Raw genomic sequence first — 55,752 nt, 5'->3', positions numbered from 1 at the left:
CGTGAAGTCGACGCATTTTGTCAATGGAGTCGAAGAAAACGAGTCCGCGATAGCCGCCTTCATCGCCGGTGCGCCTACGCATGCCGTGGCCAAGACACATAAGGCTCTGGATGGTGGTCGAGGCGCCCGCGATATCGGCGCCGCGCGATTCCACTTCAGGCTGAATGAAATAAAAGACTTCACGGCCGCGCGGATTGGCTTCGAGTTCCTCTGCTTCTGGCTGGATTGTCCGGATATCGCTGCGTCCGATCAGACGGCCCCAGGCTTCCCCAGGATTGGATATGGTCGCGCTCATCCCGATGGCCACCATTGCCCGGCTGTCAGCCCCACCGGTCGCGGCGCGCGCCGCGAGACGCCGCAGCGCCATCCCGACCTGTGCACCGTGGATATGCGTGTAGAGGTGGATCTCGTCAGCGAGCAGCGCGCGCGGCGGTGCGAAGCGCGGATCGTCGCCGAACAGCGCGCCATAGCGGGGATCATGCAGCCATTGATGGAGGCTATCGGTGGTCGGTAGGAACAGCGAGGGCGGACGTTCACGAAGTTGTGCCTTCGATCCGATCCACCCATCATAGCGCCAGTCGCCCGTGGTGCAGACCAATGCATCGGCGCCGTCGCGTCCGCCGCCGGCACGCAAATGCAGGCCCTGGCCGCAGGACGGACAGGCAAAGAACGGAAACTCGAACGCGTTAGGGCCGGCCGGACGCCAGACTTCGCGGTAGCGCTCGTGCATGGCGTCGAAGCTGTCAGGCACGTCGCCGACCTGGAGGCCGAGCGTCAGCAGTGGCAAATTGGGAATGCTTGCCGAGGCCGCCAAATAGCCAGCGAGGCGCTGCGCCTGATTGGTCGCGAGACGGATGCGGGGATAGGCTAGGATCGCACGCACCCCGACAATGCCATCGACTGCATCGCCCAGCGCGCCCGCGATCAGCGGCAGTGCAGCCGCTTCGGTCTTGCCCGACCCGGTGTCGGCGGCGATAGCGATGCCGGACAGGCCTTCACTCCGCCAGGCTTCGAGACCGTGGATGAGACCTTTGCGCTGGAATTCAGCGAGTGCAGCCCCTTCGCCCCATTGCGCGGCAAGCGCTCGGTAGAGACCTTCTAGGCCTTCTGCCTGGACCGGCGTTGCCGCTGCAATGGCTTCGTCGAACACTCCGCGAAGGGGGCGGTTGCGCACTGGCTTGTTTCGATCGCGCAGTTCGACCTTGATGTTGCGGACCAGGTAGGGCCGGTCGCTCGCGTCATCGGTTTTGAAGCGCTGCTTCACATGGCGGATTTCGCGCGCGAGCTCGGCGATCCGGCTACGTACACGGGCGTCGGCCGCGAGCATGACATGACCATGTGCTTCGAGCCGCGAGAGCGCCGCAGTCACATCATCGTCGGTTTTGCGCTGATCGCGCGCCAGGGATGTGATCGAGGTCCAGCTGTCGAAGATCGCAAAGTTGATGCGGGCAGCCTCAATATCCTCCAGCCGGTTCAGCAATCGGTAGTCATCGTCGGTGATTGCGGGTAATAACGCGTCCGGTTCGCGTTCTTCGATCTCATCGGTGGCCACCGTCATGGCGATGGTCATCGCACCACCCGCCGCGCCCAAGGTCAGCAACCCTTCCGCCTGCAGCGTCTGAATCACGGGCAGGAGCACGTCGTCTTCTTGCTCGGACATCCAGGCGAAACGGTCGCGAGCGCGATCGTAGAAGCAGTATTTGCCGGCACGCGCCTCGCGCACCACGGTCGCGATCCGCGCACGGACCGTGTCGATATCAGTGGGGTAGACACGCCGCGCTGCCTCGAAGGGTCGAGCCCGCCAATAGCGCCCGAACTTGCCCTCGAGGTGCTCGAGCGAGATCCAGCCGAGCAGGTGCAGTGTCCGCGATTCGACAAAGGGCTCGCGAGCAAGAGCCATCGCTTTCCGCACCTGACCAAGCGTCGCGGTGCCATAATCACTCCCGGCGGCGACCCGCCGGATCGCCGCGAGCAGCCCCTCCAGTTCAGGGGTCATGTCTGGGAGCACGGCCTCGATCACGGTATCAGGGGTTAGGTCGAGGTCGTGCGGATCGCCATCGAAGCCGCGCGCGCGAATTTGCGTGCGGATCTTCCGGCCGCCCGGACCGTCGAGTACCGTCTCGGTGACATAGCCGCAGGAATAGACGAACTCGCGCAGCAGCTCGACCTTGTCCATCGTCTCCTGTTCGGTCGGCGCAGCCTCGAGCAGGCGCCGGCTGATAAGGAGGATAAGCTTAGTGCGTGCGCGCGTTGTGGCGACATTGAGCCGCTCGGGCGAGAAGATGAACTCTGCCTCGGCAAGCGCGAATTCGGGATCGGCAACGCAATAGGACAGGATGATCGCATCGCGCTCCTTGCCCTGGATGCGGTCGACGGTCTCAACAAAGGCGTCGGCTTTGAGCGCGACCGGCATCAACGCGCGGATCGCAGCATTCTGGGCGCGGTGCGGACTGACGACCGCTGCCGTCTCCGACCAGAAGACCGCCGAAGAGATCGGGCCGGTCGACCCGGTTACACGATCAGCAATCTCAAGGGTCAGCTTGGCGGCGAGATTGGCTTCGAACGGGTTTGAGGTTGCCGCGGCGGGTCCGTCATGCACGAGAACGACGATCGGGAGCGCAGGATCGAGCGCGATGCGCGACACCAAGTCGAGGTCGTCACGCCAGTCTGGTTTCAACGCGAGGCGTTCATCGGGCGCAACCGAGATATAGCGGCCGGGATAGAATTTGCGCTCGGGAAAGCTGGCAAGCGGCGCATTGAGCCGAAACGTCTCTTCGAGCGGAAACTCGGCGGCGTTGGCAGATTTGAGGAAGGCGTAGAGCGAACCACCCATCTCGCGGTCGTTGATCTTCGTCGAGCGCATCGAACGCACGGGCGGCAATTGCTGGTCATCGCCCGAGACGACGATGCGGCAATTGGGCGCCATTCCGGCGAGCGCCATCAGCCCCTGGCCGAGCACCATCTGCGACGCTTCATCGATGCAGATCAGATCAAATAGGGGTGCGGTAGGGCCGTCGACGGTTGGGAGCGCGCCGGACGCGATCAGCCGATAGAGCGACCAGATCGTAGCCCCGATGACGGTCCGTCCGCTTGCGATGGCCTGCTCGACATCGGCCTCATCGCCGCGGCCGATAAGTTGCACGCCGGCCGACAGCCCACCGCTGGGCGGCGCGCCATAGAAAATCGGCGCCGGCGCCGCTGTATCGTGGATCGCCTGTCGCTTGGCCACCGCGTCGAGTACATTGCCGACGGCGTTTTTGGTGAAGGCAGTTACGAGGGTCCGCGCCGTGCGTTGGTGCTGCGCGCGGATCGCGCCGTCACCCGTGATCAGCCAGGAGAGCAGATGGGTTTTACCTGTGCCCGGCGGGCCGAGCACGAGTCCCGCACGGTGATCGGCTAAGCCACGCCAGGCGGCATCTTGGGCGGGGCGCAGTGGACGATCCTCGTTCGCCTCGATCGATGGGATCGCAAAGCCCGCCAACCCCTCGATCCACAGATCGCGATCGACCGCGGTCGCCGCGAATGCTTGAGGGTCGCGTAGAAAAGATAGAACGTCGTCGCGGGTGGTCATGGCTGCACCTGCGCACCGAGAAAGGAGAGAAAGGCGTCAGCCTTGGATGAATTGAAATCGACGAAGCTCTGGTCGAGCCACCAGCCATCCTGCCCGGCGCGCCGCTTCACCTCCTGGAAGATCGGGTCATTGAAGTTGGGTCGGAACATGCGCAACCGCAAAAGATTGGGGGCGTCGCCGCTCCATGGCGACATGATGTCGCAACCGAGCGTCCGCCACAGGCGCGGCTCAAGGACATAGTCTGGATCGCCGTCACTCAGGATCAGGCCCATGGTCCCGGCGGCGATATCGGCGTCCTCGCATTCACGAGGCATGGCGAAGAGCAGATAGCTGTATTTTCCCTTGTCGCTGACGTTGAGTAGCCGCATCGCACCAATCGCGCGGCCCGCATCGCGCCTCACGCGCTTGGGCTGGGCGAGACGGATCATCGTATCGAGCAGACCCGCACGGTTTTCAATCAGTTCAAAGGCGCGGAGCACGTCGAGGTCACCGGCATCGAGCGGGTTGAAACTGGCTTGCAATCGGAACGGCTGCTTGTTGAGACGAAGCATGGGCGGCTCACCTGCCGCCACCCGTCGCTGATGTTCAAGCCGCAGCCAATCTGCGATCGCCTGGGTCGCGCCAAGACGCGCGGACACGTCGGCGCGGATCGCGTCGGCGCCCGGCCCCTTGCCGCGCGCCTCTCGCAGATGGCGGCTTATATCGAGAGCGAGCAACGCCGAGAACGGACGCTCGAAACCGCCAGCCGGCTCGTAAGCAGTAGCGATTTTCCCGGCGCGATGCAGCGCCGCTGAGACTTGCCTCAAATCGTAGGACACCGTCACGGGGAGCGCGAGCAACTGCTCGACGACGCTACGCAGTGCCGTTGCCGGCAGATGCTGCATGCCGCGAAACTCAGGCTCTGGCACGACTTCGTCGGGCGGAAACAGTCGCACCATATGAAGCAGCCCGGAGCGCACGCGAGGATCGTCGAGATGGCGTTTGACCGCGTTCTGCAGCGCGAGTGCTTCGGTCGCCTCGTACAAAAAGATGTGCGCATAGCGACTTGTGGGATCGCTCGGATCATCGATTGCCGCGTTGTGAGTGTCGATAGCTTCGAGATCGGACACCAGCCGACTGAACACCGACACGAGCGCATTTGCCTCGGCCGCTCGGTCACTCGTTGGCAGCACTTCGATATGCTCGCGCGTGCCAGCGCCATCGACATAGCGATAGCCGAGTGTCACTAGAGTATCGTCCACCGGATCATTATCGGCGACCAGATAGATCGCGGTATCAGCGCGGGGTGGCATTAGGAAGCTGTGCGGATCGGTTCCGGGCCGGACCGTTTCGTCGCGCAATGCGCGTGCCCGCGCGACCAGTTGGTCGGCCCGTCGCGACAGCGACCAGCCGGCACCGTCGATCCGCCCTATCCCGGCCCCCAGTTCGGCGAGGCCGGCGACGGTGCCGACCCCGATCGACAGCAGCGTGCGCTTTGCTTCATGGCTGAGCCCCGCGACCGCCGACACATCACGGGCATGCGGCGTGCGGCGCGGCCCGACCGCCTCGATGCAATGCGGGAGATACGCGCATTGCTCGCATTTGAAGTAAACGTGGAAGAAGGTCTCGTCGCGGCCCGGCGCGACGGTTTTTGCCGATATCGCCGGAAGGGTCGACCGACAAAAGTCTTCTACCAATCGCAGATACGGGTTGAGCGCGAACGGCTCAGCGGTCCAGCGATCACCTTCGGCATCGCCGTCATCCGGGATACGCCAGATTTCGCCCATTGCGGCGACACTTGCCTGGACTCCGAGTTCGGCAAGCATCGAGCGTAGGAGAAGAACGTAGAAGGCGACTTGGGTCTTGTGGAAGGCGCGCGCGGCGCGCGTCGCCTTTACGTCGATCACGGTGAAGACGAGTTGGCCGTCCAGTACGTCACGGCGGACGAGATCGGCAAATGAGCGGCGCAGTTTGATGTCGGCGCTGCCGATAAAGGCCGGCAAACCGCGTGGGCGCAGATTGACCTGTGCGGCGTAAGTCGCTCCGCCTTGCCCTTTCAGAAAGGCAATGGCCTGGCGCTCGGGTAGGCTTTCTTCGCCAAGCCCCGGCCGCAGAACCTGCGTATCGCGAGCAAGACGAGCAACGACGCGGTTCTCATAATCGACACCCAGCGCCGCCCAGGGTTGCTCGCGCTGATCCTTCGCCACGGGGACCGCGGCAAGTTCGGACGGATCCATGATTTCGTATCGCGTCTTGCGCTCGCAGCGATATTGAAACCAAGATTTGATCGTCGAGCCGCTGAGGCCTGAAGCCATTCTTCCCCCTAATGCGCCGGTCTCCCGGCGGAACCTCATGCCGCGCGTGTCGCGACAAACCCTTCCCAGCCCTTTTCGCGCAGATCGCACGCCGGACAGGTGCCGCAACCATAGCCCCAGTCACGCTTGGTCACATGATCTCCGACATAGCAGGTATGCGTGGCGTCGCGAACGAGATCGACTAGCGGCGCGCCGCCCAATGCGTCAGCCATCGCCCAAGTCGCAGCCTTGTCGATCCACATGAGCGGCGTGTGGAGCACCAAGCTGCTGCCCATGCCGAGGTTGAGCGTTACCTGGAGCGATTTCAGCGTATCGTCGCGGCAATCGGGGTAGCCCGAATAATCGGTCTCGCACATGCCCCCGACGAGATGTCGAAGCTGGCGGCGTGACGCGAGTGCGGCCGCGAGCGTGAAGAACAGCAGGTTACGCCCCGGCACGAAGGTGTTGGGAAGCCCATCGTCGCGCAGAGCAATTTCCGCTTCTCGAGTAAGCGCCGTCTCGCTCACCTGACCCAGCACCGAGAGATCGAGCATATGATCGGGACCGAGCCGATCGCTCCATTCCGGATCGAGTTCAGCGACACGGGCCCGGAAATCGCCGCGGCACTCGAGTTCGACGCGGTGGCGCTGGCCATAATCGAATCCGACGGTTTCGACTGTTTCGAAACGGTCGAGCGCCCAGGCCAGGCAGGTAGCGCTGTCCTGCCCCCCGGAGAAGAGCACCAGCGCGCCCGTGTCGGGGGTCACGCCGACGCCTCCTCGCCCCAATAGGAGCAGGTCTCGCCGTTGCTGTCGCGATGGACGCTGACCCTATGGAGATTGTGCACGACCGGGTGCAGTCGATCCCAGATCCACCGGCTGAGATTCTCCATGGTGGCGGGACCAAGATCGTTGATCTCGTCGAGGAAGCGATGATCGAGCGCATCGCGCGCATCCTCCATCGACCGTTCGAGCAGACCGAGGTCGACGATCATGCCGGTGAACGGATCGGGGCGGCCGCGCACCGTGACCTCGGCGCGATAGCTATGTCCGTGAATGCGCCGACTCGACTCCGTGTCAATCGACCGTTCGAGCGTGTGAGCCGCGTCGAATCGAAATTGCTTGCTGAGTTCGAACATCAGCGGATCCCGATCATCTTGTGCGACTGGAGCGACAGGCGCCAGCGCGGGTTGTTGGTGCAATAGGCGATCGCCGCCTCCAGGTTGGTTGCAGCTTGCGGCGAGTCCATCGGCTGAAGGAAGAAATGGTCGAACGCTAGATGCTCGAAGCGCTCGGGCGCCGCCTTGTCCTGCGGATAGACCAGCTTCAACTCGTCGCCCGCGCGCAGCACCAGTTCGGCATCGGCCTTGGGACTGACACAGACCCAATCCAGACCCGCAGGGGCGGCCTGCGTTCCGTTGGTCTCGATCCCGACCTCGAAGCCGCGCGCATGGAGCGCATCGACTAGCGATTGATCGGCCTGCAGCAAGGGTTCGCCGCCGGTGAGAACGACATAGCGTCCCGGACGGCTGTCGCCCCATTCGGCCTCAACCGCGTCAGCTAGGGCGCCTGCATCGGCGAAACGGCCGCCGCCGGTGCCGTCGATGCCGACGAAGTCGGTGTCGCAGAAGTTGCAAACCGCTTGCCCCCGGTCGATCTCGCGGCCCGACCACAAATTGCAGCCGGCGAAGCGGCAGAATACTGCCGCGCGGCCCATCTGCGCTCCTTCGCCCTGAAGCGTCTTGAAGATTTCCTTGACGGCGTAGCTCATGACGGGGCAACCGTCCGCTCGAGCAGCGGAGCCGGGGCGAGCTTGGCCTTGCGCCGAAGGTCCGCCTTCACCAGCCCGACCAGATAATGCTTCAAGAGCGCGACGTCGCGATTGACGTTCTGCAAGCTGTTCCACCGCCGCACTTCGCCCTCAAGGTGCCACTCTCCGCTGGTCCAGGCGGTCTTGTCCTTGAGGGATGCAAGGCCATCGCGGAAGTCCTCCACACTGCGTGCGCCGGCGCGCTCGGCAAGCACTTCCATCACATCGCCCATTGCCTGAATGCCCGCGCCATGCAGCAACCGCGACGAGTTCGGCTTCTGGCCGTGCCAGGCCTCGGGCCAGGTCTTCTTCACGGCCTCGAAGAAGTTCGACACGAGGCGAACGCAGCGTTCTCCCCCTTTCGGACCGCGATTGAGTTCGCGCATCACGCCGTTGCTGAGCGATTCCATGATGATCTTCTGCATCACGGTATCGGCGATGATGCCCTCGGGGCATGTGTGCTGCTTGATATAACCCCTAAGCGCGGTGTTCTCGAAGTTGAGGCGCGCCGTCAGCTCGGATGCCGTCGAGCGGCGGCTGAGCCTCGGCGGGAGATCCCCAACCGTCGGCAGCAGCTCATAGATCAGCGATTTGGGCAGCGGCTTGGTGTTGTTGATGAGCACGAACTGGCGGCGCAGCTCGGCTCCATCTCGGCAGATCAACGCCGAGACGAACACCTGGAAGTCGCGGTCCAGATCGGCCAAGGCCGAGAGCCGCTGCTGGCCGTCGACCACCAGCCCCGGAGCCCCCGCGCTCATGTCGATCGACAGCCGCACGACGCCGGTTTCCAGCTCCTCCACCGAAACCCTTTCGGTGAAGGCGACCACGATCGGATTAGGAAGAACGGCGTCGGGCTTCTCAAGATAGTCGCGAATCTCGCGGATATGGGCGGCGACCTGCGGGCGCTGAAATCCGTTGAGCTCGCCCTGCGCGTCCCGCCCGATGCGATCGATGGTCGCAAAGCGCAGCACATCCGCGGCTTTCGCCGCGAAGCTGAGCACTTTGTGCTCACTGCTCTGCTGCGCACAGACGGCGAGGTAGGTCATCACTTGGTTCAACGGCACGCTTCAAATCCAGTCGTTCGATATGGTCTTGGTAGACCGCGAGGTTGTGAATCCCGCGGCGTTTGTTGCGATTGCTGCCACGAAAGATGATTACATCAATCGCGGCGTCCCGGCAGATCTTGCAGGAGCATTGCTTCCAGGGCCGCTCTGTCAGGGTCGCGCGATATCGCTGCGCGAGCCGCGCGAGTGTCGGACTGTCCTTGCAGTCCTCGTGCGGCTTCTCCTCGAGCAGCGGCGCACTGTAGACGAGAACGTGGTGCAAGGTCTCTTCGAGTTCGGCCTCGCCCCGATCGAAGGCGCGCAGCGCGCCGAGCGCCAGCGCCTCGAGCCTGACCAGATCCTCGGCACGGAACATGCCCTTCTTGACGGCCCGTTGCAGCTTGGGATTCTCGATCGCCTGCGGCACCCGGATCGAGGTGAAATAGCGCAGCGCCAGCCCGTCACCGGGCAGGTAATAGTTCTGCTTCGCGTCCTTGAACGCACGGATGAGCGGCGACGTCGTGTCGAAGCTGGAGATGTCGTAGCCGTGGAAGCTGTCGATATCGTCGGCCTTGGCGAAACCCAGGATGTGTAGGCGAGTCGAGGCGGGCACCGCGTGACGGATCGCTTCCAGGCAGAGCTTGATCTCGGGCGATTTGAGCGGAACCATGCCGCCGAGCGCGAGATAGTCATAGCCCATGGCGACGAGCCGCCGCGCCGCGTCTGCCATGCTGTCCGGCGACCAGCCCTGGACTACGCCGAGGGGGGTGAAATCCGCGTCCATCGCTTTGGCTTCGCGCAGGAAACCCTCGGCGTTTTCCAGCGTGATGTCGAAGCGCTGCCGGGCCTCGGCCGACCCGCCGGCCATGCCCACAAGGCCAGCATCGAAATCGAAGATGATGTGGTCGACCGAGGCGCCGTGGGTAAAACCGCATTCGTCATAGAATTCGGCCATTTCCGCAGGCGTGTAGGGCGGCCGCTCGTCCTGGACATAGGTGAAGGCGCCGCAGTCGCCGAATATCTCGAGATGGGCGAATTCCGGCTTGTCGAGGCGCAGGAACTTGCGCGCGCCGACCAGCCGGAACCGGCGCGCCTGGCTCGCGGTATACTTGCCCTTCACCCGGTGGTCGCCGACAATGCCGCGCGAGACCAGCACCCCGTCATAAGGGGCATAGCCCAATATCTCATGCGGATAGGCATCGTCCCAATAGGGCTGGCGCTCCGCCGGACTTCGATCGGCGATGAAGTCGAACGCGGGGTCCACATAATCGAGGCTGTCGGCGAAGATGAATTTCATGCTGCCGCCCGCGCGAGATCGCGCTCGATATGCATCAGATGATCGCTGAGTTTGGTGATATGCTGCGAGGTCGACTGGATCTCGTTCCAATCGAGCCCCAAGCCCTCCCACGTGCCGCCTGTCCAGCAGCAGCGCGGCGCCATCCGCGCGAGCATCGCGCGCACCGCCGCCGCCTTGTCCGGCGACGCGTCGGCGCGCAGCATGATCGTGTCCATCAAGGCCCCCATCGCGCGGATGCCCGCCGAGTGCATAAGTCGGCTTTCCGACGGCGGTTTGCCCCATGCCTCCGGGAAGGTGTCACGCACCGCGGACCAGTAGAGCACGAGCGCGTCGTACATCGCCGCCGTGTCGTTGCCGTCGCCATTGTGCTTGAACTGGCCGAGCGCGCCCGCCGGAGTCTTGAGGCTCGCCTTCATCGTCTCGATGAGGGCATTGTCGGTGACGATCCCGGCCCGATCCTTGGCGTCCGACTCCCGTTTGATCAACCCACAAAAGGGCGAGCGTGGATCGGTGTTGAGCGCTTCACACAGCGCGCTCGGCAACTGCCGGGCGGCAAGATCACGCGGCAGGAGCACGCTGACTTCGGGCAGAAGCTCGTTGATCAGCCGTGTCGGCAGCGGCCGCGCCTTGTTGACTAGGATGAACTGCTCGCGCTGCGTCTCGAGCGCATCCGACACAAAGCCGACCACTGGCACGGCAATCGTCCGGTCCTTGGCGGCGCTTAGTGCGAGCGAGCGCTGCTGGCCGTCGACGATCCATGCCGCCCGGCGTCCTTCAGGGTAGATCGGGATCGAAAGCGTGCCGGCGTCGCCCACTTCGCAAAGATTGCCGGGCGAACGCCCGCGTGCCGACGCAAATTCGACTTCCGGCGAGAGGGCGAGGATGATCGCATTGGGGAACAGCACCGGACCGCTGTCGAGGAAGGCAGTGATTTCCTTGACGTGATCGCGGATCTCGCGCCGCTGGAAACCCTTCAGTTCCTGCTCGTCCCGACGAATGCGGCTGATATCCGCAACACGGTTAATGTCGGCGCCATAGAGGAAGAACGCGAACACCGATGTGTCCGAGCCCTGTTCGGCACGGACCGCGCGCACCTTGAGATATTGCCGGCCGATCATGCGCGCTCGTCCCGCACGGTTCGCGCCAACTGTGCGAACCGGCCCTGCTCGCAAGCGATCCCCAACTGGTCGCGGAATCGGCGTAGCAGCCGCGAGGAACTCCCGCCCTCGGCATCCCAATGCTCGCGGATCAGGCCGCGCAGCGCTTCATCGTCATGCCGAACCCGCGCGACTTTCGCTGGCATTCGCCAGCCGGACAAAGCGGTCTCGACCGCCGCGGCATGGTCGTTAACATTCGATCCGCTGTCTGCATCAGCGATCGCTTCGACGAAGTGCCGCATCGCGCGGCCGGCGAAGTCGCTGCGCGTGCCGCGGTGCGGGCTATCCGGCCCGTCGAGCCGATCGTCATAGGGCATCAGGAAGCGCCGAAGCGCTTCCGGGATGCGGCCGATCGGTGCGCGGGTGAACAGGCGCAATCGCGCCAACCTCTCCGCCGGCAGTGCCGCGAGATCGACCGCGACCATCTCAATATAGGCTTCAGATAGCGCGGCGCAGAGCAATCCCTCGTTGTCCGCGGCGGCATCTTGCAACTGAGAGGAGAAGGGGCACGCCTCGGTTAGAGACCGCCACCACTCGGCGGCGTCGAACCGGTTCTTGGTGCGCCCCGCCACGCTGTCCTCGGTGCCGACCAACACGGTGCAAGCATAGGGCGGGACCGACTGAGAGACATTGATCAGGCCGAGCCCGGCCGAGACCACCAGCAACCTCGCGTCAAGCAATTCCGCTGCCCGCATCGCCTCCCGAAAGCCACGGCCGCCGTAGATTTCGTCTCCGCGGTAGCGAGCGGGTTCGGCGGCGAGACGACGCGACCACTCCTCGGCGAGGTCGCAAAGATCGGCTTGCGGGAGAGCGGCCATGTGGAGACTGTCGGAAACCGGTTTGCGCTTGCGATTCGTACAGGTGGTAATCACAAGCGTCACAAATTAAGCCTCCCGTGCCGCGTGGGCGGACGCATAAACAATAACCGGCGTCCGCGCTTTCTGCCACATTAATGTTAGCTTGAGATCACCAGATCATCGCATTAAGTGCTCCGCCGATAGAATGCCGGCGCCTCGCCGGCTTCGGCCCGGCCAAAGCGATGCTCAACCGGCCAGACATTGTGAAGGGCACGCAGCGAAATTCTCTAGCCCGGTTCCGGCCGAAATCGTCCAGGCGATACTCATCCGCCACGGCCTCGGCTGACGTGTCGGCCTCCGCAGGATGACTCGCGCAAAGTGCGGTGTCAGTCGCGATCGAATCGAGGAAGCAGTAAGGCCGTCGACAACAACCCGGATGCCGTCGAGCGCCACTGTAAGGGCTGGCCTAACTCAACTGATCGCAGGACCCGCTCGACCACGCTCTAATTGCCAGCTAATCCCGTCCGCCCGCATGATGCCCGAGGCCGCTTTGCCTATGTTGCGCTCGAGAACATCGCGCCATGGCACCAGAGTGAAGTCGCGCGACCGCTCGATCAGCGCGTGAGGGCCGCTTTCGAGATCGACGCGGCGGGAGATGATACCCTCGACCCGTTCGCCGATCCGGGTGGGCTCGAACCGCTTGCCGAGCTGCCCAGAAATGCGGCCGCTTGCGCTCTCCAGCTCGCGTTGCCGCAGCTTCTCCAAGGCATTGGCGCGCAGCCGGAAACTTTGACCGTCGCCGTCGCCCAGCTGCTGCTCGATCAGCCACTGCCGGCGTGCCGCCAAGGCACTGCGCACCTCGCGTCCGAAGCCGGCATTGCGCGCTGCGCCGGGTGCGCCCGAGGCGAGCTCGCGATCGAGCCAACTCGGCGCCTCGATGTCGACAAGCTCACTGACCGCCCGCGAAGATAGGATGGTCAATGCAACCGGCCGGTCCCGCTGCTGCCGTCGTGCAAATGCTTCGGCGCGATCCAGGTGGTTCTCCGGAATGGTCCAGCTGCCGTCGGCTTGCCGCTCCGGCCCGGCGCCCGCCCGCCGCATCGCTTCCAGGCGCCGGACATGCGCTGTTGCAAAGGCCTGACTGGCGCTGGCGTCGTGACGCAGGTGGAAGTCGATCGAGTAGCGGCCACCGTTGGCCCTAGCGACGGCGTCGACCGTGCGATCGGCCTCGGTCACACCAAGCGCGCGCGGATCGAGCCGAACGGTCGCGTTCTCGGGGACCGTCGGGGTGGCATCCCCGCGCCCGATATCGACATAGTGCACCCGACCGTCGATGCCGTCGACCAGCAGGTAATGCCGGTCGCGATGCTCGTCGGAAAAGCCGCGCTGGATCAGCCGTCCGACGAGGGGCTCGCGAAGCTCGGTCTCGACCACCTGCTCGACGCCGGCGCGATCCAGCCGGTGCGCCGTCAACTCGCGTTGCATGAGCCGGATGATGTCACCCCGCTCGCCCATCTGGCGGAGCGTGGCCTCGAGGCCTTCGGCAAGCCGGTAGCGCCCACCACCAAGGTCTTCCGCCAGTTCCATCGCCTTGAGCTTCCGCAATCGTCCCGCGGCCACCGCCTGCTGGAACGGATCATTGTCGGCGGCCGATACCGTCCGGTCGGCATCCATCCGCCGGAGCAGCCGCCGGTCGATCGCGGTCAGCCGTTCCTGGTCGACATCGTGGCGGAGACGGGCTTCGATCTCCTGGTCGGTGCGTGGCCCGAGGTCGAGCGTGACGAGCTCGGACGCGCGCTCGCGCAGGCCATGGGAAATATACTCGCGGGCGATGATCAGGTTCTCGCCGCGATCATCGACGCCGCGCAGAACAATGTGGGTGTGCGGATGCTCGGTGTTGAAGTGGTCGACGGCCACCCAGTCGAGCTTCGTGCCGAGGTCCTGCTCGACCTGTGCCATCAGCCGCCGGACATAGGGTTTGAGGTCCGGATATTCGGCACCGTCCTCGGCCGAGACGATGAAGCGGAACTGGTGGCGATCGCCTGCCGCGCGCTGCAGGAATTCCTTGCCGTCCGCACGATCGGTTTCCGGGCCGTAGAGCTCGCCGGGCAGTCCCTCCCGGGTAACCCCATCGCGCTGAATGTAGCGCATGTGCGCGCGGGCGGCCTGACCGCCCTTGCCGGCGAGGCGAATGAGGCTCGCCTTCACGACCGCGCGGCGGGCGCGAAAACCTGCCAGACGATCCCGGCTGGTAAGCAGCCGCCCGATGCTCGCGCCGCGCCCGATCCGGCTTCCGTCGAAGCGCCGCGATCGGAGCCCGGTTCTGGTGCCGGCGAGCCGCGCCGCCACGGCGATGCGACCGCCATAGCGGACGACGGTCTTGCCATCCTTGCCGCGCTGCCCGCCGAGCCTGGGGGTGAAGTCGTCGTCAGACATGACGCTCTCGCAAAATCTCGCACATCGGCCCGGAGAACGGCGGATTTCCGTGGCTTCGGCCCTCCCAGTCTCGCGCCACGGCATCGCGGTCTCGCGAAAAATCGATGTGCAGACAATCCCTTGGCAGGGGTCGCGAGACACTGCCTTTATCTTGTTTCCCCTTTCCTCCCTCTCCGACCACCCTGCCCCGCCCATCCCGGCGCGACGAAAAAACCGGGACACGATGCCGAGGTGGCACCGCATCCCGGCATGGATTGATCCGAATCTCAGGCATCCGCGAACGCCGCCATGGCCGCGAGTCGGTACCCGAAGCTGCGCTTGCCGAGCATCCCGTGCAGGTTTCCGTCGCCATCGACGATCATCATCGCGACGTACCAGCAACCCGCCAGCCGCCCGACGATCCGGACCCGGTCCAGCTCGACATCCGCCCCGCTGTCCGCGCCTTCATACGACCCGATCCAGCGCTCCTGGTCACGCGCTTCCCAGAGAAACTCGGCCTCCTCGGCATCCAGGAACCGATGTGCCAAAGCCTCGCCGGCATCGCGCCCGAACTCGCGCTCCAGCCCCGCAACCAGCGCCGCCAACACGCGATCCGTGGCAGCGCCCGATGCTGCCGAAATCGGTTGTACCATCGCCATGACCGTCTCCTTCGCTTCTGTTCTCCTGATCGAGAACATCGCCTCGAAGACGGGTGGCGGAGCGGCTGTCAGGGCCGCTGGAGCGCGAGCGGAAGCGCCGCGAAGCGGACGTGGGGGGAACCGATTTTCGCAGAAAATTGGGGGGCACCCGCGGGCCTTGAGAGGCGTTTCGCCACCCGTCATGCTCGGACTTTCGAGACGAGCCCCTCCCCCGCTCTCGGTCATGGGACGCGCCTTCGAACTGCGAAAAGCATGCTCGGGGCCGTGTCCTCCCGCTCCGGGAAAGGCGAGACGGCGCCCTCACGCCCAACCACGAACAGTCCCGGTCGCGGGGAGGCTTGCCGGTTCGGCGAAGGCCTCAGCACCGCATCGCCGGTGACCACGCCCAGGTATACGAGGGTCTCGCGCGGCAGCGCGCGCCTGCCCGCCAGATACGCCGCATAGGCGCCCGGCCCGGCGTTATAGGCGGCGAACAGCCTCGGATAGCTGAAGCGATCGTACATCAGCCGCAGGTAGAAGCTGCCCGCCAGGATATTGTCGCGGGGATCGTCGGGGTTGTTGCCGAGCCCCAACCGAGCGCGCATCTCCGCCCAGGTGGCGGGCATCAACTGCATCAGCCCGATAGCGCCGGCCCGGCTGCGGATCGGGCGGCCACCGAGCATGGTGCGTCCGCCGCTTTCGGCTCGCATCACCCGCTCGATCCAAGCAGCCGGGATGCCGAACCGAGTCGAAGCTTCCGCAATCAACGGGCGCCACTGCTCGACCGAATCGGCCCGTGCCGGGGTGGCGAAGACCACCAGCGCCGCGGCAGCAACCGATCTCAACGCTGCCATAGCAATATCGCCTTCCCGACCAGCTGCGCGCCCTTGGTCGGGCCGAAATAGCGTCCGTCGAACGACGCCGGACTGCCCGGCATCAGCAGGAAGAACTGGCCCTCGCGCAGCCGGATGCAGCCGCGCCACCAGGGCAAGGGACGCCCGGCGCCGTCGGCGCTTCGGCGCTCCACAACGCGCCTGCCATTGACCACGACCTGGGCGTCGACGGCACAGACCTGGTCGCCCGCCAACGCTACGACCTGCTTCACCAGCGGCACATTGGCGGGCAGATAGCGGCGTCGGGCAGCGAGCGCCCGCCAGCGTTCGGGGAGTCGCGCGACGACCATGTCACCAGCCTGGATCGAGGCGCCGGGGTCCACCGCATAGAGCCCGATCGGCGCGCTGGCGCTCGCGTTCCAGACCAGTCGCGGGCTCGGAGGAACCGCGAAGGTCAGCGCGAGCAGGCTGGCGCCGAGGCCAATCGCGGCGGCCCGCCAGCCCAGGCGCCGCGGCGCATTGCCGGGCGCGGGACGCCGGTCGGCCCAGGCGAGCAGCGGCAGCTCGCCGGGCGGTTTCTCACGCCGAGTCATGGCCGCCGCCGCGCACCGACTGGGCGTCCGACCACGCCCCCAAATCGTCGATATGATATTGGATCAGCTGGCTGTGGCGGCGGAAGGTCGGACCCTTGCCGTCGCGCCGCAGCTGCTTGAGCAGCCGGGTCGAGATCTTGAGATAGGCCGCTGCCTGGTCGGTGTTGAGGTAGGGCGAGCCGCGCTTGGCGCGGTTCGCGCGCGCGATGTCGTCGTCGATGTCCATCCGCCACTCCCGTCGCATCGAGCCGGCGGCGGGACTGCCGTCGCTCGCGCCTGGGATGGCCGGTGGGAGCAACGCTGCGGAGTGTCGGAATCGACCTGCATCGGTTCGACACCCCCTGCCCCGCAAGGATCGAAGCCCCCCGCGCGGTGCGCGAGGGGCGGTCGATGTCAGCGCGACCAGATGAGCTTGTATTCGCCGTCGTCGCCCTGGGTCAGGGTCGCGTAGATCGGCGCGGGGAAGGACGGATCGTCGAGCTTGAGGCTAAGATATTCCGCGCCGGTCTCGCGCGCCGCCTTGGTCCAGCCCGCCCCGAATTCGACGCCGCCGGCGTTGACGCGGTGGTCGGGGGCCTTGTCGTGGTCGCGCTCGACGGGGCGGATGCTCGCCTTGACGCGGAGCGTGAGGGTGCGGATCTCGCCGGCGTAGATGCCGTTGTCGCCGCGGGTGAAGCTGCCGATCTGTGCCATGGATGTCTCCTGATGCGTGTCTCGATGCCGCCCCATGCGGCCTCGATGGCAGGCGACCAGGCGATGGGCGGACGACGCGCACCGGAAGGCCGAAGCGCCAGCGAAGGACGGCCAAAGCCGGCTTTCTTGCTCCGCGAGGAGCCCGCCAGGGCGGGGAAGAAAGTCGGCGACGCCGTTGCGCGGCCCGGCCGTCCAGCGCCAGACCTGCCATGAAGAGAGGCCATGGGGGTGGTCGCGACCGGCATCGGAAGGCCACCGACGATCGGAAGCGATGCGTGGCGATCGTGCGCATTGGGCATCGCGGATTGCTCGGCTATCGCTACGCTCGATGAGCCATGAATCCGTTCTCGCCGACCTCGCGCTGCGTGCGCCCGATCTGCCGATCATCACGGTCGAACAGAGCACGGCGACCGTCGCCGAGGCCGCGATCGCGCTGGATGTCGTGCCCGGCCAGATCGCCAAGACGCTCGCACTTCGGGTCGATGAACAGGTCGCGCTGCTGGTGACGCGCGGCGACACGCGGCTCGACAATCGCAAGACCAAGGCAGCGCTCGGCGGGCGGCCGCGGATGCTCGATCCTGTCGAGACGCTGGCGGTGACCAGCCATCCGATCGGCGGCGTCTGCCCGTTCGGATTGCCCAACGCGCTCCCGATCTACTGCGATGAGAGCCTCAAGGCGTTCGCGGTCGTCTATCCGGCGGCCGGCTCGCGCAACACGTCGGTCGCGCTGTCGCCGGATCGGCTGGCGGCGCTCGTCGGCGCCCAGTGGGTCGATGTCTGCAGCCTTCCCGAGCCGACGGTCGGCTGAGCGCATGGCAGACGCAGCGTCGAGGACGATTCGCATCGCCGCCGCCCTGATCGACGACGGCGACGGACGGCTGTTGCTCGTACGCAAGGCGGGGTCGCGCTGGTTCATGCAGGCCGGCGGCAAGATTGAGGGGCAGGAAAGCGCGCTGGCTGCGCTTCGGCGCGAACTGGCCGAGGAAATCGGGCTGGCATTGCGCGCCCGGGATGCGCGCTATCTCGGCCGATTTTCGGCGCCGGCCGCCAATGAGGCCGATACGATCGTCGAGGCGGAGCTCTTCCATCTCCGTGTCCGACACGCGCCGATCTTGCAGGCGGAGATCGCGGAAGCGATCTGGATCGGCATCTCGGAGGCCGCCGATTTGCCGCTCGCGCCGCTGACCCGCGATGTCGTGCTGCCGCTGGCGGAGACGCTCTAACGGTACCGCGATCCGCGCTTACAACGCGCCTGAAAGCGGCTGCAGGAAGAGGCGCTCATAGCTTTCGAAGGGCGGTTCGGCGAAGCGGGCGATGACCTTAGCGGCTTCGGGATCTTGCGGCAGCTCGGTGCGATAGCGGCGATAGGCCGCGTCGTCGGGAAAGCCGAACAGCGCGACGGCAAAGTCGCCCTCACCCTGGCGCCCCTTGCCTGGGAAGCTGATCGTCGTGTCGGTGGGCGCGGCGCGCGGCAGGAAGAAGCCGTAATGGGTCCCGCCGAACCGCTCGATCAGGCGCACCCAGGCGCGGCCATAGTCCTCGAACTCGGCAAGCCGTTCGGGGTCGAGCCGATACCGCACTTCGCACACGATCGCGGTGGTTAGCATGCGGCCTTTTCCCTTCGTGGAACTCTCTTCGGAAGACTACGCCCGGAACACGGCGCGATGCAAAATTGCCGCGTGGCGCGCCCTTGGGCGACGTCACGCGGCCGAAATTTTGGGGCCCGCTGCGGGCGGGCCGAGGCCCGCCCGCCTTCGATCACGCCGCCTGCTGCAATGGTGCAGGCGCGGTGTCGGGGTCCGGCTCGGGGGCCTGCGCGGACTCGGCCGTATCACGCGCACCAACGGCGTCGTTCCCGCCTCGGCTGGTATAGTCGGACGCTGGAAAGCCCAGCCATCTCGGCACCCAGCGCTCGACCTTTCGGCGCCCCTCGGCCCCGTCCAGATGATCGCGGATAATGCGCTTGAGGACCTTGGTCTTCTCGGCCGCATTCGCGGCGGCGACTGTCTCGCCCGCCACCTCGCCAACGATCCGGAGGAGCACCTCGCGGTCGCGGATCAGGTCGAAAAAGGCGGCGTCCGCCTCCCACCAGTCGGCCATATCGACGCCGAGATGGACACCGAGCGCAGCGACGACGGCGCTGCCGCTCGCCAGCGTCTCGCCCATCACGATGATCAGGATTTCCATGACCACCGCGTCGGGCAGGTCGACCAGCCGCAGGAACAGCGGGGTGACGTCGCCATGGCCGCTGCCGCCGGTCACGGTCGGCTCGTCGGGCGCAAGGCCGAGCACGGCCAGCACGGCGCGGCGGCGCTCGTCGAACAGCGCCTCGGCAAGGCAGGCCTCGACGCTTTCACGGACCGCGTCGTTGCGCGTCGCCTGCGGTTCGGGCGACACCCGCCAGAGGTGCGAGGCGCTAATCGCATGGGCGACCATCAGCCGCAGCGCGACGCCGGGATGCCCAAGCAGGGCGGCGCGAACGGCGGCATGGCGATGCAGGTCGAGATAGGCCTGCATGGTGGAAGTGACTTCCGGGCGGGGCGCCCTGGCCGGTTCCGACGCTTCGCCGCGCGCTAGGCGGCGCGCTTCCCGGGCCGAGAGATAGCCCTCGTGGAAGGTCACCTCGCCGCTCGCCCGGACATCGACATAGACCCGCCCGCCCTTGCGCTTGGGCGTCTTCTCATACTCCCAGCTATGGAAGTGCTCGGACGGCGGCACGACCACGACATCGCTCCATCCCTGTTCGAGATAGGCTGCGCGGCGCGCTGCGATCGCCGCATTCTGCGCAGCCCAGAAGGCATCGGGATCGGCGAAATAGCGGTCCTCGCCGAACAGGTCGGCGACGATGGCTCCGCCGAAACTCTCCAGGTCGAACAGCGCGTAGCGTACGGCAATCGACTGGCCGCCGAACAGCCATTCCTTGAGCTGGTGGCCGGTCGGGGCATAGCCCTCGGGGTCGTCGAACAGCGCCAGCCAGCTGCGCTGCTGGTGCTTGCTGGCGAGCGTCAGGTGGCGGATCGTCGTGCGGTCGATCTTCTCGGCGGCATAGAGCTGGCGGATGCGCGGCAGCAGGTTGCCGAGTGCCAGCACCCGCGCGACGGTGAGGTCGGGCAGCCCGAAGGTGGCGGCAATGTCGGCCACGTCGCGGCCCTGGCGGACCAGCCGGGTGAAGGTTTCCCACTGGGTGACTTCGTCGGCGTCGAGGCGGGACAGGTTCTCGATCATCGAGGCCTCGATGGCAGCGGCATCGTCGCTGTCGGCGAGGATGCGGCAGGGCAGCGGCTCGGGCTCGCCGGTTTCGGCGGCGATGATCCGGGCGGCATGGTAGCGCCGCGCGCCCGCGACGATCTCGAACTGTCCTGGCTCGGCGGCGGGGCGCACGAGTAGGGTCTGGATGATGCCGCGTTTGCGGACGGTGGGCAGCAGGTCGGACACGTCGGGGGCCTTCTTGCTGTAGCGCATGTTGGTCTTGCTGACGGACAGCTTGTCCGGGTCGATGAACAACAGGGTCATGGTCGTGCTCCTTGCGAGCGCCGGCCGGCCGTTCGTTTCGATGGGGCGGACCGGGTGTCGGGGATGGCGGCGAAGCGCGCCGCCGGCGCTTCAACCGCCATTCGGCGGAAGCTCGGGGTCCGGCGCTTCGCCACCGCGCACGGCGCGGCGGAGCAGCGTCTCTGCCCAGATGATGGAACCGGCGCGCCGCGCCCATTCGGCCCAGTCGGAAAGCGGGACCAGGCCTTCGAAGCCGAGGTCGCGCTCGATGCGCAGGCCGAAGGGAAGCCGGATCGCGGCGATCTCGGAGAGGCTGAAACTACCAGTTCCGGGCAGCCGAAGCCAAGGTCGGCAAGGCCGAACAGCGTGTCGCCGTCTTCGTCGAGTTCGGTCGCCAGCCAGGTCGCAGCACCCAGCGGGTTGAACAGCTTGACGAGCGGCACCGGGTCGGGCTCCGGCAGCCTCTCGCGTCGGGCAGTCCGGCGGGCGATGTCGTTGGCGCGCAGCGCGTCGCGGAGGTCGGGGGTGAGGAGGATCATGCCGCCGCCCTCCCCGCTTCGCGGACGGCCTCGGCCTCGCGGTGGCGGGCGAGCAGCCAGTCGGCGGCCTTGCTGGCGGCGCTCGCCGCCCGGAAGATCGCACGGTGGTCCTCGCGCAGCACCTCCAGCCAGCTGCCGATATAGTCGGCATGGCGCACGGTCGGCACGATGCCGAGGGCGGCGCAGAGGAACGCCGATCCCATCTCGGCGACGAGTTCCTCGCGGGCATAGTCCTTGCTGCCGAAGGCGTTGGTCAGGTCGCGGTCCAGCCGCTTGGCGTGGCCGGTGGCATGGGTGAGTTCGTGCAGGCAGGTGCGGTAATAGTTGACCTGCTCGAAGAAGGCGGGCTGCGGCGGCACCTGCACGAAGTCGTGCGACGGCACGTAGAAGGCCCGATTGCCGCCGACGCGGAACTCGACGCCCGAGGCAGCGATCACCTCCTCGGCGACGGGCACGATCTCGCGCTCGGGCAAGGGCGCAGGGTCGCAGGCCAGCCCTTCGCGGAGGCCCTCGCACTGGGCGACGTTGAAGACGGTGAAGCGCTTGAGGAACGGTACCGCCTTGGCATCGTCGCCGTCGCGGGCGGCACGCGCGCGCTCGGCCTCCGGGGTGAAGCGATCGGCATAGACGACGCACTGGCCGCGCTCGCCCTTGCGGACCGCACCGCCTGCCTCCAGCGCCTGCCGGAAGGTCAGCCAGGATTGCGAGGGCCAGCCCTGCTCGATGACCGCGCCCCAGAGGATCAGGATATTGACCCCGGAGTAGTTCCGACCGGTCAGGGCATTGCGCGGCAGGCCGGGTCCGGTCCCGCCGGTCCGGCCCCAGGGCTGGACCCAAGGTAGTCGCCCGGCTTCGAGTTCGGCGACGATCCGCGCGGTCACCTCGTCGTAGAGATTGGTTCGGGTCGCAGGCTGGCGATCCTCGCAGGCACCGCGCGAGCGGGCAGATCGGCTGGTGGCTTGGCGCATCGGTTCCTCCTCGCCGCCCCAAAAGGCACCATGCCTCCCCGCAAGAGGCGGGGGGTGGGCGGCAGCAGCGACCCAGAGGCCCGGCGCCAGGGGCCGGGGGCACCGAAGGGCGGAGCGCAGCGGAGCACCCCGGAGCGCAAGCGGAGGGGTTGCCGCCGGCCACGCCGGGCCTAGCCGGGCGCGCCGCCTTCCCCCGCCGCGCCGGGAGAGGCACGGACAAGCCGCCGCGCGGGGAGCGCGGCGTCCACAGCAATCGCCGCGGTGCGCCGCCAACGGCGTGCGGCCTTCGCTTGAAGCCGGGGTAGCAAATTGCTACCTATGAAGTTGGAGGTGCAGGATGGCGCAGTCGATCAAGCTTGGCGACGACCTGATGAAGATCGTGCGCCGCGAGTCCGAATTGCAGAGCCGGTCGCTGGCCGGACAGATCGCCCATTGGGTCCGGATCGGGCGCGCGATCGAGAAATCGGGCAATTTCGACCATGCCCGGATCACCGCAGCGCTTGCCGGCGAGATCGAGACGACGGCACTCACCGACGAGGAAAAGGACGTCTGGCTCGATGGCTTCGTCGAGAAGATGGGCCAGGCGAGCCCCGAGGAAGAGGCACTCTACACCCAGCGTCGCCAGCTGGGGCTGGGCGTCGGGCTCGATGAAGGCGGCAACCTCGTGCGCGAGAAGGCCGGCCGCAAGGCATGAAGCCGACGATGATCGTGCTTGCCGGACCGAACGGTGCCGGCAAGTCGACGCTCTATGCCACGCGCGTCGCCCCGAGCTTCGCTGGCCCGTTCATCAACGCCGACCTGATCCAGCACGACGAACTGCGCGATCCCTCGCCCGCAGCGTCCTATGAAGCCGCGCGGATCGCGACGGCGCGGCGTGCCGACCATCTCGCCCGGGCCCGCGACTTCGTGACCGAGACGGTCTTCTCGCACCCTTCGAAGCTCGACCTGATCGACGAAGCCAAGGCGCGCGGCTTCACCGTGGTGCTGATGCATGTCGGGGTGGAGACGCCCGAACTTTCGGTGGCGCGCGTCGGCGCGCGAGTCGAGGAAGGCGGCCATGTCGTCCCCGACGACAAGATCCGCGCGCGCTATGTCCGTGGCGCGCCGCTGATCCGGGAGGCGGCGCTCCGGTCCGATCGCGCGATGGTGTTCGACAATTCCATGCTCAACCGGCCGCCCAGCCACTGCCTGACCTTTGCGAACGGACGACTGGTGTTCGCCCTTCCCCACCTGCCCGCCTGGGTCCGCGCGGTGTACGCGGCGGACCTCCAACTCTAGAGCAGGCCAGTAACCCGATCGTCCCGCGAGTCGGCGCCCGTGCCGAGCAGTGTGCGCCAGCCGCCGGCCGCCATGCGAGCTGCCTCGTCGGCACGCCGACGGACGCGCGACAGCAGGAAGTCGGACCGCCCCTTCCATTCCTCGCGGACGAGGGTCTCGCCGTAGAGCGCCGACGCCATCTCGCGATAGGTAGCACCCGCCGCCACCGCGTCGCCGACGCGGAGCGCCTCGATCCTTCGCTCCATGCCCGGTTCGGGCGGGTGGAGTTTCGGGGAGAAGCGCCCGGTGCGCCACAACTCCAGCATTCGCCGCAGGGTAAGGACATGGGCATCGACCTTGGTCATGCCTGAGAGAAGATAGTCGAGCCGCGCAGGCCCCTCCTCGACCAGTGACCCGCCGACCACGTCCAGCCGGATGCGGTGCCAGCCGTCGGAAAGCGCGACATGCTCGCGGTCGCCGCCGCGGACGATCGTCGCCCAGCGGAGCAGGCGGGCAAGATCGATGCCATCGGGGTCCGTCGTCGCGGTCGGCGAGACGCGGACTTCGAGCACGAAGGGATCGAGGTCTGCATGCCAGAGCAGGCGTGCCTCGTGCGCCGGCCGTCCGGGATCCTCGGCGAAAGCAGAGCCCGAATGCCCGGGCGTCCGCCTCCGGCACCAGAGGCTGCTCCCCCAAGCCACCAAGGCGCCCTAGCCGGGCAGCCATTGCCGCATAACCGGGGTCGCGGCGCAACCACTCCCAGGCGAGACCGGCGCGATCGATGCCGGCCAGCGCGCGGTACGGCGCGTCGTCGCGCCAATCGGGTCGCGAGTCAGCCGCCGGCCCCATGGCTGGTACGCGGGACAAATGCCGAGCCTGCAAAACAGCTTGCCGGCAGTACTTCCGACGAAAATTTGCGCAGTGCACCAAAAACTAGTATCGATTGCACTTCGATCGGGTCGCGACGCCGACGGGAAAGCGGCAGGCGTGATGCCGGCTTGGACAAGGCATCGGCGCAGCGGCCTGGGGCGCGTCCGGCATCGGGTGGGTACGCCCCATGGTCATCGCAACCGCGCAGCATTTCGGCCAGGCCGTCCTGGCCGCCACGACCCTTGGCGAACTGAACAACCTCCTCCACGCCATCACGCGCGAGATGGGCTTCCAGTATTTCGCGCTCTCCCACCATGTCGACGTGCCGCGGGCGCCGCAGCCTGTGCTCCGGCTGCATAACTATCCCCGCGACTGGGAAGCCTATTATGATGCCGAGCGCTTCGGCCCCTCGGACCCGGTGCACCGGGCCAGCCACCTCACCACCGCCGGGTTCTGCTGGTCGATGCTGCCACGCCTCCTTGCACTGACGCACCGGGACGAGGATTTCCTCGCCAGGTCCAGGAAGATCGGGCTGATCGACGGCATCACCATTCCTGCGCATCTCCCCGGCGAGGCGGCCGGCTCCTGCTCGTTCGCGGTGGGTTGGGGCAACACCCCCCGCCCCGAATGGCTGCCGCTCCTCCAGTTCGTCGGGACCTCGGCGTTCGAGGGTGCCAGGCGGCTGGTCGGCATGCGGCGGGCGCAGGCGGACCGGCCGCGGCTCAGCGACCGCCAGCGCGACTGCCTCTATTGGGCAGCGCAGGGCAAGTCCGACTGGGCGATTGCGAAGATCCTCGGCATCAGTCATGAAACGGCGATCCAGCACCTGAAGGAAGCTCGCGGCCGCTACGGGGTGGGCAACCGGACCCAGCTCGCGATCCACGCGATCTTCGATGGAGCGCTGAGCTTCACCGACGCGCTGCGGCGTTGAAACTCCCCAGGTCTGGGGAATAGCGACGGGCCAAACACGGGCGGACGATCAGGCTTCCACAGCAAGGGAAGCCGATCATGCAGTTCCTCCAGGGCGATGGCGCCACCGCAGGCGATGCGGCGATGCGCGCGATGTTCGAAGCGCGGAAGCGGGTATTCGTCGACCTGCTCGGCTGGCACCTGCCGGTTCTTGCCGGCCGCTATGAGGTCGACCAGTTCGACGACATTCATGCCCGCTACCTGATCCTCACCGACGCCGAGGGGCAGCATCTGGCCTCCGCCCGACTGCTGCCGACCGACCGCCCGCATCTGCTGGGCAGCCTGTTCGCCGCGCTGTGCGACGTGCCACCGCCCACCGGGCCCGACGCGTGGGAGATCACCCGCTTCTGCCTCGACCGGCGCTTGCGCGCCGGCGAGCGACGCCGGTGGCGCGACATGCTGGTCCACGGGATTGCCCGCTATGCGCTGGACCACGGGATCAGCTGCTATGTCGGCGTCGCCGAGCCGGCATGGCGCGAGCAGATCCTCGCCTTTGGCTGGGAGGCACATGCGCTCGGACCGATCCGCACGGTCGGTGGCATGCGGCTTGGCGCGCTCCGAATCGAGATCCGGCCCGACACCCCGGCGCTGCTTGCGGCCAACGGCATCCAGCCGCAGTTCCCGCTCGCCCAGGCGAAGGCGGCATGATCGCGCTCCGGCCACAGGAACGGCACCAATGAGCCCCGGTGCCACCTTCGAGCGGGTCTATGGTGCGATCAAGCAGATGCTGCTGGACGGCGAGCTGCCGCCCGGCACCCCGATCGAGCCCGCGGTCATCGGGCGCGAGATTGCGGCCAGCATCACGCCGGTGCGCGATGCGCTCCACCGGCTGACCGGCGAACGGCTGGTCGAGGCGCCGAACCATAATGGCTTCCGCGTACCGCTGCTCTCCGAAGCGGCACTGCGCGATCTCTACCAGTGGAATGGTCGGGTGCTCGGCCTGGCGGCGCGACAGGTTCAGCCCGCATCCGACACCCACCTCCAGCATTCCGGCAGCATCGAGGAGATCACCGCGACGCTCTTCCTTCGCGTCGCGCAGGCAACCGAGAGCGCCGAGCATGTCGCTACGGTCGGGTCACTCAACGACCGCCTGACAAACGTGCGACGGGCGGAAGTCGCTACCCTGCCCGCCATCGCAGACGAAATCACGGGCCTGGAATCGGTCATCACTGCCGGCGACAAGGTCGCACTGATGGCTGCGCTGACGCGCTATCATCGCCGCAGGATCGCAGCGGTGGCAGGCACGATCGCACATCTTATGAGTCTCTCCCGAAGATAGACGCGCCACGCCCCCTCGAAGAAGCCGTCAGGCGGCGGCGCTGCGCTCCAGGGCCGCGATCCGCTCCTCGCAGATCACCTGAACGGCACGGCCGAGCACTTCGACGCGTTCGCCGAGCCAGGCAAGCTCCTCGTCGCTGATCCGATAGTGCTTGGAATATCGCGCCTTCACATAGGCTTCCTTGAGCTTCTCGAAGCGACCGCGATCGGCACGGCTGTCGCGCGGCCATGCATCGACGAGGCGCGGATCGATCCGCTCGGCCTGGGTGCGCAGGAAGCCGAGATTGTGAACATGCGGCGTATAGAAGGTGCAGACTAGCAGGACGCAGTGGTAAAGCCGCTCCGCCGTCTGGTGCATCAGGAAAGCGGCATCCTTCAACCTGCCTTGTGCTTGGCTGAACTGCGCCGTTTCCAACATGCCAGCCGCAGCCGGAAACCACTCGCCGAAATACTCGCGCGCCATCGCCAGCGCCTGCTGCGGCGTCTTGGGCTTGGGCTCGTGCAGCCCGGTGCTGTCGCTCTGGTAGAGCGCGATGCCGTCGCGGGCGACGTCCATGAAGAAGTAGCGGCCATGGGCGAGGCCGCCATTCACTTCCTGCAGCGTGTGGACGATGAAGTTGACCGGGGTGCGCAGGGTCCGCGTGACGGCAAGCTCGCGGTTGAGCCGCTCCTCGGCATTGGCCCAGAACTCGACGCGGTCGGTCAGCTTGTCGTGATTGACGATGACCAGCAGGTCGAAGTCGGACTGGTAGCCCTTGGCGGTATGCGGCTCGTCAACCCAGCCGCCGCGCGCATAGCTGCCATAGAGGATGACCTTGAGGATGCGCGCGTGCCGCTTCCAGTCGACCGTCGCGGTGGCGGTCGCGTCGCCGAATTCCTCGAACAGGATCTGCATCACGCGCTCGAGCTCGCGTCGCTTCGCCGCCGGCAGGTGATCGAGATCGGTGCGCATCAGCCTGACCCTAGCCAGCGTGCAAGGCGATGCAACAGCGCGCGACGCGCTTTGCCGCCGAAACCAACGGGATCGCGCAGATATCGCGCACCGCGAAGGCTCCGATCGACGGCGATGACGGCTTCCCCGAGGAGGCGTTCGACCTCGGCGGTGCTGATGCCGAGCCGTGCGCCGACCTCCGGATAGGCGAGCCCCTCCACGGCGCAAAGCTGGAACACCGCGCGCTGGGCCTCGGGCAGCGCCGTGACCGCGCGCTGCATCGCTGCTCTTTTCTCCTGCCGGTCGATGGACATGATCCTGCTCCGCTGCGCCGACCCGACGGGGCCGGTCGGCGGCGCTGCACACGGGCGCGATCCAGCGGCGGCCCGCACCGCAGGGCGTAGCGACAGCGAAGCACCCGGCCCTGGCCGGGTTGCGGGACGCCCGCGCCGCGCCCGACATGCGGCGTCCGGCCGCGAGGGCGGCAAGGGGCCCAAGCAAATCAGTCGCTTGCCGGGAGAGTTGCACAGCCGCGCGAAGTACCGCAGACTGCACACGCAGCGCGGTCCAGGCCGGCAGCCCGCTGTGGAGTTCGACCGCCAGGCATCACACGCATTCGACCAGTGCGGTCGGGTGTATCCCCGAGGCATATGCCCGGCACGAGATGGGTTCTCGTGCGATCCCCTTCCCATGCCCGCGCCCTGCGCGGCGGCTTCGCCTAGGCCCATGCGGCGACCGGAGCAGGATCCTGGCGCGGCGGCCCACGGGGACGGCCACGCCGAGCTGCGCATCGACGCGCTCTACCGCGAGCAGGCACCGCGCCTGCGCCGCTGGCTCGATGCGCGTTTGCGCTCGAGCGAGGACGCCCATGATGTCGTGCAGGATGCCTTTGCCCGGCTGCTCGGGTCGAGCACTCGCGAGGGTCTGCGCCAGCCCGAGGCATTCCTCAACCGGATCGTGCGGAACCTGCTGATCGACCGATCCCGGCGGGCCGCGAACCGCATCGCGCATGTGCCGATCGACGCGGCGAACGAACCCGAGACGCGTGCTACCCAGGAGGATGCGATCCAGCTCGACCAGATGCGCATACGCTACCGGGCGGCGGTGGACGCGCTGCCGCCCCGGACGCGCGAGGTGTTCCTGCTCCACCGAATGGAGGGGCTCGGCTACAAGGACATCGCGACTCAGCTCGGCATCAGCATCCGCACCGTCGAATGGCATGTCGGCGAGGCGCTGGTGCGGATCGGCAAGGAGCTGGGACAATGACCAACGCCGAAGAACCCACCGAGGGTGCCGCCGAGGCGCTGGCCCGCGAGGCCGCGCACCGCTTTGCCAGGACGCGCGGCCCGGACGCCGAGGTGCACCGGGCGGAACTGGAGGCCTGGCTGGCGGAGGCGCCGGAACACCGTGCTGCATATAATCGCGCCGCCGAGATCTTCGCGATGGGAAAGCTGCTCTCCGAGCCGGATGCGCCTCCATCCGTTGCCGCGCCCGAACCGAAGCGAGGGCGCAAGGGCCTTGCCGTTGCACTGACCACCATCGCCGCCTGCGCGATCGGCGTCGGCGGCTGGATCACCTATCCATCCTCGACGCCCACGCCCGATCGGCCAGCCGCAGTCGCGGGTACGACCGATCACCGAACGCTGTCGACGAGCACCGCCCCACTAACAGTCCAGCTAGCCGATGGCTCGACCGTGACGCTTGCAGCCGACACGGTGGTCGGCGTCGAGGTAGCAGCTGGCGTGCGTCAGATGCGCTTGCTCCGGGGCAAGGCACGGTTCGAGGTCGCGCACGAACGCCGGCCCTTCATCGTCCTGGCGGGCGGCGGCAGCGTGACCGCCCGCGGCACGATCTTCGAGGTTGCATTGGCCCCCGCCGGCAAGGTCGAGGTCCGGCTGCTCCGCGGCGCGGTAGACGTGGCGCTGCCGGGAAGTGGTACCACGCCAACGTCAAAGGTCCGCAGGCTGGCACCGGGCCAGGAGGTCACGTACTCGGCCGAGCCAGAACATACCGCAGCGCGCCTAACCTCGGCAGATACCGCAGGCCTGCAGAGCGCCACGCCGCAATCTTTCGAAGCGGTTTCGGTCCAGGAACTCATCGCGCTGGCGAACCGCACCACCAGCCGGCCGATCCGTCTCGCAGAGCCGTCCCTGGGCTCGCGGCGCGTATCGGGATGGTTCCGCGTGGACGACACGCTGCTCCTGGCACGCCGGCTGGGCGCCTTGTTGTGCAGCGATGTCGACCTGCGCGACGCGCACCAGATCGTGGTAGCGCCGCAGGCAGAGCATGGAAGCTGTGCAACCAAGGAGGCACAGAGACAGGCCGCGCTCTGAAACGGTGCCCGATCGAACGGAGACCGCACAGGGAGCGACGAAGCCGGGCGGGGAAAGCATGCGCCTGGGGGGCATGCGCCACCACCTTTAGCCGCGAGGCCTGGACATAGTGGTGGCAACCCGGCCGCTGCCGATGGTCGGTCAGTCCAGTTGCCAAAAGGTTTATCGCAACGCCTGCGCAAACATTCGAATTATAATCGGATTATAAACTTCTCATAACCAGCGGGCCGGCTACCTTCGATCGGGTCATGGCCATGACATTTCCCATGATTGGAGAAGTGCCATGAACACCGAACAGACCATCGAACTGGGCGTCGCCAGCGTCGACACCAAGGGCGGCACCATCGGCTTCGCCGATGTCGAGACCAGCCTGCGGCAGAATGTCGGCCTCACCGACGACTGATCGACCCGGGCGCGTGCCTTCGGGTGCGCGCCCTTTCGCTGGCGGATCCCGACATGTCGCTTTCTTCTCATGCCAACATCTCCTGGTGCCTTTGTGCAAGCCAGGCTGTCTTCCTGGACCTGGAACGCGACCGCTATTTTTGCCTGCCCGAGCCGTTAGATGCGATCTTCCAGCGCTGGGCTGCCGGCGAAGCGATCGACCGGGACGCGCACGCCGCGCTGGTCGACGCCGGAGTCGCTGGCGCCGATCCCAAGCAATTTCCGCAAGCCGTCTCGTTTCCGGTTGCGACGCGAGACCTCGCCCTTGCCGGTCCAGGCAGGGCCGCGTGGATCTCGGCGCAGGCGATTTTCGGTCAGTTGCGCGCGAAGCACTGGCTCCGACGGCGGCCGCTTGCGAAGATCCTGCGAGGGCTCCTGACACCCGCCGCGCCGGCAGCTCGATCGCCGGGTGAAGCGTCGCTGCAGGCAATCGCTGGCGCGTTCGCGACGAGCGCCATGATCCTCCCCGCAGCTGACCAATGCCTGCCCCGGGCGATCGCTGCAGCCCGCCTCTGTTGGCACCGCGGGTTGGATGCCGCGCTGATCCTCGGCGTTCGCCTTCACCCCTTCGCCGCGCATAGCTGGGTTCAGTCCGGTGATGCCGTCGTCGTCGGCGATCTTGAGCAGGTTCGGCTGTACAACCCGATCCTGGTGCTGCGGTGAGGCCGCGTTATCTCCTGCTGGTCGCGGACCGGGAGGCGGTCGCTCGGGCAACGGCGCGTATCGCGACCCGTACCGGCCTCGCGGTGACGCACAGCGCCCACGGTTTCGCAGTGCTGACGAACGAGGCCTGCAACTGTGTCGCCATCGAACCGGAAGCGGTCGTCATCGGCACCCTGTTCCCCAGCCAGGGTCCCGCGCGCGCGGTGACTGCCCTCAGCGAGGCAGAACGGGCGCACCTATCGCGCCATGGCTTCGCCGCTCTGCTCGAAGCCTGGTGGGGCGGCTATGTGGGGGTGCGGTCCCAAGGCGGCAGGACGCAAGTCCTTCGCGATCCCTCCGCTGCGCTGCCCTGCTACCGGGCCGAACAGGACGGGCTGAAGCTCTTCGCTTCGGATGTCGCGCTTCTGGAAGCAGCGAGCGGTCAGGGATATTCGGTAGCATGGGAAGCGCTCGGCCGGATCCTGTACTCGGCCGGTCTGCCGACCCCCGAAACCGCGCTTGCCGGTATCCGCGATCTCCGCGCCGGCGACATCGTGATGCTCGACGGCGCGGCCGAGCAGACGACCACCGGCTGGTCCCCCTGGGCGTTCGCCGATCTCCGCAACGAGGAGGACAGCGCCGCGACCGCCGAGCGACTGCGGCGCGTCGTAGAACGCTGCGTCGCCGGCTGGGCATCGCTCTACAAGCATCCGTTGCTGAGCCTGTCGGGCGGGGTCGATTCTTCCATCGTCGCGGCCTGTCTCGGCGGCGCTAGGCCCGGCGCCGAGTGCCTGACGCTGTACACCGACGATGCCGCAGGCGACGAGCGTGCCTTCGCGAAGCTGGTGTGCGACGCGGTTGGCCTGCCGCTCTCCGAACACCGCTACGACCTGGATGCCGTCGACCTGTCACGACCACTCGGCGGGCACCTGCCGCGTCCCGCAGGCCGTGTCGAAGCACAGCCATACGAGGCCGCGCATCGCGCCTTGGCACGGCAGATCGGCGCCGACGCCTTCTTCACCGGCAATGGCGGCGACAATGTCTTCGGCTATTCGCAGTCGGCTGCCGCGCTCGCGGACCGGGCTCTCTACGAAGGACCCGGCGCCGGCGCATTTGCGACGCTGCGGGACGTCTGCCGTCAAACCGGCGCGGGACCGTTGCCTGTGACGCGCGCGGCCATGCGCCTTGCGCGCCAGCCCCGAGGCTATCGCTGGAAGCCGAACCAGCGCTTCCTGCATCCCGACCTAGTCGCCTCGCTGGCCGACACGCCGCTTTCTCACCCCTGGCTCGACGCTCCCGCCTCGGCGCTGCCGGGCAAGGCGGCCCACATCGCCGCGCTGGTCCGTGCACAGCTCACGCTCGAGTCCGATCGCAGCCAGATGCTGCCGGTGGTCAATCCACTGCTTTCGCAGCCGATCATGGAAGCCTGCCTCGCCATCCCGAGCTGGCGCTGGCGCGAGAACGGCCGGGACCGGGCAATGGCCCGCACGGCCTTTGCCAATCGACTCCCCAGCGCGATCATCGAGCGCAGGGTCAAGGGCACGCCTGACCCGTTCTGCGGCGAGATCGTCCAGCGCAAGGGCGAGGAACTGCGCGCCCGGCTGGTCGACGGGCATCTCGCCCATCACCGCATTCTCGATACCGGCGCGATCGAGGAAACGCTCCGGCCCGGGCGGCCGACCACCGGAGAGGAAAATGTGCGCCTGCTCGAACTGGCGAATGTCGAGGCCTGGCTTGGTGCCCGGTCTTCCCGGCCACCCGGGGCCGACACCGCGCCCAGTCCGAGCACCGTTGGTTGAACAAATGACATTGGAGAAGCACAATGGACACCAAGCATATCACGACGATCGAACTCGGCACCGCGAGCCTCGTGACCTCCGGGGCGATGATGGGGTTCGCCGACAGTGAGGGCGGGCTTACCTGGCAGCCCGGCCTGCAGGCCGACTGAGCGAGGCGGGCGGGTGCCGCGGCATCCGCCCGCTTCTCGGATCTACGAGGCGTCAGGGCGTGGGCGCAGTCTCGCCTCCAGGCTTCTCGGGAATCGTCTGCACCTTCCGCATGGCCTCCCAGCGCGCGATCTCCGCCTCGCGGCCGGGAGCCTTCACCCCGTTCAGCCAGAAGTCGAACCAGTCGATCGCCCGCGTGTAGGTCGCGAGCCTGTGCGCCGGCTGCCATTTGATATGATGCTCGCCGGGGAACACAAACAGGTCGATCGGCCGATCGAGGTCGCGGAGGGCCGTGAAGCTCTGCAGCGCGGCCCAATATTCGTCATCGGAAACCTGCGCGAGGATCGGCGCGTGGATCCGCTCCAGATTTGGGGTGATGGCAATCTGCCGCCACAGGGCGCGTGCCTTCTCGCTCTCATCGGTGATCCGAGGATAGCCCATGCGGTAGAACGCCTTTGCAGCACCCGGCCCGACCCGAATGGGCATGGTCGTATCCCAGCAGCAACTGCTCGACGCGAACGCCGAGAACAACGTGCTGTGGAGGAGCGCGAACTGCATGGTCGAGGAGCCGTCGCTCAGCCCGGTGATCCCGATCCGCACCGGATCGGCGATGCCGCGCGCGATCGCGACACGGACCGGGGCCTCCACCGCTTCGAGCACGCTGCGGCGGTCGGCGAAGTCCTTGAGGTTGATCCGGTCGCCTTCGACATAGTCGGGCAACGCCCTGGCGCCGACCGCCTCGGGCTTGTCGATGCTCAGCACCGCAAAGCCGCGATTGGCAAAGGCCTGGATGGGGTAGTCATCGCCGGTGCCGCCCCGCAGGAAACCGCGCGACACATATTGCACCACGACCAGCGGGTAGCGCTTGCCCGGCTGGTACCCCACCGGCAGGACGAGATCGGCGAAGGAGTCCAGGCCGAAGCTGTTGCGCGCGTAGAGGCGTTCGACCCGCCCCAGCGTCAGGCCCGCAAACTCCGGATTCGGGTCGAACAGCACGTCGTGCCGCCCGGTGCTCGGGTCGAGCCGCTCGAGCCGGCGTGGCTGCGAGGCACCTTCACGGAGGCAGAGGATATCGGCGCCGCTGGGCACGCAGCCGATCAGCAGATCCTGGGTCTGGTACAGCCGGCGTGCCTTGGGTGTGCCAGGCCGCCATTCGTAGATGCCGATCTTCTCTCCCCGCACGCCTTCGCGACGGAAGAACCGTAACCGGTCACCGACCCACCAGGGGTAGCTTGCGTTGGTGCACTCCGCTGCGGTGCAGGTGCGATGTCGATTGCCGAGCTCCGTCTCGAGCACGCCACGATCGGGACGAAGGCTTTCGGGCGGCACGCGAATCCTGGCGATCCACCCGGCGGGGCCGACCGCTTGGGTCCAGCTCCCCTCTTGCGTCGCGACGGCGCCGAGCAATCTCGCTTCGGCGTCCGTCGCAGGCCGCGTGTCTCCCGTCGCCAGGTCGCGAAACCAGGTCTTTCGCGCAAGCGGAGCAGGAGGGAACGGGCGATTGCTCGCCGAGGGTGCGAAGCGATCGTCATAGTGAAAGCCCGACCGCCCCTCCGCTTCAATCGCCGCCAGTGCCTCGCGCAAGCCGGTATCGGTCGCATAGACGACCCCGCTCCCGTCCGCCGTCAGCCGAAAGTCGTCGACGTCGTCGAGGCTGTCGGTGATCGCCTCGCTGCCACTGCCGTCGCTTCGGGCGCGCCAGAGCTGGATCGCGCCTTTATCGCGACGTCGGTAGACGATCCACCGGCCATCGGGCGTCCAGCGCGGCGTGATCGCGTCAGCTAGCCCCGTCGGAAAGTGCGCCTTTCCCCGCACGTCGATGCGCAAGCGGATGAAGTCGCCACCTCGGTCCACCACAATGGCCCGACCGCTGCCAAGATCGACGACGACCATCGCGAGGCAATAGCCATTGGCGGCAGGATCCCCACGCCGCAACTGGAACGCGGCCTTGGTCCCGTCCGGCGATACCGTGAACAGCCCGCCATATTGCTGGTTCGGATCGACGGGTCCGATGTCGCGCAGCCGGACGAGGTCCTCGGGGAGCAGCGCGCGTTTTACCTGTGGTGCCGAGATCGTCGGCGGCATGATGCCGTTGCAATCGGGGGGTACCGCCGCGCGGCACGGGACCTGCAGCCAGACGGTTGTGAGCAACGCCGCTACCAGAGGCCGCCTCACCATTGCTTGGTCACCGTGAAGCTGACGAAGCGGCCGATCGGTGACTGGTTGGTCGAGTCATAGGCCACATAGGTCGGGTTGGTGACGCGGATGGGATCGGGTTGCTCGTCCAGCAGGTTCTGCGCGCTCAGGCGCAGTTCGATTCGATCGAGCGGACCGCGCCCTTCCCGCGTCCGAACGGAGCCGCTCAGGTCGACGGTCGTGAAGGCACCGATCCGGGTCGGCACGGAAAAGCGCTTGTCGGTCGTCCCGTCGAGATAGTTGAGCGCGGCCGACAGCTGGACCACCGGCGTCTGCCAGCTCGCCGCGCCCCGCGCGCGAAACTTCGGCGGCGTGAAGATCAGGCCGGAACGGCCTGCGGTGGGCAGGTTGGGCGCGGCCTGGCGATCCGCGTCGAGATAGGTTGCCGACCCGGCAATCGTCAGCTGGCTGTCTTCTCCCAGCCGCGCGTCATAATCGATCGACAGGTCGACACCCCGGATATGCTCGCGCGCGATGTTGCGCAGGCTAGAATCCACGATCGCGGCGACCTTTGCCGGATCGAACGGCTGACCGCTCTGGTTCGACAGTCCGGTCGCTGCCTGCGCAACGGTCGCCTGCGCTTCCGCGACACTGGGCGCGAACTGGACGAAGTTCGCTGCGGCAGGATTGCTCAGCGCGGAGAGCAGGTCGCTGATCGGAGAGGCGATGCGGTCGCGATAGTCGATGTCGTACCACGTCGCCTCGACCCGCAGCCCCGGGAGGAAGCGGGGCCGCACTTCCGCGGACAAGGTCGAGCTCCTGGCCCGCTCGGCGTGCAGGTTCGGGCTCCCGCCGCCGATCGCCAGGATCGTGGCGCCCGCCGGCAGCGGCGGACTGGGCTGCGGTGCGAACACCGATGCCGGCAAAAGGATGACCTCCCGTGCCTGGTTGACTTGCTGCAGCGTCGGGATCTTGAACGAGCGGCCCCAGCTATATTTCAGGGTAATGTCGCGGTGTGGTGCGTAGACCAGGCCGAGCTTGGGCGTCGCGACGGCGCCGATGCCCTTGTAGCTTTCATAGCGGACTGCCCCGCTCAGCCGCAGGGCATCGATGAAGGGCATCCGGTTGGCTGCCCCGACCAGCGGCACCGAAAGCTCGCCATAGCCGAACGCGCTGTTGCGGCGCTCGACGGAGTCCCGCGAGACGGTGGTCACGCCGCCGCTCGTCGTGCGCACGTCGAAGTCGAGCTGGAAGCGACGATAGCCACCGCCCAGCGCCAGCCGGATGTCGCCGCCTGGCAGATGGGCCAGCGGACCCTCGGCACTGGCCTCGAAATTGGTCAGTCGGTTGTCATAGGCAGCACGACTGACGGAAAGGGTGCCGTTGGTATAGCGCTGGGTATTGATGACGGTGGAACTCTCGCCATCGGTCACCTGGAGAATTGCCTCCCAGCCGGCCCATGGCCGGAGATGCAACGACGGCGTCACCGCATAGCTGCGCACCACCGGTCGGTTGTCCTGGCCATAGAAGGTGGTCGGTGCCGTCAGCGAGAAGGCGTTGACCTTGCGCGACCGGCGATCGGCGAGTTGCACGTCGAGCTCGAACCACGCCCAGCTGGCAAGATCCTGGTGTCCCGCCAGCACGCCGCTCACCTGCCGGCTGCTGGTCGTCAGCATCTGCCCGGCGTTGAGCTGCCGCGTATAAGGCCGATCGTCGGCATAGATCGGGGTCGCCTTGCTGTAGTCGAGTGCGGCCATGAAGCCGCCGCCGGCCCAGCGCGTGCCGCCGACGCCCGAATATTGCTGCTGGACGTTGCCGCCCTCGGTCGATGTGCCGACGCGTGCGCTGGTGAGGAGACCGTCATAGTCGCGGCGCAGGATCAGGTTGGCAACGCCGCCCACCGCGTCCGAGCCGTAGAGCGCCGAGGCGCCGTCGGTGATGACCTCGATGCGTTCGAGGGCCGCCAGCGGGATGATGGAGATGTCGACGCCCTGGTTGACGGCGTCGTAAGGAAGGCGGTGACCATTGATGAGCGTCAACGTTGCGTCCGAGCCCAGCCCGCGAAGGTTGAGCGTCGTCGCATTGTTCACATTATTGTAGCCGCCCTGGTCACCGCCCCCCGCGACCCCGGGGTTTTGCCCTCCGGTGAAATTCTGCGGGAGTATCCGCGAAACACTCGCCATGTCGGGAATGCCCTGCTCCTCCAGCCCGCCGCGCGACACGATAATGACCGGCGAAGGCCCCTCGGCCCCGCGGATGCGCGAGCCGGTTACCGTGATGGCATCCGATTTCTCTTCCTGGGCTGGCTCGCCCCCGCCTTTGCCGGGTCGCCCCCGGACGACGATGGCGCCGGATTCCTCGCCCGCCACCAGGTCCTCCCCGATGGCAAGGCCCACCGCCTGCTCGACGGTGTAGATCCCCCGGATCGCCCCCGAGCGCTTGCCGCGCACCTCCTCGTCCGCGAACAGGATTTCCCGGCCGCCCTGACGAGCAATCGCGCGGAGCATGGAGGCAAGGTTCTGCGCCGGCAGGTCGAAGCGCGTCGCGCCAACCTGGGCGCGTGCCTCGACGACCACCATGCCACTGTAGGAAAGCGTCGCGGCAAGCATCGCCGCACAAAGGGCCCTTTTCGAGATCGTCATTCTTTTCTCCCGCTGCCGGTGTCCCGGCACTGGAGCGATTGACGCAGCCGACGGCGAACTACGGGGTCGCGACATGAAAAAAAATTTGCGGGCCGCAGCAGCGCTGGGTTCCGGAATTTGCCAGCAGCCCTTGCTCCATCGGGGGGTAGCGTTAGGCTCCCGCGTCGAACCATGTCGCGCCTTCACAGCCTCCGTGCCACGATCGACGATGTCGCCCGCTTCCTGGACGCGGAGCCCGTGGGGCAGATCGCCGTTCCGCCCGACGTAACCGAGGGCCGCCAAGGGCTGGTGATGTTCAAGGCCGGTGGGCGGCGACGGCTGCGGATGATGCGCTGGGGCTTTCCCCGCCGGATCCGCGACCCGCAGTTGCAACGGAACGAGCCCGAGATCATCGGCCTGGTAGCGGATCTCACCAATCCGCTCTGGGAGCAGACCGTCGTCGAGCCACGCTACCGCTGCATCATCCCGATCACGCATTTCGGCAACCCGGGCGGTGACGAAGGCGCCAAGACACGTACATGGTTCTCGGTCCGCGACCAGCCGATCATGGCTTGGGCGGGCTTCTGCCGGAACTTCCCCGAGGTGGGGCCCTCCTATGCGGGCATGACCACGGAGGCGAATGCGGCCATTCCGCCGACCAACGACCGCATGCCGGTACTGCTCGAGCCGCACGAGCACGCGCACTGGCTGCACGGCTCGATCCGGGACGTGATCAGCCTCCAGTTTCGCGCGCCGATCGCCGCCGAGCGGATGGACGTCCTGCGCACCGAAGATCCCTGGCGCGGCGGCGGCCCGCCGCCCGATGGCACGCAACTGGACCTGCTCTAGCCGCGAACGATGGGCTGCGCGTTGCAGCACCCTCGCCTTCGACCTAGGCTGCCGCCATGTGCAACCTTTACCAGCTTCGGAAGAGCGCGGCGGAAGTCGCCGCGCATTTCGGCGTCGGAAATCCGGTGCAGTCCAATGCGGGCGAGGAAGTCTATCCCGGCTATCCCGGCATGGTGGTGCGCGAGGAAGCGGGCGCACGCGTACTGCAGTCGATGGTCTGGGGGTTCCCGCTCCGGCTCAAGGGGATGAGCCCGACTGCCAAGCCGAAGCCGGTCAACAACATCGCCGATCTCACTAAGCCGATGTGGGTCGGGCTGGCACGTAGACCCGAGTGGCGCTGCCTCATCCCGCTGACCGGCTTTGCCGAGGCGGAGGGCGCCAAGGGTTCGAAGACACGGACCTGGTTCAGCGTCAAGGACGCGTCGATCTTCGCCTGGGCGGGACTGTGGCGGGACAGCGCCGAATGGGGTCCGGTCTATTCCGGCGTGATGACCGACTGCAACGAGGCGATCCGCCCGGTGCATGACCGCATGCCGGTGCTGCTCCACCGCGACGACCATGATCGCTGGCTGCACGGCAGCTTCGACGACATCCTCGCCTTCCAGGCGCGCTGCTTCCCCGATGACCTGATCGTCATGGAGCGTACCGGCGAGCCCTGGGTGAAGCGCAAGGGCACTGTCGAACAGGCCGCCCTGTTCTAGGCGCGAAACCGGCTGACCGCCCGCCGCCATTCGACATCGCTCGGGAGCGGCAGGCTGGTGATCGTCGGCGGATCGCGGGTCAGGCTGATCGTCGTGCCGCGCCGCCCGCATCGCGAACATCGGAGGCGAGCCCCCACCTCGGTGAGCGGGCCGGGCCACTGCCTGCGCTCGAAGAGCCGCCAGAGCGCCGCGGCATGAAAGACGCCGATGTGCCCGCACCGCGCACAGGCTGCCCGGACCGAACGGTGGAACGCCGCAGCCTCGAACAGCGTCCGGGGCACCTGCCCGCCGTCAGCGTCATAGCGTGCCATATCAGCCGACCAAGCGCAGGCGCGGACCTGCCGCAGCAGGCGTAGGGTGCAGGCCGAGTGCCGGCACCTGGTCCTGCGGCACCACCCGGATGAGCGCATCCGGCCAGGCCGGAAACATCGCCCGCACCTTGGCGGAGAGGAGCGTCGCTGACGGTGCATCCATCAGCAGCGTCGCGTCATAACCACACCACAGTTCCGGCGGGATACGGCCCAGGCGGTACTTGCCGGCGACCACCAGCACCGCGGGAGGATGAAGCTCGCGCCTACCGGCAATGAAGCGCGCCAGGCACAGCGGCCGCTGCGCCGCCTTCCAGGTCTCGAACTCCGCAGCGGAATTGACCTGCCCCAGGCGATGCCCCTCGACCCTGCCCACATGGATCAGCCATCCGCCATAAGAGAAGGTTTCAAGTTCGATCGGCCAGCGATGCGCCAGCCAGTTGGTCCGTTCGATCGCATCCATCGCGCGGGCGTCAGGCGCGCGCCTGCTCGGCGAACAGGGTCGGTTGGACGGCACGATCGTACAGCGCCCGGCGCGCCTGCAGCGCTGCGCCGACGGCCTGGCGATAGTGGATGGTCCTGAAGCGCTCGGCCTCGTCGAAGCCAAACGGCGCCCACTCGTCGCTCGGATAACAGGCGTCGTAGATCGCACGCGCAGCAGCGCGCAACTGGAGGTCGTGCTCCATGCCGAAGCTCCCAATGATGTCGAATCGCTGCATCGGCAGCGAGCTGCCAGCTAGAACATAATGGGAACGAAGGGCAAGAACGCAAAGTCTCTGATTTGTGCCATGCAGGCTCAGATGCGCTGCAAACTCGTCGGCGACACCCGACGGCAGACGGACCGCTCGCACAACCGTCGACCCCAGTCGATGTACATGCCGGCCTGCATCGAACAGTGCCATTTCAGCCCCAGACGAACCCTTCTGCCGGCAAGCCGTTCGGGTCCATCTTGCGTCGAAATCCTCCACCAACCCCCGAACGATGCAAGGTGATAGCAATGCACTCCAACGCAACGGACCGCATCCTCCGGCTCAAGGCCGTCCTCGCTCTAACAGGCCTCACCCGTTCCACCCTTTACCGGAAGATGGAAGCAGGCACCTTCCCCGCTAGCACGCAGATCAGCACCCGCTGTATCGGCTGGCGCGAGTCTGCTGTTACCTGCTGGCTTGATGATCCGATGACATATGAGGCTGCCCCGACCGCGGAGCGATGAGGTAACGATTGACCGGGTGTGGGACTTAGCTGCCGTTCGCCTGCGGCGTGCCGAATGGCGGCTCTTGTCAGAAGCCGATGTTCAACTTGCGCCCGACCGGCACCTCGGAACGTCAGAAGCTGGGCCGTTAGCCGACTGGCAGCTAACGGGCCTGCTCCCTCGAAAAGCTGACCGAAAGGAGCGCATCTGCAGCACCATTTGCCGACCGCCGGCGTTGATCCCGCGGCGGTCCTTCCCGTCGCACCCTGGTCTGGCTGCCGGAGAACGCCGGCGACCTCGCGGGTGTGGTGATCGGTGCGTCGGCCACACAGCCCACGGTCGCGCCAGCTGCCGCGCCTGCCCGTGACGCGCGCGCCGTCGAGCGCGACTTCGCCGCGACGCTCTGGGACATCCACGCTAAGTACGACGCGCCCGGCTCCCGGCCGACCGCGATCCTCGACATGGTCGCCCGGTATGGCGCCGTCAAGACCGCGCGCCGCCTCATCGCGCAGCCGCCATCGAGGCTTCGCGCCACTTGCCTCGACGGGGCGGCAGGACCTCGCGGTCGAGACGCTGGTGCTGGATCTCCGCTCGGACGGCGTCTTCTCCGACGCGGAGCGGCGCTCGGCAAGACATCGCCTGCGCTGACCTCTCCCCGGTCCACCACGACCGATCAGACGACCGGCTGCTTCTTTTCCCCCTTGAAGACATTCGGGTCCTGGGATGCCTTCCTTGTCCAGGTGGCCTTGGTGTCTGCGAAGAACATTTCGCGCTTGTGGCGCTTCGGGTTGTTGGCGGCGAAGTAGCCGCCGAGCCATTTGTCGGTCTGGTCCAGGATCCCGACGACGGCCTTTCCGCCGGTCTTCACGATCTCGTTGATCACGTCTCGCGAGTAGAAGTGCCTGAAGATCCGGTCGAACTCGGTCAGGTAGATGTCGGCGACGCGGGTGTCGCCGCGGATGAGGAGCATGTTTTCGTCGTTGGCGGTAAGCGAGTTGCCGGAGAAGTTCGCCGATCCGGTGCATACCAGCGGATCGTCGGACAGCGCGTCGACGAGCAAAAACTTCGTGTGGATGAAAAACACGAAGCCGTCCCCGCTCTGCCGTTCCAGCTCCTCCTCCAGGAACCAGCTCTCGATCGCGAAGTGAGGGATCGGCACGATCTTTGTGACCTTCCGACCTGTCGCGCCGCGACCCGTCCGCTTCTCCACCTGCGCCTTCTTCTTTCCGAGGATCGCTCCGTAGGAGAACTGCAGGTCGGCTGGATTCGCCTTCTGCGCGGCGATAATTGCTTCGGTCGGCGGCTGCTCGAGCAGGATGAAGCGCATCGACGCGCCCGGCGCCGCCATCGGCGTGAGGATCTTCGTATCGACGGAGAAGGCGCCGGTGAACATCGACGAGGTCGCGGCGTCCGCGATGCGCGCGCCGTACCAGTCGAGCATCTTGGCGCTCGGTCGAGGCGAGTAGACCAGCGTGACGCCCGGATTGACAAGTGTCGGCGGGTTGGGCGTCAGCGCCATCGCGGTGGCCGTCGCATGATCGTCGTCGGGATCGCCCGACAGCCCGGCCCAGAAGGTGAGATAGGTCTTCGCGATGCCCTTATCGGTGACCTTGTGCCCGACGTTGGTCTGGCCGAGGAAGCCCGACGGCGTGAAGTTCGTCGATCCCGACCAGACCGCGACCGGCGTCTTACCGCCCGCCAGGCGCACGATGAACTTGTTGTGCGGGATCTTCGTCTTGGTCCGGCGGAAGCGGATCTGCTTGTTCCCGATCTTCTCGGGGATTCCCGCCGCGTCGGCGCAGCGGTTGTTGACCGGCGTGTCGTGGAAGACAATTCGCACGTCGACGCCTCGGTCGATGGCCGCCTTCAGCTCCTCGGCGATGCGCGCGAAGGTGAACTCGTAGGCCGCAACCCTGAGGCCGTCGCCCTTTGGCGTCTCGCGGATGTAGGCAATGCAGGCCTCGAGCAGGCCGCGCGAAAGAAACGCGACCTCCCTGTTGTCGGGATCGTTGTATTCGACGTCACTCAGGGACTTGTTGCCGAACTGCTCGGCGAACGCCTGGCTGGCGATTGCGCCGCGGTTGAACCAAATGCCGTGCTTGCCATCGTCCTCGACCTCGGTCGTGATGTCGATCGAGACGGTCGATCCGGCCTTCAGCGCGCCGGGCGTGCCAAACATCGCCGACACCTCGAACTCATAGCGCGTGCCGGCCTTCGCAGAGTAGTCGCTCCACAGGAATCCCTGGATTGGATGCTCGTTTGTGGGGAACCGGGGGATTTTGCCAACGGTGTCAGGATGGACGCCGTTCGGGAACAAGCTCGAAAAGATCTTGAGGCCGGTCAGCCAGGTCCACTCGCCGCCGTTGATACGGCGCCGGAATGCGAACCCGCGCAGGCCCTTGCAGTCGGCCTCGGCCATGTCGAGGGCGAGGAGCACCACGCGAGTACCCGCGATGGCGCGTGCCTTGAGTTTGCCGTCACTGGATGTCTCGGTATTCCGCATGCCCTACTCCCCAGATGTGTCGCGGATCGCGGCGATGAACGCTCATCCCTGCCCGAGGCGCTCGAGCGGGATGTCCGCGAGGCCGTAGAGTTCCGTCACGAAGGCCTGGTGCGGGCCCGCGTTAGCGTGAAGCTGCGAGATCCCTCGCGCTGCGCCGACGAAGGTCGCGCGGTTGCTGTCCGAGGGGTCGGCCTGCCACGCAGCCTTCGCCTTGAAGTAGTCGCCGATCGCCGCGCGTGCGGTCTCGAACAGCGCGTGCAGCTCCTGAGTGAGCGCGCGGTAGTCGAGGTCGGCCGACAGCTCGGCGAATGCCGCCTCGGCGCGCTCGCGGCGGCGCCGGTAGAAGTCCTGGCCGGGATGCGCGCGGCAGTCGTGGTCGGCCGAAAGGATCGAGTCCATCGCCGCCCGCAGTCGCGTCGCGGCCCGCCGCCGGCTCTCGACGAGCGACGCGCGGTCGAGGCCGCAGACGCCGATCGTCGCCATGCCGCGCGACTTCGCGTCTTCCTCCGGACTCTTCCGCGGCTCAACGTAGCCATCCGAGCGGAACATGAGGTGCGGGCGCGGATCGTCGCGGCACGGATCGAGAAGCAGCGCGTCCTCCGCCGCCTCCTCGCCGGCCGCCTTGGCCCGCGCGCTTCCTTCCGCGAGCGGGAATTGGTTGGCCTTGCCCGTGGTCGCCTGCACGACCTTCCCGCTGGCCTGGGTCTCCTCCTGGGATCGCGCCCGGTTGCAGCCGATGCAAGACGGCAGCAGGTTGTCCCAGTCGGCAGCAAGCCAGTAGTAGCCGGGCTTGCTGAGCTTGCCGTCGGTCTCGATGACGCCGCCCTTTGGCCGGTAATGCTCGACGTCCATTGGCGACACATGGTCGTAGCGGCTCTCACAGTATGCGCAGTGACCGCCGAACAGCTCGTGCAACTCGATCTTCACCGCCGTGTCGCTGTAGACATTGAAATCCGGCGCCTCGCCCGGCTTGGTCGGGAATGGGTCTGGGACGGGGTTGATGATGGGAGCGATGTCCTCGTAGAACCAGACTGCGGCTTCGCGCTCGGTTAGGCCCCTGGTGCCCCGCTTGGCGAGGATCGCCGCGAGGGTGTTCGACGGTGGTGCGCGCAAGACCGATATCATGCGGTCTCGGCCTTCGCCTCGTTCCAGATCGCGTCGAGCTGGGCATCGAGCGCTTCCTCCTGCTGCTCCCGCTTCGGACTCGTCGCCACGCGCGTCGCTAGGTGCTTGTCGATCGCCTCGAGCATGCGCTGCTCGCGCTCGGTCCGCCCGAGGCGCTGGCGCGAGTTGATCTCCCTGCGCAGCACGTCGATCTCGCCTGCGAGCTCTGGCTTGAGACGGCTGTCGCGGAGAAGCGCGTTGTAGCGGTCGAACAGTTCCTGGAAGTCCGGGTCCAGCGTCGAGTTCATGCCGAAGTGCTCGGACGTCAGGATTTGGTCGATGCGCATGCCGGACACGTCCGGCAGCCCCTGCGCGAGGCCGATCCGGTTGTCGGGGTCGCGGACCATCACCTGCACCTCGCCCTTGCCCATGCCGCGCAGGCAGAGGGGGTCATGGGTAGTGACGATGAACTGCACGCGGGGCAGCGCCTTCCGGAGCGCTGTCATCACGCGCATCTTCCAGCGTGGATGGAGGTGGGTCTCGACCTCGTCGATCAATACCACGCCCTGAGCGTCGAGCACGTCGATGCCGCCCATCAGCCCGCGCAGCAGGTCCACGGCGGTGGCAAAGATTGAACGGTAGCCGTCGCTGTGCCGCGACAGCGGGGTCTCGAGCTCGTTGTCGACGATGTAGACGCCCCTATCCTCGTCTCGCTTGAGGTATGAGCCGGGCGGCAGGGAGAGGATCTCGGCGAGCGCACGCGCAATCTCGGGGAAGCGGTCGGCGCCAAGGTCGCGGAGCCAAAGGTCGGGATGCGGGAGCGTCCACGACGGGTCGAACAGTCCGCGTGGTCCGCCGCTGCGTGAACGCCGGCGGCGCCCCGGCATGAAGTAGCGCCGCGAGCCGTATGCCAGTACGTTGGCCCGCGGCTCGGAGGCTCCCTCGAAGCGGCCAGACTTGCCGATCATCAACTCGGCCGCCGGACCCTCCCAAAATTCGACTGTGACGCGGGTCGGGCCATACGAGCCGGGATGGCCGCCACGTTCGCGGTCGGGCTCGAAGTCGCGCGCCTTGACGAACTTATTCGCGACGTCCGAGCCGACGAGGGCGAGCGTTACGGCCTCCAGAACGCTGCTCTTCCCAGTGGCGTTCTCGCCGAGCAGCATCAGCGCCGCCGCGGTGCTGCTTTCGTGGCGCATCGCCTCCATCTCGATGACGACGTGGTCAATCGCCTTGAAGTTCTCGATCTCGATGCGTTTGATGGGGGGGGTGAACGGACGCGGGGCGGCTACCGCGGGCGTCGGCGCGGCGCCCACACCTTTTTCGGGACGCTGGAGGGCGGCGAGGGCCTGCTTAACGTCCGCGTGCGTGGCTTGGCCGACCACGCTCTCAATCAGCGCCGCGGAATCCTCGAACGAGAAGGAGAAGTGCCCGACGCGCTCGGCGACGAGCGAGAGCAGTCTGTAGCGCAGGATGCGTTGACTGCCGACGAACGGGACCGCGTCGTCGTCGAACTCTTTCAGGTCGGCGACGATGCCGTCGAGCGACCGCGCCTCGTCGATCTTCGCGGCGAAGTAGCCGTAGACGTTGCGGCGTTCCTCGACGAGCGGCGGGCGGTTCAGCTCCAGCATAGAAATTGTCGCGGCGCCGCGCTTGGTGCGCGGATGGCACTCGCCGTCGATCGTGAAATCGAGATGGCGCTCGGGCCGGTCGTAGCCGGGATCGAGGAGCTGCGGGGCCTCCTGCGCGCGCACCCGCGCGAGCGGCGCCAGCAAGGGAGCGCGTTGACCCCGCAGGGGGAAGAGGTTGCGCTTCCGCCCGCTGCATGCCTGGCAGACGAGCAGCAGGTTCTCCCATTCATAGGCGAGCCAGGCGTAGTGGTGAGGATGTCTCGCCCGTCCGCCGCCGGCGTTCGCGACCGGGCGGTGCTGGTCGACGTGCAGCGGGCTCGACCGCTGCGTCTCGCAGTAGGCGCACTTGTCGCGGAACAGGGTCTGTAGCGCCTGACGCACCTGATCGCCCTGATAGACCTTCTCGTCGAGCGGCGCGCGCCGCGCGGCAAGTTCCACTGGGGGAAGTCCGAGGAATTCGGCCATCGCGCGGCGCGCCTCCGTCGCGTGGGTGTCGGTCAGCGGCGTAGGCGCGATCGTTCGGTGCTCTACGCGTCTCATGGCTGGAGCACCTGCTTAGCTGGATCGTCGAGTTGCTCGGCGCGGATCGGGGCGTCCCCGCCGAGCCCGCGCCACAGCTGCCGTTCGTCGCGCAAGCGCAAATTAAGCCCGTGGCGCAGAGCGAGGATGGCGGGCCCGCCGCCCTCCGGCTTGGACCAGTAGGAGAGATGGCGGAAAATCGGGAACCCGATCGGCACGCGCAGGTCGCGAACAGCGGGACCGAGCAGCGGCGCCACGGGTCCGGAAACGAAGTCACCGATCAGTCCGAGCACGTGCGGGTAGTAGATGTTGGTCCAGACGACCGGCGCGAAGACTGCTCCGGCGTGGGGCGTGCGAGCCTTGGCGCTGAGCGGGTAGGAGAACCGCACCTCCGCCTCGCGCTCGGACTGCGGCGGCGAGGACGGCACCTCGCGCCAGGCGATCTTGCGATTGAGAGTCTCGAGGTCCTTGGCGAGCAGCACGTCCGACGAGCTGAGTGGGGAGCCGAGCGTCACAAAGTCACTTACGAGCCATAGCGGGGTCCCGTCGGCCTTCTTCGCCTTGGCAAGGCTGCGGAAGTAGGCGCGCTGGATGTCGCGGTATCGCGAGAGGAGGTCGTCGCCGCCGCCCTTCTCGAGGTCGCCCGCCGCGCGCTCGAGCTCGGCGAGCAGTGTCATCGTCTCCGAGCCGTCGGAATGTGCGGCAGCCAGGGCGTCGTCGTCGAGGCGGCCCCACGCGTAGTTGAGCGCGTCATAACCGATCACGGAACCCAGCGAATGGCCCGCGATGATGATGCGGTCGTATTCGCCTGTGCACTGGATCTTCATGATGAGGTCGATACCCGCCTCGCGGATCGCCTGGCGGGCGGCCACGTTGCCAGGCGTTGGGCTCAGGTAGCGCGCCGCGTCTCCGGCGACCGGCCGAAGCCAGATCCCCGAGAAGGCCGCGCCGACCGTCGCGAGGACCGCCCACGTCCAGGTCGGGATGCCAAAGTGCGTGAGGTCGGGCTTCGCCGCCGTCAGGACGGCGAGGGCCGCGCTGGCGGCGAGGATGAGCACACCCGCGATCCAACCGCCGAGCAGGCGCCGTGGGACTCGGGCCGGGTGACGTACGAGCAGACGGATGAGCCAGCTGACCACTGAGCCGAGCGTGTTGCCCTGCATCATGTGCGCCCAATAGAACTCGAAGAAGTCCACACGCCGCCGGTCGTCGACCGTCTCCCGCTCGGGTTTCCAGTAGCGGGTGGTGATCCGGCGCAGCTCGAAGTTCCCGGTGACTCGTTCCGGTTTAGAGTATGTCTCGCCGTCCGACCACGGCTCACTGAGGTCCTTGTCGAACTTCCAGGCGGCGTCGACGAACCCACGCAGAGTGTCCATCGGCCATTGCTCGCCCATGCCGTGGATGACGATGACGGCGGTCTTCGGTCGCTTTGCGATTACATTCATTTCGGTATTCGGGTCGGAGGCGCTTTTTCTCCGCGTACTTTGAGTGCGCGTCGCCCGGACGCCAGTCCCCTCGCTCATTTGCGCCCCCATGGTCGCGCAGTCCTGTCAGGGAAGCGCGCGTCGATAGTCTCCGCTACTCGGCGCGTAAAGACAAGTGGCGTACGCCATACATCCACCATCTCTGATTCGTTTCTTGCCGAACCGGCACCGTTCCTTTGCAGGGTTCAGCCTTTCATTGCGCGCGGCAGATCTCGCTGCAGCGACCTAGCGGCCCCTTTCGGGTCGGTTATCTGGAATGCTGTATGACCGTGATTAGGGTGCGAACCGGACTTCGCTCACCAGGCGCGCCCTCCTGCTGGGCCACCCTCGAAATCACTTGTCAGCTTCCTTTGTCTTGGCGAGATCGACGCGCGTCGCGATCGTCGCCGTCTGCGCCGGCGCGCTTGCATCATCCTTTCGTGTCGCCGTCACCTTGATCGGCTGGGTCGGATCGAGACCGGCAAGATCAAGACTATAGCCGCCATCGGCGCCTACTTCGGCAGTAAATCCGGGCTTCGCGAGAGCTACGGGGCCGATGACCGATCCGTTGACGGCAAGCTTCACGACGAACGGCTTTGGTGCCTTGGCAATCCCTTCGATCACGATCCGGATGGTCGCTGTGCCGTCGGCTTTCACCGCCACCTGCTGGTCCGCAGCCGCCAACGTGAATGCAGGTTTCGGCTTGGGCTCCGACCCGGCGATCGCCGCGAGCGGGTAGACCTCCGGGTTGATCGCAGAGAAGCCGTCGACCGAGGCCAGAACCGCCGGTGTATAGCTGGGCTCATCGATCCACAGACACAGGCGCTGCTTGGATGCCGGCACAGCGGCGCCCTTGTCGTCATTGCCGAAGCCGACCGCCGGAAAGGCGAACGTGCCGACATTGTTTTCGATGGTGAGCGCGGTTGCCATCACGGACACATCGCCGGTCTTGCGCCCCAGGCAGGTCGTGCTCAGCGTCGCCCGCAGATAGGGCTTCAGCCAGGGATCGATACCGCTGACCGAAACCGACATATTGTCATCCTTCGTGCGCAGTATCGCGGTCTGCATCGGAGGCAGGTTCCGGGCGGTCACCTGGGGAAGTTCGGTCATGGCCGTCGGCGTCAGCCTGATCCTGCTGATCTCCCGCTGGAGACCGGCCCACAGACCAAGCACGCAGGCCCGATCCTCGCGGCCACTCAAGCTCGAACCACCGCTTGGGGCAACGGGCGGGGCATCATGTTCTTGCCGGTCGCGGTCGCTGCAGACGAAATAGTGTTCGGGCGAGTTGGACGGCCGCCGCCCGAGCGCCCCTAGGTACGCGTTGAACCCCGCCCAGTCGCCTGGTTCGACGAAGGTCTTGGCAACGTAGGTGAGCAGCCGTCGGCAGGACATCGTCGGCGCAAAGAACGGCTCGCGCGGGGAGGTCGCAAGACAGGCGTCGTCGGCAAGGTCTTGCGATACATAATCGCCGTCCTGGCCCGCCGGACCGGTGAGCGCGAGCGTCTGGCCGGTTTCAGCGTTGACGAAGGAGGGCCGCGCGACGATCTCGATCTTGTCGCCGGCTTGCTCCCGCGGGACGAGGAGCAGAACCGACACTTGGACCGGCGCATCCTGCATCTCGAAACGCCTGCCGAGGCGGCGAGCACCGAGCTTCACGATTACCGTGTTCGGCGCGATCTGCGAGATCGAATAGAGCGTGTTGAACCGCGTCGTTTCATATTCCTCGATCCGGTCCAGCGTCTTGTTGAAATTGCCGGTCAGCGCCGCCGGGCCGGCGAGGGCCGACAAGGTGACTGCAGCCTCGCGCAACTGCTCGGCGACGCTGCGATCCTGGCTCCCTTCCAGGATCTCCGTCTGAACGAGCGGCACGACCCGGGGGATCTGCAGGCGGCGTCGGTCATAGATTTCGCGCCACTTGCTCGCATAGAATTCGTTGGTGCAGCCGCCGGCATGCACCGGCCGCTGAAACTGTTCGTAGAAGCCGGCGGAGAAGCGCGCCGCATTCGTGAACATGGCGTAGGTTCGTGACGCGGTAAGCTTGTCGTCCTTGGAGCCTTCCCCCATCTCCATATTCCTGATGTAGCGCGCAACGACCGGGAAGAAACAGTCCTTGTCCATCGTGAGCCCCCACGCGATCGGTTTCCCCTGATCGTCGACATAACGGGCCTCGCCGCGGGCGTAACGAACATAGTCGGGCGCGCCGGCGAGTTCGAAATGATAGCGTCGCGGGTCTTCCAGCATCCCGACCGTGACGAACTCCCGGTCGAGAAGCCCTCGGAGCGTATCTTTGTTCTCGCCGAAGCAGCCTTCAAAGTCTGGCTTCCGGCATCGCTGCTCGAACGACATGCGGGCTTTCTCGTCGAGCGCCATGTCGCTGAAGGCGCCGTATGCCCGGCTATTGCTCGCCATCGGCGCGGTCGGACCGATCTGGCCGTCCGGGTCGACAAGGCTCGTGTAGGCCTCATTCAGATCGGCCTCATCCACATGATGTGGCAAAAAGGTTAGGCGAACCAGCACGTCGAACGGCTGGTCTCGCAGCCGCGAATGCATGCCGACCGCCAGATGGATAAGGTAAGGCTCGTAGCCGGACATGCGCACGGCATCGCGGATCGAGCGGTTGATCTGGACGATCGACTGGATCACGCCCGCGGCATTGGCGGCACGGGTGACCGCGTCGCTCGTGACCGGGGTCGCGCGCGTGCCTGAAAGTTGAGGCACCGCGCCGGCCCCGATGGCGGCATCGGGCAAGGCTGGAAGCGAGGGCGTCGATCGTTTCGCCGTGTCGTTTGAGTCGGTCCCGCTGCTGTCGCTGCTCGAACCGGTGCTCGTCACGGCGCCGTTTGCGTCGGTCGAACTCGCGCTGGAAATGCTGCTCTTGGCGGTGCTCGTGCGCGCCTTGTCGATGACGGTACCCGACACGCTCACTCCGAGCCGTGCAACCAGCGAATCGAGGATGCGCTCCGAGGCGGTTGCGGTGACCGGAATCCCGTCATCAAGGAGCTTCTGGTGATCGACCGTGAAGTTCGGCTCAAGATCATTGGCAATGTCCTGCCAACGGGTCACCGCTACGCCTGAAATATCGACGGCGGCGAGGTCGCGCGCAGTGGTCGCAGGGGGAACCCGCGGCCGGAACCTGTCAGCACCAGCGCTGCAACCGCCAAGCAGCAGGGCAATCCCCAAGGCGCGCCAAACAGGCTTGAGCACGACCCCCATCTCGCCTTCCCCCATTATGCCGCCAGGTGAACGGTGGAATATGGTAACAGTTTAACAAGCCTGCGCCAACCGAGAAGCAGCCTTTACGGTTGGAACTTGGTCCAGGCTGACGATCAGCCAAAATCATCAGCTATTTTGGAATTAAACCCACCCCACATTTGCAAGTGACGGTATATCGCACGGTATCTTGGCTGACAGCATCTTGTTCAATTCTTTGAAATAGCTTTTGAATTTCAGTCAGTAAGATTCTGTCCCCGGGTGATGCATGTGCCCGGAACGCTATCCCGATGCGGATGCCGCGCACCATTGATCGGTGCGCCGACTTGGCATACAGCGCCGCCACTGTTTCTCGAACATAGGAAAGGAGTGACCACATGCGAGCCGCAACCGCACCCGTCATCACTCCCGGTTTCCACGTTCAGGAACATAGTACATGGGCAATTCCCGTGCGGGTGACTGCGGTCGCCTGACCCTTTGTCGCGGCCATGGCGCCGCATCCACTTCCCCTACTTCACATCTGCCGAATGCATTCTCCACCTTTGGGGAGAACCGCAATGCGCGCTGACATGTTCAAGGTCATCGTCGAGCGTCCCCGCTGGGGCTCGCGCCATGCACCGCCGGTAAAACTCAAGAAGGACAAGAACGACTTCCAGCACATCGGCCTCAAACGCCACGTCCGCGAACGCGCGGCCTTTTCGAAATCGCTCAACGAGAATCTCGCGCCGCTGATCCGCTTCCTGCACCGACGCGTGGGACGGCGCTGGGACGACGTGTTCAGCGAAATCTGTGTCCATCTCGACACCGGCAGCACCGTCAAGATGCACGTTCGCGAGCATCTGCGCGACTTCGTGGCCTTCAGCATCTCGCACGGACGGCAGGGTGAGTTGCTGCGCGAAGGCCATGTCCTGCGGCCTGATCGGCGCAACTGCCGCGGTCGTGAACTCTATGTCGACCCGCGCGACGGCGTGCTGAAGGATCGCGTGTGGTTCTGGCGCGACCAGGGACATCTGGTTCCGCCCGGCAAGCGGCACCTCGGGTGGAAGGATGCGGCGCGATGACCGATGCAACCATCCATATCGTGGCGTCGCCCGAAAGCTGGATCGAGCAGGCAGCGGTGGACCAGCTCCACCAGACCGCAAGGCTCGACGGCATCGATCGCGTCGTAGGCCTGCCCGACCTGCATGCCGGACGCGGCATTGCGGTGGGTGCGGCCTTCTGGTCCCGCAGCCATGTCTATCCCCACCTGGTTGGCAGCGACATAGGATGCGGGATGGGGCTTTGGCGCACCACCTTGCCGCTGCGCAAATTCCGCCTCGACGCCGCCGAGCGCAAGCTGCGCGGGCTGGACGCGCCCTGGTCCGGCGATGTTGCCGCGCGTCTGGCGGAGGTAGGGCTTGCGCCCGATCTTGCCGGCGAAGCGCTGGGCACGATCGGCGGCGGCAACCATTTTGCCGAACTGCTGCGCGTCGAGAAGGTGCACGGCGACGGGGACACGACGATCGATCCCGCAGCACTCTATCTGATGGTGCACAGTGGATCGCGTGGGCTGGGTCAGGCCATCCTCCATGGGCATCTCGCGCGGCATAATGTCGGTGGGCTGATCGCGGGCGCGGCGTCGTGTGCGGACTATCTGGCCGCACACGACGATGCGATGAACTGGGCGGTGCTCAACCGCGACCTGATCGCTGAGCGCTTCCTCGATCGGCTCGGGACCAGCGGCGAACGCCTGCTCGACATCTGCCACAACAGCGTGACGTGGCACCAGGGCGGATGGCTGCACCGCAAGGGCGCGGCACCAGCTGACAAGGGACTGATCGTCATTCCCGGCTCGCGCGGCGACATGACCTATCTGGTCCGGCCCCGACTGGAGCAGGCGGACACCGCGCTGCATTCTCTCGCACACGGCGCCGGCCGCAAATGGAGCCGCAGCGAGGCCAAGGACAAGCTTGTCCGCCGCTTCAGCATCACCGATCTCGAGCGGACGAAACTGGGCAGTCGGGTGATCTGCGAGGATCGCGACCTGATCTATGAGGAGGCGCCGCAGGCGTACAAGGACATCCACCAGGTCGTGCGCGATCTCGAAAGCGCGGGGCTGATCGACCTGGTCGCGACGCTGCGCCCGCTTCTCACCTACAAGACGAGGCGCGCATGACGGAGATCATCCTGCATCTGTCCTCCGGCCAGGGGCCGAAGGAGTGCGAGTGGGTCGTTGCCAAACTGGCCAATGCCCTGTGCCGGGAAGCGAGTGCGACAGGCCTGGCCTGCGAACCGATCGAGCCGATCCCAAGGCCGGTGTCGACGGCGTTGCTGCGGCTATCGGGCGACGGGGCCGAGGCGTTCGCCGCCACCTGTATCGGCACGATCCGCTGGATCGGAACCAGCCCGTTCCGCCCCCTGCACAAGCGGCGCAATTGGTTCGTGGGCGTGCAGCCCGTCCGAATCGACGATCCATCGACCGAGTTCCGGGACGAAGACATTCGCTACCAGACCTTCCGTGCCTCCGGGCCAGGCGGGCAGCATGTCAACAAAACCGACAGCGCCGTCCGGGCGACGCATGTGCCGACCGGCCTTGTCGCGACGTCCCAGGACCAGCGCTCGCAATTCGCAAACAAGAGAATCGCCCGCCTCAAGCTGACAATGCTGCTCGACGACCGACGCCGCGCAGGCCAAGCCGGAGGCAAACGGGCGCTTTGGGATCAGAACCGCGACCTCGAACGTGGCAACGCAATCCGCACCTACGAGGGCGAGCGGTTCAGGCGACGATAGCCGACAAAGTAGAAGGGCATGGCCGGCAAGCCATTTCGCGCCAAATCCTTCGCTGAAGCTGCGTGCGCTTCCGCATGAGAGGGCGGGCGATGAACTGCGCTGCAGCCATGGAGTTTGCCAGGCAGGCCCTTAAGTGACATCTGTCTGGGGACAGACAGGTTCTCTATCATGTAAGCGCTCCGACCTTCGCCGTCCCCGCGCCCCGGTCGCGTCTTCGGGAGCCGTCGGTTACCCATGTGAGTGCAAGTCGGTACACCCGACATCTGTGCGTTGCGCGGTGAAGGGCGGCTTCGAGTCAGAACCGACACGTTGCTCAGCATTTTTGATTTCTCCGCGCTGTCGAGCGAGTCTCGGTCATAACCGTGAAGCCGGCGGAGTATGCAACCGAGCTGAAAGTTTGCTTCCAAGCCGGTATGGGGCGGCAGGAATGGCTGTCGGCGCCGCCGTGAAGGGACCTTATGGATATGCGCTCGCAGCTCGCCTAGGATTGCGAGATGGACAAGCCAACCATATTCCTCTCGTCGACCGTCTTTGATTTTGGTGATCTGCGCAGCGCGCTGAAGGATTATCTCGAGCTTCGCGGCTGCCGGGTTCTGGCATCGGAATTCACGGATTTTACGCGCCCACTCGAAAAGCATTCTTACGACGCGTGCCTCGAGACTATCGAGCAAGCGGATCTGTTCGTCCTTTTCATAGGGCGACGGATCGGTGGCTGGTACAATGAAGAAGAAAAAATAAGCATCACGCGAGCCGAATATCAACATGCTTATAATTTGGCGAAAAAAGGTACTATCCGCCTGATGTGCTTCGTACGCTCTGAAGTTTATGATCACATGGATAGCGTCAATGACCTCGAGAAAACATTAAAGAGCGACCCTGCCCTAACCGAATTTCAGCGCAAACGCTTTATCAATCACCCGAGCCGCGCAATGGAAGATGCTGAGGCCATCATCAGCTTCATCAAGGAGGTAACGCGCAACAGCGAAACGATGGCGGCGTCAAAGCGCCTCGGAATAGCTCCGATCGCCAATTGGATCGCGCCGTTCACAACCTTCACGCAGATTCGGCAAGCAATCGATCCACTCATCACGCATGGGCTGCCGGTTTCACAGGCTTCGGGACGCAAGGCTCTGGAACTGCAACTCCTACAGATATTGCAAGACATTGTGCCGATTGTAAGCGGTGCACCTCTCAACCCTATTGATACCGTCTTAAGATTGCGAAAAAGTTTAGCGTTAAACGGCGATAGTTACTTAGGTTTCTCCGAAATCAATGATGCAACTTGGAATGAACTTAAGCATATCTATACTTTGACCGGCAACAATGTGCCTGATAGTGAAATTTTAAGGGGATTTCTGGTTTCAGGATTACTTCTAAAGTACGACCCGTGCAGCGGGTCTTTTAAAGAAACAGGAGAATCAAAGCTTCTTTCAAGAGTAATCATGCAGGCCGATCTATTTACTAGATCGGGACCACCTAACTTGAAACAAATACGCCAGTATCATAACTCCCTAAATGCAGACGGATCTCGCACTATTCCCGGCATAGTCCTCATGTCTTGGCTGCACCGACTTCTGAGGTGGGTCGACCTCATCGGAACTTCGCGCGCGTTGGCGTCGTCGTTAGGCGGAGTGACGTGCTCCCCTTTTCTCCTCCACTCATAAGTAGAGTCCGGGGTTGCCAGGATGCCCTGGCGGGTGGGGTTGCGCAACGCGCCTTGCAGCATCGGCGGGCGTCAGCCCGCCTATACCGCTATGCGGCCGCACATGGTTGTAGTCGTCTCGCCAGTTGCTCAGCACCGAGCGGGCATGGCTCAGCGAAGCGAACAGCGTCTCGTTCAGGCACTCGTCGCGCAAGCGACCATTAAAGCTCTCGACATAGCCATTCTGCTGCGGCTTGCCCGGCGCGATGTAATGCCACTCGATCTGCCGGTCCTGCGCCCAGCGCAGGATCGCCAGGCT

Annotated in this window: 51 protein-coding genes and 2 pseudogenes (1 of these 53 only partly in view); 19 read left to right on the top strand and 34 right to left on the bottom strand. The window is 66.1% G+C overall.

The genetic code is table 11. From position 1 onward, the window contains the following. From BM009_RS12695 to BM009_RS12625, 15 genes are all read right to left on the bottom strand, one after another. A protein-coding gene (locus BM009_RS12695) for an AAA domain-containing protein (RefSeq protein WP_093296704.1) crosses the window boundary here: on the bottom strand, positions 1–3,571 show its 5' portion. 2,762 nt of this gene lie to the left of the window's left edge; 3,571 of the gene's 6,333 nt are visible here — the first part of the coding sequence; it begins with the start codon at positions 3,569–3,571; its stop codon lies beyond the left edge, outside the window. Then, positions 3,568–5,865, bottom strand: coding sequence for a hypothetical protein (locus BM009_RS12690; RefSeq protein ID WP_093296702.1), 2,298 nt, complete (start codon positions 5,863–5,865; stop codon positions 3,568–3,570). Before BM009_RS12690 ends, BM009_RS12695 begins: the two co-directional genes overlap by 4 nt. A gap of 35 nt (positions 5,866–5,900) precedes the next feature. Continuing rightward, positions 5,901–6,611: a 7-cyano-7-deazaguanine synthase QueC gene (gene queC / locus BM009_RS12685; RefSeq protein WP_093296700.1), complete on the bottom strand. Its 711-nt coding sequence runs from the start codon at positions 6,609–6,611 to the stop codon at positions 5,901–5,903. Further along, on the bottom strand, positions 6,608–6,982 hold the full coding sequence (locus tag BM009_RS12680; protein WP_093296698.1) for a 6-carboxytetrahydropterin synthase: 375 nt from the start codon (positions 6,980–6,982) through the stop codon (positions 6,608–6,610). Before BM009_RS12680 ends, queC begins: the two co-directional genes overlap by 4 nt. After that, the gene (gene queE, locus BM009_RS12675) at positions 6,982–7,614 is read right to left on the bottom strand and encodes a 7-carboxy-7-deazaguanine synthase (protein ID WP_093296696.1); all 633 of its coding nucleotides are present in this window, start codon (positions 7,612–7,614) and stop codon (positions 6,982–6,984) included. Before queE ends, BM009_RS12680 begins: the two co-directional genes overlap by 1 nt. Then, on the bottom strand, positions 7,611–8,699 hold the full coding sequence (gene dbpB / locus BM009_RS12670) for a DGQHR domain-containing protein DpdB (RefSeq protein WP_093296694.1): 1,089 nt from the start codon (positions 8,697–8,699) through the stop codon (positions 7,611–7,613). The genes queE and dbpB (BM009_RS12670) overlap by 4 nt, the downstream gene beginning before the upstream one ends. Beyond that, entirely contained in the window at positions 8,662–9,993 is a 1,332-nt protein-coding gene (dpdA, locus tag BM009_RS12665) for a tRNA-guanine transglycosylase DpdA (protein ID WP_093296692.1), read from the bottom strand. The genes dbpB (BM009_RS12670) and dpdA overlap by 38 nt, the downstream gene beginning before the upstream one ends. Continuing rightward, complete coding sequence (dbpB, locus tag BM009_RS12660) at positions 9,990–11,111, bottom strand: DGQHR domain-containing protein DpdB (protein WP_093296690.1); 1,122 nt, start codon at positions 11,109–11,111, stop codon at positions 9,990–9,992. The genes dpdA and dbpB (BM009_RS12660) overlap by 4 nt, the downstream gene beginning before the upstream one ends. Next, complete coding sequence (locus tag BM009_RS12655; RefSeq protein WP_139216612.1) at positions 11,108–12,031, bottom strand: hypothetical protein; 924 nt, start codon at positions 12,029–12,031, stop codon at positions 11,108–11,110. Before BM009_RS12655 ends, dbpB (BM009_RS12660) begins: the two co-directional genes overlap by 4 nt. A gap of 387 nt (positions 12,032–12,418) precedes the next feature. Then, positions 12,419–14,383, bottom strand: a complete 1,965-nt coding sequence (rlxS, locus tag BM009_RS12650) for a relaxase/mobilization nuclease RlxS (protein ID WP_093296686.1) — start codon at positions 14,381–14,383, stop codon at positions 12,419–12,421. 266 nt (positions 14,384–14,649) lie between these two features. Further along, positions 14,650–15,021 carry a hypothetical protein gene (locus BM009_RS12645; protein WP_254772276.1) on the bottom strand — a complete coding sequence of 124 codons (372 nt, stop codon included), beginning with the start codon at positions 15,019–15,021 and terminating at the stop codon, positions 14,650–14,652. A 221-nt stretch (positions 15,022–15,242) separates the two neighbouring features. Continuing rightward, positions 15,243–15,854, bottom strand: a complete 612-nt coding sequence (locus BM009_RS12640) for a lytic transglycosylase domain-containing protein (RefSeq protein ID WP_093296684.1) — start codon at positions 15,852–15,854, stop codon at positions 15,243–15,245. After that, on the bottom strand, positions 15,842–16,426 hold the full coding sequence (locus BM009_RS12635) for a S26 family signal peptidase (RefSeq protein ID WP_093296682.1): 585 nt from the start codon (positions 16,424–16,426) through the stop codon (positions 15,842–15,844). Before BM009_RS12635 ends, BM009_RS12640 begins: the two co-directional genes overlap by 13 nt. Then, positions 16,413–16,652: a helix-turn-helix domain-containing protein gene (locus BM009_RS12630; RefSeq protein WP_093296680.1), complete on the bottom strand. Its 240-nt coding sequence runs from the start codon at positions 16,650–16,652 to the stop codon at positions 16,413–16,415. Before BM009_RS12630 ends, BM009_RS12635 begins: the two co-directional genes overlap by 14 nt. A 167-nt stretch (positions 16,653–16,819) precedes the next feature. Further along, on the bottom strand, positions 16,820–17,119 hold the full coding sequence (locus BM009_RS12625) for a DUF736 domain-containing protein (RefSeq protein ID WP_093296678.1): 300 nt from the start codon (positions 17,117–17,119) through the stop codon (positions 16,820–16,822). 328 nt (positions 17,120–17,447) lie between these two features. Between BM009_RS12625 and BM009_RS12620 the strand changes: the two genes are divergently transcribed. Both BM009_RS12620 and BM009_RS12615 read left to right on the top strand, forming a co-directional pair. Then, entirely contained in the window at positions 17,448–17,927 is a 480-nt protein-coding gene (locus BM009_RS12620; RefSeq protein WP_093296676.1) for a YbaK/EbsC family protein, read from the top strand. Positions 17,928–17,931: 4 nt separating this feature from the next. Next, positions 17,932–18,342, top strand: coding sequence for an NUDIX hydrolase (locus BM009_RS12615; protein ID WP_093296674.1), 411 nt, complete (start codon positions 17,932–17,934; stop codon positions 18,340–18,342). A gap of 18 nt (positions 18,343–18,360) precedes the next feature. Here the strand turns inward: BM009_RS12615 and BM009_RS12610 are convergent, their stop codons facing one another. The 4 genes and pseudogenes from BM009_RS12610 to BM009_RS12595 all read right to left on the bottom strand — a co-directional run bounded on the left by BM009_RS12610 (position 18,361) and on the right by BM009_RS12595 (position 22,118). Continuing rightward, complete coding sequence (locus BM009_RS12610; protein ID WP_093296672.1) at positions 18,361–18,726, bottom strand: NIPSNAP family protein; 366 nt, start codon at positions 18,724–18,726, stop codon at positions 18,361–18,363. A 151-nt stretch (positions 18,727–18,877) separates the two neighbouring features. Further along, positions 18,878–20,632, bottom strand: a complete 1,755-nt coding sequence (locus BM009_RS12605; protein WP_093296670.1) for a ParB/RepB/Spo0J family partition protein — start codon at positions 20,630–20,632, stop codon at positions 18,878–18,880. Between the two features lie 90 nt (positions 20,633–20,722). Beyond that, positions 20,723–21,150: pseudogene (locus BM009_RS12600) on the bottom strand (DUF2958 domain-containing protein). After that, positions 21,147–22,118 carry an ArdC family protein gene (locus BM009_RS12595; RefSeq protein WP_093296668.1) on the bottom strand — a complete coding sequence of 324 codons (972 nt, stop codon included), beginning with the start codon at positions 22,116–22,118 and terminating at the stop codon, positions 21,147–21,149. The pseudogene BM009_RS12600 and the gene BM009_RS12595 overlap by 4 nt, the downstream one beginning before the upstream one ends. A gap of 337 nt (positions 22,119–22,455) precedes the next feature. Here BM009_RS12595 and BM009_RS12590 point away from each other — a divergent pair, with 337 nt between their 5' ends. After that, positions 22,456–22,812 (top strand): ParD-like family protein, encoded by a 357-nt coding sequence (locus tag BM009_RS12590; protein ID WP_093296666.1) that lies wholly within the window; start codon positions 22,456–22,458, stop codon positions 22,810–22,812. Next, a complete protein-coding gene (locus tag BM009_RS12585; protein WP_093296665.1) occupies positions 22,809–23,396 on the top strand; it encodes an ATPase in 588 nt (195 codons plus the stop codon). Before BM009_RS12590 ends, BM009_RS12585 begins: the two co-directional genes overlap by 4 nt. Here the strand turns inward: BM009_RS12585 and BM009_RS23230 are convergent. Beyond that, on the bottom strand, positions 23,393–23,740 hold the full coding sequence (locus BM009_RS23230; protein WP_368085928.1) for a DNA -binding domain-containing protein: 348 nt from the start codon (positions 23,738–23,740) through the stop codon (positions 23,393–23,395). The genes BM009_RS12585 and BM009_RS23230 overlap by 4 nt on opposite strands. Before the next feature lie 322 nt (positions 23,741–24,062). After that, positions 24,063–24,224 (bottom strand): annotated as a pseudogene (locus BM009_RS23225) (DUF6499 domain-containing protein); the annotation flags it as partial. A 208-nt stretch (positions 24,225–24,432) separates the two neighbouring features. Here BM009_RS23225 and BM009_RS12575 point away from each other — a divergent pair. The 3 genes from BM009_RS12575 to BM009_RS12565 all read left to right on the top strand — a co-directional run bounded on the left by BM009_RS12575 (position 24,433) and on the right by BM009_RS12565 (position 26,493). Further along, positions 24,433–25,176: a helix-turn-helix transcriptional regulator gene (locus BM009_RS12575; RefSeq protein ID WP_093296661.1), complete on the top strand. Its 744-nt coding sequence runs from the start codon at positions 24,433–24,435 to the stop codon at positions 25,174–25,176. A 77-nt stretch (positions 25,177–25,253) separates the two neighbouring features. After that, positions 25,254–25,862, top strand: coding sequence for an acyl-homoserine-lactone synthase (locus tag BM009_RS12570; protein WP_093296659.1), 609 nt, complete (start codon positions 25,254–25,256; stop codon positions 25,860–25,862). A 28-nt stretch (positions 25,863–25,890) separates the two neighbouring features. Then, entirely contained in the window at positions 25,891–26,493 is a 603-nt protein-coding gene (locus BM009_RS12565; RefSeq protein ID WP_093296657.1) for a GntR family transcriptional regulator, read from the top strand. A gap of 27 nt (positions 26,494–26,520) precedes the next feature. Here the strand turns inward: BM009_RS12565 and BM009_RS12560 are convergent, their stop codons facing one another. Further along, complete coding sequence (locus tag BM009_RS12560) at positions 26,521–27,444, bottom strand: HEPN domain-containing protein (protein ID WP_093296656.1); 924 nt, start codon at positions 27,442–27,444, stop codon at positions 26,521–26,523. Continuing rightward, positions 27,444–27,737 carry an RNA polymerase sigma factor gene (locus BM009_RS22615; RefSeq protein ID WP_175488005.1) on the bottom strand — a complete coding sequence of 98 codons (294 nt, stop codon included), beginning with the start codon at positions 27,735–27,737 and terminating at the stop codon, positions 27,444–27,446. Before BM009_RS22615 ends, BM009_RS12560 begins: the two co-directional genes overlap by 1 nt. Before the next feature lie 412 nt (positions 27,738–28,149). Between BM009_RS22615 and BM009_RS22610 the strand changes: the two genes are divergently transcribed. The 5 genes from BM009_RS22610 to BM009_RS23150 all read left to right on the top strand — a co-directional run bounded on the left by BM009_RS22610 (position 28,150) and on the right by BM009_RS23150 (position 32,787). Continuing rightward, the gene (locus tag BM009_RS22610) at positions 28,150–28,689 is read left to right on the top strand and encodes an RNA polymerase sigma factor (RefSeq protein WP_175488004.1); all 540 of its coding nucleotides are present in this window, start codon (positions 28,150–28,152) and stop codon (positions 28,687–28,689) included. Next, a complete protein-coding gene (locus BM009_RS12545) occupies positions 28,686–29,756 on the top strand; it encodes a FecR family protein (protein WP_175488003.1) in 1,071 nt (356 codons plus the stop codon). Before BM009_RS22610 ends, BM009_RS12545 begins: the two co-directional genes overlap by 4 nt. A 456-nt stretch (positions 29,757–30,212) precedes the next feature. Beyond that, positions 30,213–30,860, top strand: a complete 648-nt coding sequence (locus tag BM009_RS12540; RefSeq protein WP_093296650.1) for a lasso peptide biosynthesis B2 protein — start codon at positions 30,213–30,215, stop codon at positions 30,858–30,860. Beyond that, a complete protein-coding gene (locus tag BM009_RS12535) occupies positions 30,857–32,638 on the top strand; it encodes an asparagine synthase-related protein (RefSeq protein ID WP_093296648.1) in 1,782 nt (593 codons plus the stop codon). The genes BM009_RS12540 and BM009_RS12535 overlap by 4 nt, the downstream gene beginning before the upstream one ends. A 23-nt stretch (positions 32,639–32,661) precedes the next feature. Then, complete coding sequence (locus BM009_RS23150; RefSeq protein ID WP_302847365.1) at positions 32,662–32,787, top strand: hypothetical protein; 126 nt, start codon at positions 32,662–32,664, stop codon at positions 32,785–32,787. A 52-nt stretch (positions 32,788–32,839) separates the two neighbouring features. Here BM009_RS23150 and BM009_RS12530 read toward each other — a convergent pair whose 3' ends face one another. Together BM009_RS12530 and BM009_RS12525 are read right to left on the bottom strand one after the other, a co-directional pair. Then, positions 32,840–34,870 (bottom strand): Atxe2 family lasso peptide isopeptidase, encoded by a 2,031-nt coding sequence (locus BM009_RS12530; RefSeq protein WP_254772275.1) that lies wholly within the window; start codon positions 34,868–34,870, stop codon positions 32,840–32,842. Positions 34,871–34,956: 86 nt separating this feature from the next. Further along, positions 34,957–37,563 (bottom strand): TonB-dependent receptor, encoded by a 2,607-nt coding sequence (locus tag BM009_RS12525; RefSeq protein WP_175488002.1) that lies wholly within the window; start codon positions 37,561–37,563, stop codon positions 34,957–34,959. Between the two features lie 171 nt (positions 37,564–37,734). On the opposite strand from BM009_RS12525, the gene BM009_RS12520 reads away from it, so the two are divergent. Further along, entirely contained in the window at positions 37,735–38,391 is a 657-nt protein-coding gene (locus BM009_RS12520) for an SOS response-associated peptidase family protein (RefSeq protein ID WP_093296642.1), read from the top strand. 56 nt (positions 38,392–38,447) lie between these two features. Continuing rightward, complete coding sequence (locus BM009_RS12515) at positions 38,448–39,092, top strand: SOS response-associated peptidase (RefSeq protein ID WP_093296640.1); 645 nt, start codon at positions 38,448–38,450, stop codon at positions 39,090–39,092. Here the strand turns inward: BM009_RS12515 and BM009_RS12510 are convergent. Genes BM009_RS12510 through BM009_RS12500 form a run of 3 tightly spaced genes read right to left on the bottom strand, consistent with a single transcriptional unit; the run spans position 39,089 to position 40,086 of the window. Then, the gene (locus BM009_RS12510; protein WP_093296638.1) at positions 39,089–39,403 is read right to left on the bottom strand and encodes a hypothetical protein; all 315 of its coding nucleotides are present in this window, start codon (positions 39,401–39,403) and stop codon (positions 39,089–39,091) included. The two genes, BM009_RS12515 and BM009_RS12510, sit on opposite strands and share 4 nt — an antisense overlap. A gap of 1 nt (position 39,404) precedes the next feature. After that, a complete protein-coding gene (locus tag BM009_RS12505; RefSeq protein ID WP_093296636.1) occupies positions 39,405–39,863 on the bottom strand; it encodes a hypothetical protein in 459 nt (152 codons plus the stop codon). A gap of 10 nt (positions 39,864–39,873) precedes the next feature. Beyond that, positions 39,874–40,086 (bottom strand): hypothetical protein, encoded by a 213-nt coding sequence (locus BM009_RS12500; protein ID WP_093297310.1) that lies wholly within the window; start codon positions 40,084–40,086, stop codon positions 39,874–39,876. A gap of 311 nt (positions 40,087–40,397) precedes the next feature. Here BM009_RS12500 and BM009_RS12495 point away from each other — a divergent pair, with 311 nt between their 5' ends. Then, complete coding sequence (locus BM009_RS12495) at positions 40,398–40,613, top strand: helix-turn-helix transcriptional regulator (protein ID WP_093296634.1); 216 nt, start codon at positions 40,398–40,400, stop codon at positions 40,611–40,613. A 652-nt stretch (positions 40,614–41,265) separates the two neighbouring features. Here BM009_RS12495 and BM009_RS12490 read toward each other — a convergent pair. The 5 genes from BM009_RS12490 to BM009_RS12470 all read right to left on the bottom strand — a co-directional run bounded on the left by BM009_RS12490 (position 41,266) and on the right by BM009_RS12470 (position 51,025). Continuing rightward, positions 41,266–43,095: a phospholipase D-like domain-containing protein gene (locus BM009_RS12490; protein WP_093296632.1), complete on the bottom strand. Its 1,830-nt coding sequence runs from the start codon at positions 43,093–43,095 to the stop codon at positions 41,266–41,268. 42 nt (positions 43,096–43,137) lie between these two features. Further along, a complete protein-coding gene (locus tag BM009_RS12485) occupies positions 43,138–44,220 on the bottom strand; it encodes an HNH endonuclease family protein (protein WP_093296630.1) in 1,083 nt (360 codons plus the stop codon). Beyond that, the gene (locus BM009_RS12480; protein ID WP_175488001.1) at positions 44,217–46,295 is read right to left on the bottom strand and encodes an AAA family ATPase; all 2,079 of its coding nucleotides are present in this window, start codon (positions 46,293–46,295) and stop codon (positions 44,217–44,219) included. Before BM009_RS12480 ends, BM009_RS12485 begins: the two co-directional genes overlap by 4 nt. Before the next feature lie 71 nt (positions 46,296–46,366). Then, positions 46,367–47,872, bottom strand: a complete 1,506-nt coding sequence (locus BM009_RS12475) for a hypothetical protein (protein WP_139216610.1) — start codon at positions 47,870–47,872, stop codon at positions 46,367–46,369. Between the two features lie 294 nt (positions 47,873–48,166). Continuing rightward, positions 48,167–51,025, bottom strand: a complete 2,859-nt coding sequence (locus BM009_RS12470; RefSeq protein WP_139216609.1) for a hypothetical protein — start codon at positions 51,023–51,025, stop codon at positions 48,167–48,169. Positions 51,026–51,591: 566 nt separating this feature from the next. Here BM009_RS12470 and BM009_RS12465 point away from each other — a divergent pair. The 4 genes from BM009_RS12465 (at position 51,592) to BM009_RS12450 (ending at position 55,455) form a co-directional block, all read left to right on the top strand. Continuing rightward, the gene (locus BM009_RS12465; RefSeq protein WP_254772274.1) at positions 51,592–52,083 is read left to right on the top strand and encodes a hypothetical protein; all 492 of its coding nucleotides are present in this window, start codon (positions 51,592–51,594) and stop codon (positions 52,081–52,083) included. Then, complete coding sequence (locus BM009_RS12460; RefSeq protein WP_093296621.1) at positions 52,080–53,177, top strand: RNA ligase RtcB family protein; 1,098 nt, start codon at positions 52,080–52,082, stop codon at positions 53,175–53,177. Before BM009_RS12465 ends, BM009_RS12460 begins: the two co-directional genes overlap by 4 nt. Continuing rightward, positions 53,174–53,791, top strand: coding sequence for a peptide chain release factor H (prfH, locus tag BM009_RS12455; RefSeq protein WP_093296619.1), 618 nt, complete (start codon positions 53,174–53,176; stop codon positions 53,789–53,791). Before BM009_RS12460 ends, prfH begins: the two co-directional genes overlap by 4 nt. Positions 53,792–54,285: 494 nt before the next feature. Further along, positions 54,286–55,455, top strand: coding sequence for a DUF4062 domain-containing protein (locus tag BM009_RS12450; protein WP_093296617.1), 1,170 nt, complete (start codon positions 54,286–54,288; stop codon positions 55,453–55,455). Here the strand turns inward: BM009_RS12450 and BM009_RS12445 are convergent. Beyond that, a partial coding sequence (locus tag BM009_RS12445) for an integrase core domain-containing protein (protein WP_139216608.1) occupies positions 55,450–55,752 on the bottom strand: 303 nt, incomplete at its 5' end. The genes BM009_RS12450 and BM009_RS12445 overlap by 6 nt on opposite strands.

The sequence above is a fragment of the Sphingomonas sp. NFR04 genome (genome assembly GCF_900114095.1).
Lineage (GTDB): Bacteria > Pseudomonadota > Alphaproteobacteria > Sphingomonadales > Sphingomonadaceae > Sphingomonas.
Note: the sequence above shows the minus strand (reverse complement) of the source record. Positions and strands in the feature narration are given on the sequence as shown.

What these genes read in the sequence shown, in the direction of transcription:
- BM009_RS12560 (WP_093296656.1), bottom strand. Translation starts at nt 27,444, where the DNA reads ATGCGCACCGATCTCGATCACCTGCCGGCGGCGAAGCGACGCGAGCTC.
- BM009_RS22610 (WP_175488004.1), top strand. Translation starts at nt 28,150, where the DNA reads ATGCGGCGACCGGAGCAGGATCCTGGCGCGGCGGCCCACGGGGACGGC.
- BM009_RS12480 (WP_175488001.1), bottom strand. Translation starts at nt 46,295, where the DNA reads ATGGCCGAATTCCTCGGACTTCCCCCAGTGGAACTTGCCGCGCGGCGC.
- BM009_RS12510 (WP_093296638.1), bottom strand. Translation starts at nt 39,403, where the DNA reads ATGGCACGCTATGACGCTGACGGCGGGCAGGTGCCCCGGACGCTGTTC.
- BM009_RS12635 (WP_093296682.1), bottom strand. Translation starts at nt 16,426, where the DNA reads ATGACTCGGCGTGAGAAACCGCCCGGCGAGCTGCCGCTGCTCGCCTGG.
- BM009_RS12540 (WP_093296650.1), top strand. Translation starts at nt 30,213, where the DNA reads ATGTCGCTTTCTTCTCATGCCAACATCTCCTGGTGCCTTTGTGCAAGC.
- BM009_RS12595 (WP_093296668.1), bottom strand. Translation starts at nt 22,118, where the DNA reads ATGCGCCAAGCCACCAGCCGATCTGCCCGCTCGCGCGGTGCCTGCGAG.
- BM009_RS12465 (WP_254772274.1), top strand. Translation starts at nt 51,592, where the DNA reads ATGTTCAAGGTCATCGTCGAGCGTCCCCGCTGGGGCTCGCGCCATGCA.
- BM009_RS12530 (WP_254772275.1), bottom strand. Translation starts at nt 34,870, where the DNA reads ATGCCGCCGACGATCTCGGCACCACAGGTAAAACGCGCGCTGCTCCCC.
- BM009_RS12690 (WP_093296702.1), bottom strand. Translation starts at nt 5,865, where the DNA reads ATGGCTTCAGGCCTCAGCGGCTCGACGATCAAATCTTGGTTTCAATAT.
- BM009_RS12645 (WP_254772276.1), bottom strand. Translation starts at nt 15,021, where the DNA reads ATGGCGATGGTACAACCGATTTCGGCAGCATCGGGCGCTGCCACGGAT.
- BM009_RS12490 (WP_093296632.1), bottom strand. Translation starts at nt 43,095, where the DNA reads ATGCGGAATACCGAGACATCCAGTGACGGCAAACTCAAGGCACGCGCC.
- BM009_RS12680 (WP_093296698.1), bottom strand. Translation starts at nt 6,982, where the DNA reads ATGTTCGAACTCAGCAAGCAATTTCGATTCGACGCGGCTCACACGCTC.
- BM009_RS12590 (WP_093296666.1), top strand. Translation starts at nt 22,456, where the DNA reads ATGGCGCAGTCGATCAAGCTTGGCGACGACCTGATGAAGATCGTGCGC.
- BM009_RS12640 (WP_093296684.1), bottom strand. Translation starts at nt 15,854, where the DNA reads ATGGCAGCGTTGAGATCGGTTGCTGCCGCGGCGCTGGTGGTCTTCGCC.
- BM009_RS12610 (WP_093296672.1), bottom strand. Translation starts at nt 18,726, where the DNA reads ATGCTAACCACCGCGATCGTGTGCGAAGTGCGGTATCGGCTCGACCCC.
- BM009_RS12620 (WP_093296676.1), top strand. Translation starts at nt 17,448, where the DNA reads ATGAGCCATGAATCCGTTCTCGCCGACCTCGCGCTGCGTGCGCCCGAT.
- BM009_RS12615 (WP_093296674.1), top strand. Translation starts at nt 17,932, where the DNA reads ATGGCAGACGCAGCGTCGAGGACGATTCGCATCGCCGCCGCCCTGATC.
- dbpB (WP_093296690.1), bottom strand. Translation starts at nt 11,111, where the DNA reads ATGATCGGCCGGCAATATCTCAAGGTGCGCGCGGTCCGTGCCGAACAG.
- BM009_RS12520 (WP_093296642.1), top strand. Translation starts at nt 37,735, where the DNA reads ATGTCGCGCCTTCACAGCCTCCGTGCCACGATCGACGATGTCGCCCGC.
- BM009_RS12605 (WP_093296670.1), bottom strand. Translation starts at nt 20,632, where the DNA reads ATGACCCTGTTGTTCATCGACCCGGACAAGCTGTCCGTCAGCAAGACC.
- BM009_RS23230 (WP_368085928.1), bottom strand. Translation starts at nt 23,740, where the DNA reads ATGACCAAGGTCGATGCCCATGTCCTTACCCTGCGGCGAATGCTGGAG.
- BM009_RS12625 (WP_093296678.1), bottom strand. Translation starts at nt 17,119, where the DNA reads ATGGCACAGATCGGCAGCTTCACCCGCGGCGACAACGGCATCTACGCC.
- BM009_RS23150 (WP_302847365.1), top strand. Translation starts at nt 32,662, where the DNA reads ATGGACACCAAGCATATCACGACGATCGAACTCGGCACCGCGAGCCTC.
- BM009_RS12630 (WP_093296680.1), bottom strand. Translation starts at nt 16,652, where the DNA reads ATGGACATCGACGACGACATCGCGCGCGCGAACCGCGCCAAGCGCGGC.
- BM009_RS12525 (WP_175488002.1), bottom strand. Translation starts at nt 37,563, where the DNA reads ATGACGATCTCGAAAAGGGCCCTTTGTGCGGCGATGCTTGCCGCGACG.
- dbpB (WP_093296694.1), bottom strand. Translation starts at nt 8,699, where the DNA reads ATGACCTACCTCGCCGTCTGTGCGCAGCAGAGCAGTGAGCACAAAGTG.
- BM009_RS12545 (WP_175488003.1), top strand. Translation starts at nt 28,686, where the DNA reads ATGACCAACGCCGAAGAACCCACCGAGGGTGCCGCCGAGGCGCTGGCC.
- BM009_RS12565 (WP_093296657.1), top strand. Translation starts at nt 25,891, where the DNA reads ATGAGCCCCGGTGCCACCTTCGAGCGGGTCTATGGTGCGATCAAGCAG.
- dpdA (WP_093296692.1), bottom strand. Translation starts at nt 9,993, where the DNA reads ATGAAATTCATCTTCGCCGACAGCCTCGATTATGTGGACCCCGCGTTC.
- BM009_RS12575 (WP_093296661.1), top strand. Translation starts at nt 24,433, where the DNA reads ATGGTCATCGCAACCGCGCAGCATTTCGGCCAGGCCGTCCTGGCCGCC.
- rlxS (WP_093296686.1), bottom strand. Translation starts at nt 14,383, where the DNA reads ATGTCTGACGACGACTTCACCCCCAGGCTCGGCGGGCAGCGCGGCAAG.
- BM009_RS12570 (WP_093296659.1), top strand. Translation starts at nt 25,254, where the DNA reads ATGCAGTTCCTCCAGGGCGATGGCGCCACCGCAGGCGATGCGGCGATG.
- BM009_RS12470 (WP_139216609.1), bottom strand. Translation starts at nt 51,025, where the DNA reads ATGGGGGTCGTGCTCAAGCCTGTTTGGCGCGCCTTGGGGATTGCCCTG.
- prfH (WP_093296619.1), top strand. Translation starts at nt 53,174, where the DNA reads ATGACGGAGATCATCCTGCATCTGTCCTCCGGCCAGGGGCCGAAGGAG.
- BM009_RS12505 (WP_093296636.1), bottom strand. Translation starts at nt 39,863, where the DNA reads ATGGATGCGATCGAACGGACCAACTGGCTGGCGCATCGCTGGCCGATC.
- BM009_RS12485 (WP_093296630.1), bottom strand. Translation starts at nt 44,220, where the DNA reads ATGATATCGGTCTTGCGCGCACCACCGTCGAACACCCTCGCGGCGATC.
- BM009_RS22615 (WP_175488005.1), bottom strand. Translation starts at nt 27,737, where the DNA reads ATGTCCATCGACCGGCAGGAGAAAAGAGCAGCGATGCAGCGCGCGGTC.
- BM009_RS12450 (WP_093296617.1), top strand. Translation starts at nt 54,286, where the DNA reads ATGGACAAGCCAACCATATTCCTCTCGTCGACCGTCTTTGATTTTGGT.
- BM009_RS12585 (WP_093296665.1), top strand. Translation starts at nt 22,809, where the DNA reads ATGAAGCCGACGATGATCGTGCTTGCCGGACCGAACGGTGCCGGCAAG.
- queE (WP_093296696.1), bottom strand. Translation starts at nt 7,614, where the DNA reads ATGAGCTACGCCGTCAAGGAAATCTTCAAGACGCTTCAGGGCGAAGGA.
- BM009_RS12460 (WP_093296621.1), top strand. Translation starts at nt 52,080, where the DNA reads ATGACCGATGCAACCATCCATATCGTGGCGTCGCCCGAAAGCTGGATC.
- BM009_RS12515 (WP_093296640.1), top strand. Translation starts at nt 38,448, where the DNA reads ATGTGCAACCTTTACCAGCTTCGGAAGAGCGCGGCGGAAGTCGCCGCG.
- BM009_RS12495 (WP_093296634.1), top strand. Translation starts at nt 40,398, where the DNA reads ATGCACTCCAACGCAACGGACCGCATCCTCCGGCTCAAGGCCGTCCTC.
- BM009_RS12500 (WP_093297310.1), bottom strand. Translation starts at nt 40,086, where the DNA reads ATGGAGCACGACCTCCAGTTGCGCGCTGCTGCGCGTGCGATCTACGAC.
- BM009_RS12475 (WP_139216610.1), bottom strand. Translation starts at nt 47,872, where the DNA reads ATGAGCGAGGGGACTGGCGTCCGGGCGACGCGCACTCAAAGTACGCGG.